At 69.1% G+C, this 55716-nt stretch carries 58 protein-coding genes, 2 pseudogenes and 1 riboswitch (1 of these 61 only partly in view); of the genes and pseudogenes, 26 read left to right on the forward strand and 34 right to left on the reverse strand.

The genetic code is table 11. The features are described 5' to 3' along the window. From QOZ89_RS23495 to QOZ89_RS23505, 3 genes are all read right to left on the reverse strand, one after another. A partial coding sequence (locus tag QOZ89_RS23495; RefSeq protein WP_312624667.1) for a hypothetical protein occupies positions 1–196 on the reverse strand: 196 nt, incomplete at its 3' end. Between the two features lie 48 nt (positions 197–244). Continuing rightward, positions 245–1120, reverse strand: coding sequence for an ABC transporter permease (locus tag QOZ89_RS23500; protein WP_083418900.1), 876 nt, complete (start codon positions 1118–1120; stop codon positions 245–247). Beyond that, the gene (locus QOZ89_RS23505) at positions 1117–2154 is read right to left on the reverse strand and encodes an ABC transporter ATP-binding protein (protein ID WP_071049880.1); all 1038 of its coding nucleotides are present in this window, start codon (positions 2152–2154) and stop codon (positions 1117–1119) included. The genes QOZ89_RS23500 and QOZ89_RS23505 overlap by 4 nt, the downstream gene beginning before the upstream one ends. A gap of 144 nt (positions 2155–2298) precedes the next feature. Between QOZ89_RS23505 and QOZ89_RS23510 the strand changes: the two genes are divergently transcribed. Next, positions 2299–2544: a hypothetical protein gene (locus tag QOZ89_RS23510; protein WP_312624665.1), complete on the forward strand. Its 246-nt coding sequence runs from the start codon at positions 2299–2301 to the stop codon at positions 2542–2544. On the opposite strand, the gene QOZ89_RS23515 is transcribed toward QOZ89_RS23510, so the two are convergent. Then, on the reverse strand, positions 2541–3119 hold the full coding sequence (locus tag QOZ89_RS23515) for a dihydrofolate reductase family protein (RefSeq protein WP_071049882.1): 579 nt from the start codon (positions 3117–3119) through the stop codon (positions 2541–2543). The two genes, QOZ89_RS23510 and QOZ89_RS23515, sit on opposite strands and share 4 nt — an antisense overlap. Before the next feature lie 159 nt (positions 3120–3278). On the opposite strand from QOZ89_RS23515, the gene QOZ89_RS23520 reads away from it, so the two are divergent. After that, a complete protein-coding gene (locus QOZ89_RS23520) occupies positions 3279–4286 on the forward strand; it encodes a sigma-70 family RNA polymerase sigma factor (protein ID WP_312624663.1) in 1008 nt (335 codons plus the stop codon). Between the two features lie 300 nt (positions 4287–4586). On the opposite strand, the gene QOZ89_RS23525 is transcribed toward QOZ89_RS23520, so the two are convergent. After that, positions 4587–6017 (reverse strand): DEAD/DEAH box helicase, encoded by a 1431-nt coding sequence (locus tag QOZ89_RS23525; RefSeq protein ID WP_312624661.1) that lies wholly within the window; start codon positions 6015–6017, stop codon positions 4587–4589. A 215-nt stretch (positions 6018–6232) separates the two neighbouring features. On the opposite strand from QOZ89_RS23525, the gene QOZ89_RS23530 reads away from it, so the two are divergent. The 3 genes from QOZ89_RS23530 to QOZ89_RS23540 are packed head-to-tail and all read left to right on the forward strand — an operon-like array spanning position 6233 to position 8257. Beyond that, entirely contained in the window at positions 6233–6733 is a 501-nt protein-coding gene (locus tag QOZ89_RS23530) for a hypothetical protein (protein WP_312624659.1), read from the forward strand. A 49-nt stretch (positions 6734–6782) separates the two neighbouring features. Next, on the forward strand, positions 6783–7430 hold the full coding sequence (locus tag QOZ89_RS23535) for a peroxiredoxin (RefSeq protein ID WP_157910537.1): 648 nt from the start codon (positions 6783–6785) through the stop codon (positions 7428–7430). Further along, on the forward strand, positions 7427–8257 hold the full coding sequence (locus tag QOZ89_RS23540; protein ID WP_312624657.1) for a VIT1/CCC1 transporter family protein: 831 nt from the start codon (positions 7427–7429) through the stop codon (positions 8255–8257). Before QOZ89_RS23535 ends, QOZ89_RS23540 begins: the two co-directional genes overlap by 4 nt. A 70-nt stretch (positions 8258–8327) precedes the next feature. On the opposite strand, the gene bluB is transcribed toward QOZ89_RS23540, so the two are convergent. After that, entirely contained in the window at positions 8328–8999 is a 672-nt protein-coding gene (bluB, locus tag QOZ89_RS23545; protein WP_071049887.1) for a 5,6-dimethylbenzimidazole synthase, read from the reverse strand. A gap of 28 nt (positions 9000–9027) precedes the next feature. Beyond that, positions 9028–9225, reverse strand: a riboswitch (cobalamin riboswitch). A gap of 279 nt (positions 9226–9504) precedes the next feature. Here bluB and QOZ89_RS23550 point away from each other — a divergent pair. Continuing rightward, complete coding sequence (locus QOZ89_RS23550) at positions 9505–9939, forward strand: nuclear transport factor 2 family protein (RefSeq protein ID WP_157910538.1); 435 nt, start codon at positions 9505–9507, stop codon at positions 9937–9939. Here the strand turns inward: QOZ89_RS23550 and QOZ89_RS23555 are convergent. Together QOZ89_RS23555 and QOZ89_RS23560 are read right to left on the reverse strand one after the other, a co-directional pair. Then, positions 9936–10190, reverse strand: coding sequence for a hypothetical protein (locus tag QOZ89_RS23555; RefSeq protein WP_071049889.1), 255 nt, complete (start codon positions 10188–10190; stop codon positions 9936–9938). The two genes, QOZ89_RS23550 and QOZ89_RS23555, sit on opposite strands and share 4 nt — an antisense overlap. Beyond that, positions 10175–10390 (reverse strand): annotated as a pseudogene (locus tag QOZ89_RS23560) (transposase); the annotation flags it as partial. The gene QOZ89_RS23555 and the pseudogene QOZ89_RS23560, both read right to left, overlap by 16 nt. Before the next feature lie 294 nt (positions 10391–10684). Here QOZ89_RS23560 and QOZ89_RS23565 point away from each other — a divergent pair. Next, the gene (locus QOZ89_RS23565; protein WP_198543314.1) at positions 10685–11179 is read left to right on the forward strand and encodes a sigma-70 family RNA polymerase sigma factor; all 495 of its coding nucleotides are present in this window, start codon (positions 10685–10687) and stop codon (positions 11177–11179) included. Further along, positions 11176–11874, forward strand: coding sequence for a hypothetical protein (locus QOZ89_RS23570; protein WP_312624652.1), 699 nt, complete (start codon positions 11176–11178; stop codon positions 11872–11874). The genes QOZ89_RS23565 and QOZ89_RS23570 overlap by 4 nt, the downstream gene beginning before the upstream one ends. A gap of 193 nt (positions 11875–12067) precedes the next feature. Here the strand turns inward: QOZ89_RS23570 and QOZ89_RS23575 are convergent, their stop codons facing one another. Continuing rightward, complete coding sequence (locus QOZ89_RS23575; protein ID WP_312624651.1) at positions 12068–12799, reverse strand: SDR family oxidoreductase; 732 nt, start codon at positions 12797–12799, stop codon at positions 12068–12070. Between the two features lie 133 nt (positions 12800–12932). Here QOZ89_RS23575 and QOZ89_RS23580 point away from each other — a divergent pair, with 133 nt between their 5' ends. Then, complete coding sequence (locus QOZ89_RS23580; protein ID WP_312624649.1) at positions 12933–13457, forward strand: TetR/AcrR family transcriptional regulator; 525 nt, start codon at positions 12933–12935, stop codon at positions 13455–13457. A 558-nt stretch (positions 13458–14015) separates the two neighbouring features. Here the strand turns inward: QOZ89_RS23580 and QOZ89_RS23585 are convergent. The 5 genes and pseudogenes from QOZ89_RS23585 to QOZ89_RS23605 all read right to left on the reverse strand — a co-directional run. After that, complete coding sequence (locus tag QOZ89_RS23585; RefSeq protein WP_071046776.1) at positions 14016–14831, reverse strand: hypothetical protein; 816 nt, start codon at positions 14829–14831, stop codon at positions 14016–14018. A gap of 239 nt (positions 14832–15070) precedes the next feature. Next, entirely contained in the window at positions 15071–15472 is a 402-nt protein-coding gene (locus QOZ89_RS23590) for a hypothetical protein (RefSeq protein WP_071046775.1), read from the reverse strand. A gap of 6 nt (positions 15473–15478) precedes the next feature. Continuing rightward, positions 15479–16162 (reverse strand): MFS transporter, encoded by a 684-nt coding sequence (locus QOZ89_RS23595; RefSeq protein ID WP_312625268.1) that lies wholly within the window; start codon positions 16160–16162, stop codon positions 15479–15481. Then, the gene (locus QOZ89_RS23600; RefSeq protein ID WP_312625270.1) at positions 16141–16722 is read right to left on the reverse strand and encodes an MFS transporter; all 582 of its coding nucleotides are present in this window, start codon (positions 16720–16722) and stop codon (positions 16141–16143) included. The genes QOZ89_RS23595 and QOZ89_RS23600 overlap by 22 nt, the downstream gene beginning before the upstream one ends. Before the next feature lie 13 nt (positions 16723–16735). Further along, a pseudogene (locus QOZ89_RS23605) lies at positions 16736–16846 on the reverse strand (IS6 family transposase); the annotation flags it as partial. Positions 16847–17048: 202 nt separating this feature from the next. Between QOZ89_RS23605 and QOZ89_RS23610 the strand changes: the two are divergent. From QOZ89_RS23610 to QOZ89_RS23640, 7 genes are all read left to right on the forward strand, one after another. Next, on the forward strand, positions 17049–17513 hold the full coding sequence (locus QOZ89_RS23610; RefSeq protein ID WP_071046773.1) for a hypothetical protein: 465 nt from the start codon (positions 17049–17051) through the stop codon (positions 17511–17513). A 22-nt stretch (positions 17514–17535) separates the two neighbouring features. After that, positions 17536–17955, forward strand: a complete 420-nt coding sequence (locus QOZ89_RS23615) for a DUF6924 domain-containing protein (RefSeq protein WP_083418115.1) — start codon at positions 17536–17538, stop codon at positions 17953–17955. A 592-nt stretch (positions 17956–18547) separates the two neighbouring features. Further along, positions 18548–18862, forward strand: coding sequence for a hypothetical protein (locus QOZ89_RS23620; protein WP_071046772.1), 315 nt, complete (start codon positions 18548–18550; stop codon positions 18860–18862). Positions 18863–18965: 103 nt separating this feature from the next. After that, positions 18966–20111 carry a nucleotide disphospho-sugar-binding domain-containing protein gene (locus QOZ89_RS23625; protein ID WP_071046771.1) on the forward strand — a complete coding sequence of 382 codons (1146 nt, stop codon included), beginning with the start codon at positions 18966–18968 and terminating at the stop codon, positions 20109–20111. 319 nt (positions 20112–20430) lie between these two features. Continuing rightward, positions 20431–21465, forward strand: coding sequence for an NAD-dependent epimerase/dehydratase family protein (locus QOZ89_RS23630; RefSeq protein ID WP_071046770.1), 1035 nt, complete (start codon positions 20431–20433; stop codon positions 21463–21465). A 55-nt stretch (positions 21466–21520) separates the two neighbouring features. Then, complete coding sequence (locus tag QOZ89_RS23635) at positions 21521–22705, forward strand: nucleotide disphospho-sugar-binding domain-containing protein (protein ID WP_071046769.1); 1185 nt, start codon at positions 21521–21523, stop codon at positions 22703–22705. 45 nt (positions 22706–22750) lie between these two features. Then, positions 22751–23344 (forward strand): NUDIX hydrolase, encoded by a 594-nt coding sequence (locus QOZ89_RS23640; protein WP_071046768.1) that lies wholly within the window; start codon positions 22751–22753, stop codon positions 23342–23344. Positions 23345–23614: 270 nt separating this feature from the next. Here QOZ89_RS23640 and QOZ89_RS47525 read toward each other — a convergent pair whose 3' ends face one another. Then, positions 23615–24172, reverse strand: a complete 558-nt coding sequence (locus QOZ89_RS47525; RefSeq protein WP_397428828.1) for a transposase family protein — start codon at positions 24170–24172, stop codon at positions 23615–23617. 720 nt (positions 24173–24892) lie between these two features. Here QOZ89_RS47525 and QOZ89_RS23650 point away from each other — a divergent pair. The 3 genes from QOZ89_RS23650 to rfbB all read left to right on the forward strand — a co-directional run bounded on the left by QOZ89_RS23650 (position 24893) and on the right by rfbB (position 27842). Further along, on the forward strand, positions 24893–25678 hold the full coding sequence (locus QOZ89_RS23650) for an AfsR/SARP family transcriptional regulator (protein WP_083418112.1): 786 nt from the start codon (positions 24893–24895) through the stop codon (positions 25676–25678). A 294-nt stretch (positions 25679–25972) separates the two neighbouring features. Further along, on the forward strand, positions 25973–26668 hold the full coding sequence (locus QOZ89_RS23655; RefSeq protein WP_071046766.1) for a response regulator transcription factor: 696 nt from the start codon (positions 25973–25975) through the stop codon (positions 26666–26668). Between the two features lie 160 nt (positions 26669–26828). Continuing rightward, positions 26829–27842 (forward strand): dTDP-glucose 4,6-dehydratase, encoded by a 1014-nt coding sequence (gene rfbB, locus QOZ89_RS23660; protein WP_071046786.1) that lies wholly within the window; start codon positions 26829–26831, stop codon positions 27840–27842. A gap of 133 nt (positions 27843–27975) precedes the next feature. On the opposite strand, the gene QOZ89_RS23665 is transcribed toward rfbB, so the two are convergent. Together QOZ89_RS23665 and QOZ89_RS23670 are read right to left on the reverse strand one after the other, a co-directional pair. After that, positions 27976–28749 (reverse strand): dTDP-6-deoxy-L-hexose 3-O-methyltransferase, encoded by a 774-nt coding sequence (locus tag QOZ89_RS23665; protein WP_071046765.1) that lies wholly within the window; start codon positions 28747–28749, stop codon positions 27976–27978. 403 nt (positions 28750–29152) lie between these two features. Continuing rightward, on the reverse strand, positions 29153–29986 hold the full coding sequence (locus QOZ89_RS23670; RefSeq protein ID WP_071046764.1) for an NAD(P)H-binding protein: 834 nt from the start codon (positions 29984–29986) through the stop codon (positions 29153–29155). 83 nt (positions 29987–30069) lie between these two features. On the opposite strand from QOZ89_RS23670, the gene QOZ89_RS23675 reads away from it, so the two are divergent. From QOZ89_RS23675 to QOZ89_RS23695, 5 genes are all read left to right on the forward strand, one after another. Beyond that, the gene (locus QOZ89_RS23675) at positions 30070–31011 is read left to right on the forward strand and encodes an AraC family transcriptional regulator (RefSeq protein WP_312625282.1); all 942 of its coding nucleotides are present in this window, start codon (positions 30070–30072) and stop codon (positions 31009–31011) included. A gap of 384 nt (positions 31012–31395) precedes the next feature. Further along, positions 31396–32664 (forward strand): beta-ketoacyl-[acyl-carrier-protein] synthase family protein, encoded by a 1269-nt coding sequence (locus QOZ89_RS23680; protein ID WP_083418111.1) that lies wholly within the window; start codon positions 31396–31398, stop codon positions 32662–32664. Next, positions 32661–33872: a ketosynthase chain-length factor gene (locus tag QOZ89_RS23685; RefSeq protein ID WP_071046761.1), complete on the forward strand. Its 1212-nt coding sequence runs from the start codon at positions 32661–32663 to the stop codon at positions 33870–33872. Before QOZ89_RS23680 ends, QOZ89_RS23685 begins: the two co-directional genes overlap by 4 nt. Positions 33873–33888: 16 nt before the next feature. Then, positions 33889–34143: an acyl carrier protein gene (locus tag QOZ89_RS23690; RefSeq protein ID WP_071046760.1), complete on the forward strand. Its 255-nt coding sequence runs from the start codon at positions 33889–33891 to the stop codon at positions 34141–34143. Between the two features lie 2 nt (positions 34144–34145). After that, complete coding sequence (locus QOZ89_RS23695; protein ID WP_071046759.1) at positions 34146–35072, forward strand: aromatase/cyclase; 927 nt, start codon at positions 34146–34148, stop codon at positions 35070–35072. 162 nt (positions 35073–35234) lie between these two features. On the opposite strand, the gene QOZ89_RS23700 is transcribed toward QOZ89_RS23695, so the two are convergent. The 14 genes from QOZ89_RS23700 to QOZ89_RS23765 form a co-directional block, all read right to left on the reverse strand. Continuing rightward, positions 35235–35660 carry a lipocalin-like domain-containing protein gene (locus QOZ89_RS23700; RefSeq protein WP_071046758.1) on the reverse strand — a complete coding sequence of 142 codons (426 nt, stop codon included), beginning with the start codon at positions 35658–35660 and terminating at the stop codon, positions 35235–35237. A 124-nt stretch (positions 35661–35784) separates the two neighbouring features. Then, complete coding sequence (locus QOZ89_RS23705; protein ID WP_312625287.1) at positions 35785–36966, reverse strand: alpha/beta hydrolase family protein; 1182 nt, start codon at positions 36964–36966, stop codon at positions 35785–35787. Positions 36967–37095: 129 nt separating this feature from the next. Beyond that, entirely contained in the window at positions 37096–37521 is a 426-nt protein-coding gene (locus QOZ89_RS23710; protein WP_312625288.1) for a nuclear transport factor 2 family protein, read from the reverse strand. Positions 37522–37546: 25 nt separating this feature from the next. Beyond that, entirely contained in the window at positions 37547–38332 is a 786-nt protein-coding gene (gene fabG, locus QOZ89_RS23715; protein ID WP_312625289.1) for a 3-oxoacyl-ACP reductase FabG, read from the reverse strand. 136 nt (positions 38333–38468) lie between these two features. Further along, positions 38469–39881, reverse strand: coding sequence for an NDP-hexose 2,3-dehydratase family protein (locus QOZ89_RS23720; RefSeq protein WP_312625290.1), 1413 nt, complete (start codon positions 39879–39881; stop codon positions 38469–38471). Then, positions 39823–40941, reverse strand: coding sequence for a Gfo/Idh/MocA family protein (locus QOZ89_RS23725; RefSeq protein WP_071046754.1), 1119 nt, complete (start codon positions 40939–40941; stop codon positions 39823–39825). Before QOZ89_RS23725 ends, QOZ89_RS23720 begins: the two co-directional genes overlap by 59 nt. Before the next feature lie 2 nt (positions 40942–40943). After that, entirely contained in the window at positions 40944–41534 is a 591-nt protein-coding gene (locus QOZ89_RS23730) for a dTDP-4-dehydrorhamnose 3,5-epimerase family protein (RefSeq protein ID WP_071046753.1), read from the reverse strand. A 199-nt stretch (positions 41535–41733) separates the two neighbouring features. After that, entirely contained in the window at positions 41734–42903 is a 1170-nt protein-coding gene (locus QOZ89_RS23735) for a glycosyltransferase (RefSeq protein ID WP_071046752.1), read from the reverse strand. Between the two features lie 205 nt (positions 42904–43108). Beyond that, a complete protein-coding gene (locus QOZ89_RS23740; protein ID WP_312625293.1) occupies positions 43109–44338 on the reverse strand; it encodes a cytochrome P450 in 1230 nt (409 codons plus the stop codon). 146 nt (positions 44339–44484) lie between these two features. Next, positions 44485–45723, reverse strand: coding sequence for an NAD(P)/FAD-dependent oxidoreductase (locus QOZ89_RS23745; protein ID WP_071046751.1), 1239 nt, complete (start codon positions 45721–45723; stop codon positions 44485–44487). Positions 45724–45823: 100 nt separating this feature from the next. Continuing rightward, a complete protein-coding gene (locus QOZ89_RS23750; RefSeq protein WP_312625297.1) occupies positions 45824–46228 on the reverse strand; it encodes an SCP2 sterol-binding domain-containing protein in 405 nt (134 codons plus the stop codon). Next, positions 46225–47490, reverse strand: coding sequence for a cytochrome P450 (locus tag QOZ89_RS23755; protein ID WP_312625298.1), 1266 nt, complete (start codon positions 47488–47490; stop codon positions 46225–46227). The genes QOZ89_RS23750 and QOZ89_RS23755 overlap by 4 nt, the downstream gene beginning before the upstream one ends. A gap of 154 nt (positions 47491–47644) precedes the next feature. Then, positions 47645–48703, reverse strand: coding sequence for a methyltransferase (locus tag QOZ89_RS23760; RefSeq protein WP_491723669.1), 1059 nt, complete (start codon positions 48701–48703; stop codon positions 47645–47647). Positions 48704–48977: 274 nt separating this feature from the next. Then, positions 48978–49889: an MBL fold metallo-hydrolase gene (locus QOZ89_RS23765; RefSeq protein WP_116271407.1), complete on the reverse strand. Its 912-nt coding sequence runs from the start codon at positions 49887–49889 to the stop codon at positions 48978–48980. A 302-nt stretch (positions 49890–50191) separates the two neighbouring features. Here QOZ89_RS23765 and QOZ89_RS23770 point away from each other — a divergent pair, with 302 nt between their 5' ends. Further along, on the forward strand, positions 50192–51538 hold the full coding sequence (locus QOZ89_RS23770; RefSeq protein ID WP_312625301.1) for a cation:proton antiporter: 1347 nt from the start codon (positions 50192–50194) through the stop codon (positions 51536–51538). A 339-nt stretch (positions 51539–51877) separates the two neighbouring features. On the opposite strand, the gene QOZ89_RS23775 is transcribed toward QOZ89_RS23770, so the two are convergent. Next, positions 51878–52513 (reverse strand): response regulator transcription factor, encoded by a 636-nt coding sequence (locus QOZ89_RS23775; RefSeq protein WP_312625436.1) that lies wholly within the window; start codon positions 52511–52513, stop codon positions 51878–51880. Continuing rightward, positions 52513–54456: a sensor histidine kinase gene (locus QOZ89_RS23780; RefSeq protein ID WP_312625303.1), complete on the reverse strand. Its 1944-nt coding sequence runs from the start codon at positions 54454–54456 to the stop codon at positions 52513–52515. The genes QOZ89_RS23775 and QOZ89_RS23780 overlap by 1 nt, the downstream gene beginning before the upstream one ends. A 134-nt stretch (positions 54457–54590) precedes the next feature. Between QOZ89_RS23780 and QOZ89_RS23785 the strand changes: the two genes are divergently transcribed. Beyond that, positions 54591–55190 carry a hypothetical protein gene (locus QOZ89_RS23785; RefSeq protein WP_312625305.1) on the forward strand — a complete coding sequence of 200 codons (600 nt, stop codon included), beginning with the start codon at positions 54591–54593 and terminating at the stop codon, positions 55188–55190. Between the two features lie 170 nt (positions 55191–55360). Here the strand turns inward: QOZ89_RS23785 and QOZ89_RS23790 are convergent, their stop codons facing one another. Then, positions 55361–55716, reverse strand: the final stretch of a protein-coding gene (locus tag QOZ89_RS23790; RefSeq protein WP_312625307.1) for a magnesium and cobalt transport protein CorA. Its footprint extends 661 nt past the window's final position; only the last 356 of its 1017 coding nucleotides appear in the window; its start codon lies beyond the right edge, outside the window; the stop codon is at positions 55361–55363.

A 55716-nucleotide genomic window follows, 5' to 3' on the forward strand; every position in this document is an offset into this window, starting at 1 on the left:
CCGCCGCCGCCGGCGCGCGCAGCCGGTGGCCGGGCCGCACGAGCAGCACGGCGACGACGGCGATCCCGGCCGCCACGAGCCGCGCGGCGTCGGCCCCGCGCCAGCCAACCCCCTGCCAGGCCACCCCGACGAGCGTGAACAGCGCGAAGGCGACCGGCGGTCCCCACCGGGCGGCCCACGGGCCCAGCGCGTTCATGGGGCGCATGGTACGGCGATCGCCAGCCGGAATCAGGCTCACGGCAAACTACCGCGAGGTCAGCGAGCTGCGGCGGGCGGAGACAGCCAGGGCGACCAGCGCCAGCGCGACGACGGCCACGAGCGGGCCGGTGGCGTCGCCGATGCCGAGCCACGGCTCGCGCACCGCTTTCGTAACCAGGGTCAGCGGCAGCGGGCCGGCGATCACGCGCAGCGCCGAGCCCATCACGGCCGGCGGTGGCCCGCCGGCGCCGAGCAGGAACGACGGGAAGAAGAGCAGCAGCCCCACCGCCTGCGCCGAGCGGGCCGAGGGCAGCAGCGTGCCCAGCAGGACGCCGATGCTGACGAAGGCGACCGCGCCGGCGGCCAGCCCGACGGCCACCCGCCACCAGCTGTGCGGGGTCGGCACGCCATAGACAGGGGCGGCGACGGCCAGCAGCACGGCACCGGCCAGCGCGATGGCCACGAGCCCGGCAACCAGCTGCGCGGCGGCGAACGACCAGCGGCTGAAGCCGGCGGCGGCGAACCGGCGCAGCACCCCGCGCTCCCGGTAGGACGCGATGTGCACCGGCAGCATGACCAGCCCGGCGGCGGCGATCACGACCGTCAGATAGGACGCGACATACCAGTGCGCCGGATCCGTCCCGCCGAAATCCTCGTCCGGCGAGCGTCCGAACGAGCCGCCGATGATCAGCATTGTTACGACCGGGAAGGCGAACACGAAGAACATCGTCATCGGGTCACGGACGGTCAGCCGCAGCTCGGCGCGGATCAGCCGGCGCACGGCCCCGCGCCCGGCCGCCTCGCCGGCGTCCGTCGCCGTGGCTGTACCCGCCGTCGCCGTCGTGGTGGTGGTCGGTGCGGTGGCTGGCGTCGTCACCGCGTCGGTGGCGGTGGCGAGCGAGGGCTCCATGGTGGCGGTCATTGCTGGGCTCCGATCAGTTCCGCGGTGAAGGGGCCGGCATGGTAGGCGGGAGTGGCTGACGTGGCGGTCGGTGCGGTGGTGGAGGTGTCGTCGTCGCGCAGCAGTCGGAGCAGCGCGGCCTCGAGATCGGGCAGTTCCACCCGCAGATCGGCGGGGATCCGGCCGCGGCGCACGAGCTCGGCGCCGACGTGGGCGATCACCGGCCGGTCGCCGTGCACCCGGACCTGGTCGCCATGCACCGAGACGTCCCGAACGCCCGGCAGCGCGCGCATGGCCCGAACCAGCTCGCCGGCCTCGCCCGCGTCGCCGATCCCGCTCGCGTCGCCGCGGTCGCCCGGCGGCCAGCCGAACTGGACCCGCGCCCAGCCCGCGTGTCGGTCCACCAGCCGCGCGGGCGGCCCGGCGTCCAGCACCCGCCCGCGGCGCATGGCCACCACCCGGTCGCACAGCGCCTCGGCCTCGTCGAGCTCGTGGGTCACCAGCAGCACGGTGGTGCCCTCGTCGCGTAGCTGCCGGACCGCCGACCACACGCCGCGCCGGGCGGCCGGGTCCAGACCCTGGGTGAGCTCGTCCAGGATCACCAGCCGCGGCCGGTTCAGCAGTGCCAGGACCAGGAACAGCCGCTGTCGTTCGCCGCCGCTGAGCGAGGCGAACGCCGATCGGCGGCGCTCCGCCAGCCCGAACTGGTCAAGCAGCTCGCCGGCCGGCCGGGCGCGGCCGGTGGCGAACAGTTCGACCGCCTCGTGCACCCGGAGCCGGTCGGGCAGCGCCGAGTCCTGCAGCTGGCTGCCGACCCAGCGGCGGACCCGGTCCGCGTGGCGCACCGGGTCCAGGCCGAGAACCCGTACCGTCCCGGCATCCGGGCGCCGCAGCCCCTGGACGCACTCCACCGTCGTGGTCTTGCCGGCACCGTTGGCGCCGATCAGACCGACCACCTCGCCGGCCGCCACATCGAGATCCACGTCGTCGACGACGACCCGCTCGCCGTAAGCCTTGCGCAGGCCGCGCACCATCACCACTGGAAGATCTGTCATGCCGCCAATGGTTCGCCGCTGCGGCCACCGGCACATCGACCCACGGGCAGAACCGCGGCTCTGCCCACGGGCAGAAAACCAGGCCACGGCTCTCCCGTCCCCGAGGGAGGGCCATCGCCCGCGGGCGGGCTCCTGGAGTCTCTGGTGGCCGGGCCGGCGTTCCGGCGCTGGGGAGCGACCCGGCTGCTCGCCGTTGGCTGCGTCGACACGGTGCTGCTGGTGCTGCTGGTGCTGCCGGTGCTGCCGGTGCTGCCGGTCGCGCTCGGCGCCGGCGCCCTCCCATTGCGGCCGGCGCTGTCGCCGCGGGCGCCGGCGCAGGCGTGCCGAGGCGCCTCCGTGGGTGGGGTGCCCCCGGACCCACGGAGGCGCTTTCCGGCCGAGGTCAGCTAGACGTCGCGACCAACCCGGTAGGTGAGGTGGACGAGATTGTCACCGATGGTCCGGGCCTGGACGAGGCGCAGGCCTTTCTGGTCGCCGGTCTCACCGAAGAGACGCTCGCCGGCCCCGAGCACCACCGGGAAGACGGACAGCCGCAGCTCGTCGACCAGGTCGTGCTCGATCAGCGTGCGCCCGAGCTGATAGCTGGCGTAGACGAGGATCTCCCCGTCCAGCGCATCCTTCAGCTTCGAGACCTGGTCCACCACGTCGCCCCCGAGGACGGTCGCGTTGCTCCACCTGGGCTCGTCGACGGTCGAGGACACGACGTACTTGGGCAGGCCGTTCAGCCGGTCGGCGAAGTCGCCGCTGCGCGACAGCCACCGCGCGGCGAACCACTCGTCACTGCGCCGACCGAGCAGAAGGGCCTCGGCGCCCAGCGCCTCCTCGAACGAGATCGTGAACCACGCATCGAGGTCCTTGCCCCCGAACTGGTTGAACCAGCCGCCCAGCCGGAAGCCCTCCTGGCCGTCCGGGTCCTGGACGACTCCGTCCAGTGAGGCGTTCGTGCTGATAATGATCTTTCCCATCGCGTCTCTCCGGTGTCGGGTTGTGTTGTCACCTGCCACCGATGTAGACACCGCGACGTCGAAAAGGGGGCGTCGGCGGGCCGCCCCCTTTGCCCCCGGGCCGGTGTCCATACAGGCGAGCGACGAGACGCGAAGGGAAGTGATCCGAGGGTGTTGGATGTGGCCGCCGACTTGATCTCCAGAGCGCGGGCCGGGGACGGCGACGCGTTCCGGCAGCTGACCGAGCCGTACCGCCGGGAGCTGCTGGTGCACTGCTACCGGATGCTCGGGTCGTTCCAGGACGCCGAGGACGTCCTGCAGGACGCGCTGCTGGCCGCCTGGCAAGGCTTCGCCGGGTTCGAAGGACGCGCCTCGCCGCGAACCTGGCTCTACCGGATCGCGACGAACCGGTGCCTCAACGCGCGCAGGTCGGCCAGCCGACGCCTGGCCAAGGAGTGGGACGTGCCCAATGTCGGACCGCCCGAGCCGACCCGGCTCGGCGAAGTCGTATGGCTCGAGCCAATGCCCGACGCCCTGTTCGAGAGCGCGGTCGACGCGCCGCTGGGCCCGGAGGCCTGCTACGAGCAGAACGAAGCCATCTCTTTGGCCTTCGTGACCGCCCTTCAGGTCCTGCCGCCCCGTCAGCTCGCCGTGCTCATCCTGCGCGACGTCCTCGGATTCCACGCGAACGAGGTGGCCGAGATGCTCGACTCGAGCGTCGAATCGGTCAAGAGCGCGCTCAAGCGCGCTCGCGCCGGCCTGGAGCAGCGACGGATGGCTAACGACGACCGCGAACCACCGCCCGCCTCCGACTCCCCCGCCGAGAACGCGATCGTGGCGAAATTCGCGCAGGCGTGGGAATCCGCCGATCTCGACGCGCTGGTGGACCTTCTGACCGACGACGTGTTCATGTCGATGCCGCCGATGCCCTTCGAGTACGAGGGCCGAGACGTCGTGGCCCGCTTCTGCGCCAGTATTTTCAGCGCGGGTCGCCGGTTCGACCTCGTCCCGACGCGAGCCAACGGTCAGCCAGCGTTCGGAGCCTACCTGCGCTCTCCCAACGGCATCAGCCACGGGACCGGCCTCTACCTCCTCACCCTCACCGGCGATCGGATCTGCGCCCTGACCCGCTTCGACAACAGCGTGCTCCCGTCGTTCGGGCTACGGCGATCGATCCCCAGCCGATAGCCGGCATCCCAACGATCGACTTCCGCACTGACGACGCTCGGCCGGGTCGGGCGCTGAACCGAGCGCGGCGCGCGTTGCCACGGGACGGCGGGAGACCAAGGCGGCTCCGGAGCACCAGGGGGCGACTGCCGCCTCAGGACACCGGTCCAGGCGCCGCGCGCAAACGCCTTCGCCGAACGCTGGCTCCGCCGGTCGGGTCGAGCGACCCGGGGGCGCGCAGCCGCACCATGATCGGCTGCGCGCGGGAATGCCGTGCGACTCGGTCACACGCACGTGTCGTATGGGTGTGACCGAGTCTGGTCAGCGGGCGCGGCGTGCGCTGAACGTCGCGGCGCTGTGGGTCGGTCGCGACCTGGGTCGCTCGGCGGTCGACGGGGCGGCCTCGTGATCGGGTGAGTTGGTACGAGCCGTGGCCATCGGCGGTCGAGACGCCGTGGCCCGCCCGGCGCGGTGGCCGTGGTTGCCGGCGGGGCGGCGTCCACGCCGTCTGCCTGTTCGAGGTGTCGGCTCGGTGCCGCGGTCTCCGCCAACCGGCATGCGTTGGGCTGGACTGGTTCTGGTCTCCGCCTGGATCGCGACCGCGGGGCTGGTGAGCGACCGAGCGCCGGGGGCGAGCGTGGAGAGTATCGGGTGATCGGCGGATGCGACCCGTGTGGTCGTCGGCCTGATGCCGGCGGCGCGGGCCAGCTGCGTGACCTCACGGATCTGCTCCGTGGTCGCCAGGGTGATGACGGTGCCGCTGTTGCCGGCGCGCGCGGTGCGCCCGGAACGGTGCAGGTATGCCTTGTGGTCGGCCGGCGGGTCGGCGTGGATCACGAGGGCCACGTTGTCGACATGGATGCCGCGGGCGGCGATGTCCGTGGCGACCAGCGCCGAGGCCCGGCCTGTCTGGAAGTCGTCGAGGTTGCGGGTACGGGCGTTCTGGCTCAGGTTGCCGTGCAGCTCGACCGTGGGCACGCCGGCGCGGTTGAGGTGGCGGGCCAGAGCCTTGGCGCCGTGCTTCGTGCGGGTGAACACGACCGTGCGGCCTGGTGCGCTGGACAGGTCGACGAGCACGGGGAGCCGGCTGTCCCGCTCGACGTGCAGCAGATGGTGCGCCATGGTGCCCACCGGGGACTGGGCGGAGTCGGCCTCGTGTACCGCGGGTTTGCTGAGGTACTGGCGCACCAGGGTGTCGATGGCCTTGTCCAGGGTGGCCGAGAACAGCATTCGCTGCCCGCCGGCCGGGGTCTGGCCGATCAGCCGGCGTACGGCGGGAAGGAACCCCAGGTCGGCCATGTGGTCGGCCTCGTCCAGCACGGTGACCTTTACCTGGGCCAGCGAGCAGTGCCCCTGCGCGAGGAGATCCTCGAGCCGGCCGGGGCAGGCCACGACGATGTCGACGCCCCGCCGGATCGCGGCCACCTGCGGGTTCTGACCGACGCCGCCGAACACGGTGCACGAGGTGAGGCCGGCCGCGGCGGCGAGCGGCCGCAGAGCCGTGTCGATCTGCGCGGCGAGCTCGCGGGTGGGCGCCAGAATCAGTGCGCGCGGAGCCCCTGCTCGGGCCCGGGGCCCGCCGGACAGCCGCGCGACCACGGGCAGGAGGAACGCGAGCGTCTTGCCGGACCCCGTGCGGCCGCGGCCGAGGACGTCACGTCCAGCGAGCGCGTCCGGCAGCGTCGCCCGCTGGATGGGGGTGGGGATCTCGATGGCGAGACGGGTGAGAACGTCGGTCAGGCGCGCAGGCACGCCAAGATCGGTGAACGAAGACAAGAAAAAATCGCTATCTGTGTGGATGTCCCGCCGACAACCGGATCCGAGGATCTCGACCGGTTACGCGCGGAGCCGAGGCCCGATGCTGAGCAGCGGGTGCTACGACGCGCGGACAACTCGCGGCAGGAGCTCGACGAGCTGATGCAGTCAGCATAGCTGGTCCGTGCGCCGCATCGGTGCTGACCAGTGCGGTGAGGCCCGCCGCACAGCACCCGCTCGATGGTCAGAACCCGACCGTCCAGGTCGCAGCGGCGCAGGCAGGCCAGTTCACCCCGGCGGGCACCGGAATCGGCCGCAAGCCGCACCAACAGCAAATTTTGCTCGGCGGTGAACAGCGCCCGCGCAGGCCCGGCGCGGTCCAGGCGGGCGCCTACCACGTGTTCGGCGGCGGCGACCTGGGCCTCGGCGGTGCGCAGAAGCTGGCAGACCTCGGCGAGGGTGTGGTGGCGTCGCGGTACCGGCCGCCGTGGGCCCTTCACGCCGGCAAGTGGGTTGCTAGGCAGAAGCTCTTCGTCGACTGCCCAGGACACCGCCGAACGCAGGGCAAGCCAGCGGCCGGACACCGTCGGCACCGACAGGCCCTCCTGCTGCCAGCGCCGGATCGCCGCCCGCACATATCCGGGCGTGAGCGCGGCCAGTCGTCGCCGCGCCAGCCGGTCGGCCAGCGGCGTCTGGACCACATGCCGGTGTGAGGCCAGGGTCACAGGTCACCAGGCGTGCGACGCGGTGAGGTCGGGGATCATGACGGGCCGTGGTGTCACGGTCGTGTTCCTGGTGCGCAGGCTGCTCGCAATGGCCGGTGTGGGTGGTCGGCCCCACGAGATAGAGGTCGAGATCGCCGTCCCGCGCCACCAGGTGGCGATAGTGCGTCGCGGGGTCGCCCGGCCGCGGATAGCTGGCCGTCGGCGACATAGCATCGCCCACATGCTCGACCCAGGCGCCCGCGTTCCTGTCTTCGCCCTCCCGGACCAGGACGGGAGGTTGGTCGCCTCGACTGCGCTTGCGGGGCACTGGGCGTTGTTGTGGTGGTATCCCAAGGCCGGGTCGCCCGGCTGCACCATCGAAGGTCAGGAACTACGAGACCAGGCCGAGCAGTTTCAGGCAGCCGGCTGTCTCATTGTGGGCCTGTCGTTCGACACACCTGAAGAGAACAAGGCTTGGGCCGAGGAACAGGGCTTCGAGTTCCCGCTGCTTTCGGATGTGGACCACAGCGTGGGGCGCCTGTTCGCGGTCGAGCGGGACCCAGACGACCAGTACGCCGCCTTTCCGCTTCGAGTGTCATACCTGGTCGATCCCGATGGCGTCGTCCGCAAGACATATGTCGTCGCCGGTGTCCAGGAGCATGCCGTCTCTGTACTGTCCACTCTCGCCGAGCTGGGCCGGGCATGAGTGAGGACGTGCCCGCGGGGGTCGTTCCGTTCCTGCCCGCCGGCCACCGAGCGTATCGAGCACACCGACCGGCGTGGCCGCTGCGCACGACCGCCGCGAGTCGGCCCACCGATCCGGCATTCGATGCAGCCGATCTTGCTGACCAGGTAGCCCGGGTCGCGCGTGGCGGCGCGCGAGCCGCGGTGCTGGGCATTAACGACGGCCTCGTCACCAACATCTGCCTCATTCTGGGCATGGCCGGCGCGCACGCGTCGCCCGGCACCGTCCGTCTGGCCGGGTTCGCCAGCCTGCTCGCCGGCGCGCTGTCGATGGCTGCGGGTGAATGGGTCTCCGTACGCAGTCAGGCCGAACTCTACGGTGGCCTGCTTGTCAAGATCCGGCAACTGGTCACGCGTAACCCACGATTGATGCTCGACGAGCTCTCATCACGCCTAGAGGCCGCGGGATTCGCCCGGGCAACCGCGCAATCCGCGCCAGCAGAGCTCGCGCTGGACGAGGAGCGGTTTCTTGCCTTCACCGCTCAGATCGTGTTTGGCATCAGTCCCGCCGGGCTCGGCTCGCCACTGACCGCCGCGACCACATCGCTCGCCTACTTCGCCGGGGGAGCCCTCATACCGCTCGCGCCCTGGTGGTTCCTGCGCGGCGTCCCCGCCGTATCCGTGTCCATCGCCCTGACCGCCATCGCCAGCATCCTCGTCGGGGCCGGCATCGCCCGCTCCAGCGATCACTCGATGAGGCGTGGGGCGCTGCGCCAGCTGGCTATCATCCTGGCCGCAGCGGCAGCCACCTACAGCATCGGAAAGCTGTTCGGCTCAACAGTGAGTTGACCGACGAGGAGACGCGCGCCGAGATGGAGGCGAGCGTGCCGCTGAAGTACGTCAACGCCTTCTTCCACTTCTACGTCGACGGCGCTCTCGACGAGTCGCAGTCGTTGTCGTCGGCGGTCGGATGCCAGCGTTCCTGGTGGACCGCCTGGCGAAGCGGGCGCCGGTTCGCCCAGCCGTGGCGCTCGAGGTCGGGGATGGATTCGTGGTGGGTTACCGGTCCGAGGCACAGCCACGCGACGGGTCGGATGTCCGCGGGGATGGCGAGCAGGTCGCGGACGAACGCTTCCCGGTAGAAGGAGACCCATCCCACGCCGAGACCCTCGGCCGTGGCCGCGAGCCACAGGTTCTGGATCGCCAGGCAGACGGAGTAAAGACCTGCGTCGGCGATGGCGTGTCGGCCCAGGACCGCCGGCGCCCCGCGTCGCTGGTCGTAGGTCACGACCAGCGACAGGGACGACTCCATCACCCCGTCGATCTTTATCCGGCTGAAGCGGGCGGCCCGTTGTTCGGCAAGCGACGCGGCGAAGACCTCCCGCTCGCACCGAACGTGGGCGTGAAAGGCCCGCCGTGTGCGCCGGTCGGTGACGAGGATGAAGTCCCAGGGCTGGCTGAGTCCGACACTCGGCGCGGCGTGTGCGGCCTCGAGCACCCGCTCGAGGATCTCGCTGGGGATCGGCGCGCCAGTGAACTGGCCGCGCACGTCGCGGCGCTGGTGGATCACGTCGTACAGATGCGTAGGCATGGCAGGCTCCCGCTGTCCGGCCGCCCCAGGGCGGCACCCGCGCGGGGCCGGTCTTCGGACTCCCGGATCGACGCCGACCGTCCGCCTTCCCGGACTGTTAGGTCCAGTGGCCGCGCTGAGCGCGTGGACGGGGACTCCCCGGTTACCGCGGCGGGCCCGTGCCGGACTTCCACCGGCTTCCCGATTCTCCCCGGTCACCCGGGGCACCCCGCAAACGATGCCGCCGTGCACGCTATCAGGGCCTGGTGCCCGCCGCCGGGCTCGTTGGCCGGTCTGGACGAGGCCCACACCAGAGCCCGATGATCCCGGTTTGGCCGGCGTCCCCCGATCGTCCGCCGTCGTCCACCGGCTTGGCTGCCACGCTGGCTGCCACGGAACTCCGGGCGGGGCCTGTCAGCTCGGCTGCCGGTCGGCGAAGCTCTGGGCCGTCGCCGACCGCGGGTTAGCATGGCCGCTTGTCATCGAGCTAGCGGCAAATCGTGCCGAAGATCAACAAGGAGTGCGGTTGAGTACGACGGCAAACAAGAACATGGTGTTCAGTTTCTTCGAGAACCTGTCGGTGGGGCGCATCAAAGCCGCCATGGACCTGATGGACGAGAAGGCTACGTGGTTGGTGTCCGGAAAGCCGGAGCACATCCCGCTGGCGGGCACATACACCAAGCAGAAGCTCGTCGATCTGCTCGGCTTGGTAGGAACGGTCATGCCGGCTGGGATAGAAATGACCATCACCAGTGGAACAGCGGAAGGAGATCGGGTCGTCGTCGAAGCCGAGGTGCGCGGGGTGTCGCCGGCCGGAAAGACGTACGACAACCGGATCTGCTTTGTCGTCGAAGTGCGCGGCAGCACGATTCAGTCCGTGCGCGAATACTACGACACGATTCACACCAACGATGTCCTGTTCGACAGGACGTACTCCAACGAGGCCCTCGTGGAGAATTAGCTCCTCATCCGTATGGCCGGCCGTTCAGGAGTCGCAGGGGCGCCGGGTCCGCCGATACGGGGGCCAGCCGGCCAGAGCCGGGTGAGCTGGTGCGGGGTGAGGGGCTGGGCGTAGACGGCACGGAAGACCTTCCCCACGGTGTCGGTGTCAACGGTGTCGGCGAGCATGACGAACCAGTCGATGCCGACGGGGCAGGCCCACAGGTAGCTCGAACTCGACCCGACGCAGGTCGGGGAGCCCGGGTGTCCCACTCCCGGCTCCGGTAACCGTTGCGACGATTCACCCGATCGGGCGAGATCTCACCGTATTCCGCTCCGCACAGCGCGTCCGCCTCCGCGGACATCAGGGAATCCGCGAACCTTTTCACCAGCGCGCCCAGCAGATCCGGACTCGCCATCATCAGTTCCTTGCCGACGAGTTCCGCGTCGGGCACAGTCGGTCGCACGGCCATCGCAGTGTTCCTCCGTCTTCGAGTTCTTTGGTCGGTTCTCGAAGAGGATCACGCGGTGGCCGTCCCAGTTCGCGGACCGCTACTCCAGCAAGTCACTGGTCGATCACATCCCGTACACCACGTCCGTCGCCGCTGCGCCACCAGGTGGGTCGGCCGCGCATGCCGTGGTGCCAGGCATCGGTCTGCTGGCGCAGTGCGGCGAGGCGGTCGTTGTCCCGCGAAAGAAGCCCGCGTCACGGAGTCCGAGTCCGAGTCTCAGGTAAGCGGATCGAGGCGCTGCGGCGTATAGGGGGTGTGAAGCAGCTGGAGTTCAGGGAGTTCTACCAAGCCAGCCAGGACGCATGCCTGCGGGCAGTCTTGGCGAGCGTGGCTGATCGGCAGCTGGCCGAGGACCTGGTCGCCGAGGCGTTCACTCGGGCCTGGATGGCGTGGCCGAAAGTCAGCCGCCATCCGGCGCCGCGCGCATGGATCGTGCGTACGGCGCTCAACACCCGGGTCTCGTGGTGGCGTCGGCGGCGACGGGAAGTAGCGCTGGACGGTGTTCCCGACGTCGCGGCCAGCACGGTCAGTGACCCCGGTCTGGACCCCCAACTGCTGGCCGTGCTGCGTCAACTGCCGCGGCGGCAGCGGGAAGTGATCGCGTACCGGGTCTTCCTCGACCTCGACACCGGCACCACGGCCAAGGTGCTCGGGATCGCCCCGGGAACCGTCGCCGCCCATCTGTCGCGGGCCGTTGCGACACTGCGCGGCCACCTTGTTACCGCAGACAACCCGGAGGTTGGGCAATGAGCGACCGCGACATGGACGTACTGGACGCGCTGAAGGATTCGCTGGACGGCATCACCATGGACACCCCGGTCGAGCAGATCGAGGCCGCGGGCCGGGCGCGCCGGCGTCGGCGCCGCATCGTGGGCATGACGGCGGGCGTCGCGGCAGCCGCGGGGCTTGCGCTCGGCGTCCCGATGTACGGCAGCCCGTCGACCGCGCCGCCGACGGCGGGCGACAGCACCGGGGCGGGCGCCGTGCACATCCGTACGGTGGCATACACCGTGGACACCGTGAGCGACGGCACGGTTCATGTGACGTGGGACAAGGAGATGTACATCAAGGACCACGCGGGCCTGGAGGCCGCGCTGCGCCAGGCCGGATTCCCGGTGCTCATCAAGGAGGGCGAGTTCTGCAAGGGCCCGCAGGACGACGGAACACTCGACCCGAGCGGCTCAGGGCCCGGGGTCAGGGACGTCATGAAGGGCGAGCGGGGAGACGATGGGAGGGTCACCTTCGTCTTCACCCCCTCGGCGATGCCGGCCGGGACTCAGCTGTTCATCGGCTACCTGAACGAGGCCCAACTGGCCGCCACGAACGGGAATCCGGGATCCGTCGAGCGCCTGGTGCCCACGGGAGTACCGCTGACGTGCACCACGGACGCGCCGCCCGCGCACGTCGTTCGTGGCGGGTCCGAGGGCGACGGCGCGCGCAAGTAGCGGAACGTCGCGTCGGCCGGAGCGAGCAGGGCGAGGGGCAGCCGGCGCAGGCCGCGGCGAAAGCGCGTAGGTCGGCCGCGGGCCGGTACGCCTGTGGACTATGCCTCCCGGACCTGCCGGATCGGCTAGGCCGATCCGGCACCGGACTCCAGACGTCGGCCCGCTGATCGTCCCGGGCGGGCGTCCGAGCCGGTCAGGTAAGCCGCAGCCCGCCGTCGCAGGGCAGGACCACGCCGGTGATGAAGCTGTTCTCCAGGACCGCGACAATCGCCGCGGCGACGTCATCGGGTCGGCCATTGCGCCGGACCGGAGTCCGACGTGCGAACTGGTCGAACGCGGCCCGTCGGGCGTCTTCTGGCATTTCGTCCCACCAGCCGGTCTCGATGACGCCGGGGGACACGGCGTTGACTCGCCGTGGGGCCAGCTCGACAGCGAGTGGTCGCACCGCGGCCTCCAGAGCGCCGTTGACCGCGGCCAAGCCCGCGGTCCCCGGCAGCGCGGCCTGCGCCGAACCCGCGGTCACCAACGTGATCGAGCCGTCCTCGGCGAGTGTCGGTAGCGCCAGCGCCACGGCCCGCAGATGGGCGACCGGCTTCCCCAGAAACGCCCCGGCGAGGTCGGTGTCGGCGAGCTCCGCCGCCGGACCGGCCCCGCCACGCCGGGTGACTGTGACGACCAGGTCGCTGATCGGTCCCGCCTCGCTGAAGAACCGCCGCAACGCGCCGACGTCCTCGGCATCCACCTCAAGTCCCCTGGCCGTACCGCCCAGTTCCTTGACCGCGGCCTCGAGTCGGTCGCGGTTGCGCCCGCCGAGGGTGACCTGCACGCCCCGGCCAGCGAGCAGCCGCGCCGTGGCGAAACCGATCCCGGCGCTGCCGCCGAGGACGGCGACGTGACGATCTTGCATGGTGCTGCTCGCGGACATCGCGAACCTCCGTTTCCGAACGACCCGTTCGCAAACGCTACACCAGATACCGAACGGACCGTTCGGTTACGATGCGGAGGTGAGCGAACAACCCGTCCGCCAGCCAGGGCGGCCGCGAAGCGAGCGAGCGCGGATGGCGGTCCTGGAGGCGACCCTGGCGCTGGCGGGCGAGGTGGGACCGGCCGGGCTCTCCATGGAGGCCATCGCGAAGCGGGCCGGCGTCAGCAAGGAGACGCTGTACCGCTGGTGGCGATCCAAGACCGAGGTGATCCTCGACGCGATGGCCGAACGCGGGCAGGAGACCATCCCGCTCCCCGACAACGGCACCCTGCCAAGCGACTTGCGGGCCTTCCTGCGGTCCACCGTCGAGTCCGCCGACCACACCACCGTGCGTCTCCTGCGTGCCGTCGCGGCGGCGGCAGCCACGGACCAGGCCGTGGCCCATGACGTCCGGGACCGGTTCCTCGTCACCAGACGGGCCGCCCTGGGAACTCTCCTGGACCGGGCCGTAGCCCGGGGCGAGATCCCCGATGAGCACACGACGCCGCTGCTCGACTTCGTCTACGGCTCTCTGTGGTACCGGCTGATCTTTGACGTCGGTCCACTCGACCACACCTGGGCCGACGAAACAGTCGCGGCAATCACGGCGATCTTGTAACGGCTGCCCGAGCGCCTGCCTGATCGGTCCGAAGTCGTCCCCAGGAACTGGGGCGAGGCGGGCAAGTCGCTCGCGGGAGGGATCCATGGTGACGGGACGGGCCTGTGCCGCCTACGCCGCGAACCTCCGGTCCGGGAACCGTTCCTCCCAGCTCCGCCGTACGCAGGGGGAGGAACAGCTGCCGCCAGACCTGCCGGAGCACCGCTCCGTTTGGGGTAGGAACGCAGGTCGTCAGCCCGGGTCGCCTCCCGGATCACGCGTTCGTACATCACGTTCCGCTCGGCCGGATCATCCAGGTGGAACTCCGCCTACTCCGATGCTCTCGACCACGATGGACTGTCAACTGTTCCTGAAGTTTGGCCCTCTGGGGCCCGCAGGTCCCCAGAGGGGTCAGTTTCGAGGAGTCGACGACAACTGTGCACTTAGATTCGCCTCGACCCGCGGATTAGGAGATCAGCGACGGTCCGTCCGCCTACGTCCGTGGACGTCCGTCAGCTCAGCTCACCCGCCGTCCGCACCTGCCCCCCGTGACAGGTGCGGACGGGCACCGTGCGTGGCTCAGTGGGCGTCGAGCTCGGCGATGGCCTGGCCGGCGCCGAAGTCGGGTGGCGTGCCGAGTGGGCTGTCGAGGATGTAGTGGCCGGCGGGGATGCGGGTGATGGTGTAGCCGGGTTCGTCGCCGACTGGCTGGCTGACGGTGACGACGTCGGCGATCTGCTGGAAGTCGGTGCGGCCGGCGGCGACGTCGGCGGCGGTCGCGGTGGCGCCGTCCTTGGCCTTGCCGACGAGCAGGATGAAGCCCGCGCGGTTCGGGTCCCCGGTGTTGGTGAACCGGATGGCCACCGGGCCGGCGGTGACCGAGGCGGGCACGCCGGTGAGCGTGCCCGCGTCGTTGGTGACGTCGAGCTTCGGGTATCCGCAGTGGTCGTACATCCAGGCGTCGACGGCGTGGCCGGCCTCGGTCAGGCCGCTGCTGTCGAGGTCGAACGGCTTGCCCTGCTTGGCGCCGTTGACCACGGCGATCAGTTTGTCCGCCTGGCCGGTCAGTTCGGCGGGCAGGTTGGCGCGCAGGGCGGTGGCCGCCGGCTCGATCGCCGCGGCGAACGCGCGCAGGTCGTCGGCGGTGGGGGCGGGGGCGTCCGGGTCGATGCCGGGGAAGTTGGTGGCGTTGACGGTGAGCTCGGCCTCGCAGGCCGCCTGGACCGAGCCGGCACTGGTCGCGCCGCTCGCCGTCGGCGTGGCGGCCGCTGTGTCCGCCGAGTCGGACGAGTCCGACGAATCCGACGAGCAGCTGGCGACGGCGATGAGGGCCGCCGACGCGAGCGCGGCCGCCGCGGCGACCGCGCGCCGACGGTGGTGGGATCGCACGATCATGATGTCACTCCCAGGAAGAGATGCCCAGACGGGCGGGATGAACGGGGCAAAAAGGGCATGGCAAAGCCAACGGATGGGAGAGGAAGGGCTACGAACGGGAGACGGGACGCCGACGCCTCGGCGGCCCAGCTACCGGGTCGGCCGGGTCGGCGTGACTCCTCATGCCCATACAGTCGCGCGCGGCGCACCAAACGGATCAAGATCGCAAATAGTCCTCGGATTCCGTCACGGAGGCCGCCCTAGGAGACGGGCCACTCGACTCGTTCGACCTCGCCCGGCTCCACCGGTACCACGCAGCTCTTCGCCATCTGGTCGAAGAAAGATCCATGAGCACCCAGCCCGCGAGCCTGGCCGTCACCAGTTGCCGTGAGACAAGGACGCCGTCTATGTGCTGCCGCGCTCGACGGCCGCGGTGCGGCCCGGTCGACCAGCACGGCCCGGTTGCTCCTGATCTTGTGACGAAGTGGCTCGACCTCGAGCAGCGATCCGCCGACCGGGTAGGAGATCCACTGGGTGAACAGCCTGGTTGAAGACGCGTACACCGGTGCGTAGACCTCGGCTAGCAGATCCCAGGTGCGGCCGAAGAGTTCGAACAGCCGTGGGCGGTCGGGTGCGCGGTGCCGTTGGACGGCGGCTGCCACGGTCCGTCACCGACGCTCGTGGGCTCGGGCTGTGTCATCGTGCTCGTTCGCGGTGGACGAGGTCAGGGCTGATTGCTTTGTCACGAGAAGCGGAGCGACGGCCGCCAGGGCGAAGACCGCGGCCAAGGTGAGCCAGCCGGCCCGCCCAAGGGCTAGCACGGCGCCGGTCATGAGCAGCGGCCCGACGGCCCGGCTGAAGGCACGGCCCAGGCTGAAGGCAGCGAGGTAGGCGTTGCGGCGGTCCGGTGGCGCGATCGTGAACGAGACAGTCCACGCCGAGCCGACCTGAGTGATCTCGCCGAGGGTCAGCAGAACGACAGACACCGTCAGCGCGACAACGGTGAACGTGGCCGAACTCTCCGACGCCATCGCGAATCCGACGCTCGCCGCCGCCAGGCACAGTGCGGCACCCGCATAACCGCGCACCGCGCGTGTTGGGGTGGTCGCTAGCTTGCCAGCCGGGTACTGCAGGGCGATGGCGATGACACCGGCCACCGTGTAAAGCACGCCGACGAGGCTCAACGGTGCGTCGGTCCGGGTCGCCAGCCATATCGGGAAGGCGACGTTGAGAATCGGCTGCCACAGGCTCAGAACGGCGTCGTAGGCGGTCCAGGCTTGCAGTCGGGTATCGCGCAGCGCCGCCCAGCGGTCGCCAGATGGGCGTCTAATCACCTGGGTGCGGATTGGCAAGAGCGCGAGAGGATGACGGCCGCTACGACGAACGCGACCGCGTCGGCGATGAGCAGCAACTGGAACGCGTGCGGCAGGCCCAGGCCGAGTACAAGGCCCGCGCTGAGGCTGCCGACGCTGATGCCGACGTTGATGACGGTGCGGTGCAGGGCCAGTACCTTGGTGCGGCGGTCGGCGGCGGTCACCTCGCCGACCAGTGCCTGGATCAGGGGCGGCGCGGCCTGCTGGGTGACGGCCACGACGAAGGTCACCACCAGGAACGGTAACCACCCGTGCGCCGTGAGGTAAGCCGCGGTGGCCACGCCCTGGATCAGCTCGACAGACACAAGTACCCGACGTGGCCCGAACCGATCGGCCATCCGCCCGACCGGTAATGCCACGAGCATCGCGGCCAGCGCCGCCACGGTCAGCCCTGAACCGACCGCCACTGTGGACAGGCCGACGACGCGGACGAAGAACACCGTGGAGACCGCGAGGAATAGACCTGTGCCGATCCAGTCGACGAGTGCGGCCGCAAGCAGCCAAGGAAGGAACGCACCGGCGCGTGGCGGAGCCGTCATCGGCTGAGCCCTACCTGTACACGGTGACGTGGTCGACTGTGATGCCGCGTTCGGCGAGAAGTTCCTCGACATCCCGGTACGACAGGGCGAACCGGAGGTACCAGCGGACTCCGAGCACGATCACCTCCGGTGGGACCGGAAGCCGGTGAACTCCGAGGTCGGCACCACAGGACGGACACGGTCTCGCCGCATCATCCGATCATGCCCGACACCCGACCTTCGTCATATGCGACAGTGCCCCATGTCCAGCCCTGGGCCGGCGATGTAGCCATCCAGCGAGATGGCCAGGGCATGAACCCGCAGCTATCGAGGGGTGGCGGCCGACCGTGAACGAGGAGGCAGCGGCGCACGGTGAGCTGGTGGACGACGTCCGGCTTGGCGTTCCGCTGTTCACGACCGCCGACGTCGCCCGGCAGGTCCTGCTCGACCACACGGTCCTGGTGCACCACGCTCGACGCCTACGCAGGGCTCACCGGGCGGGCGGAAGAGTCGGCCACGGCCCGGTCCGGCCGGGGCTCGTCACCACGCTGCCTGTACAGTTGCCCGCCGATCCCTCGGTTCCGTTCGTGGGCCTGGTCGAGGCGCTGGTCCTCGCCGCGTTCTGCCAGGCTCCGATGCCCCGGCAGCAGATCGAGTTCACCCTGCTCGTGCTGCGCGGTGGCGCGCCCGTCGCGGCGGTGCTGAGCCGGTACCGCGCCGGCGAATCCGTGGCTGATCTCGCCCACGACTTCGATGTCCCAGCCGCCGAGATCAGCGACGCGGCAGTCGTCGACGCCCACAGGGCATCCTGATCATCGCAGCTACACTGGATCTATGTCAATTTTGCCGGAACTGCACGGCTCATTGCTGATACGCACGGATTTTTCTGATGACGACGTCTGGGAAGCGGTCTGCGCGGCGAGCGTCACGACCTCGCCCGAGGGGTTCGAGGCACACCTGCTCTTCATCAGTGACCCGGCGTTCGCGGATCTGACCGTCGAGCAGGTCATGGCACTACCGGGCGCACGACACTACAACGCTCTATTCATCGTCGATCACGTCACGATTTCTGATCGGGAGACGCCGATCCTAGCAGTTGATCTGAATCGCGAACCTGGGCGCACCCTTCGAGTGATACCGGCCAAGATGCAGAGTGTAGAGAACAACCTCTGGGTAACCAACATGGATTTCTCTGAGTTTGTCGACGCAGCTGACCCGGATGGAGTCTTTCGCGGCTTCGCTGGCACCCGTTGACGGCCACGCACCGCGCTGCACAGAACTACAGCAACAGTGAGCTTCGATAGTGTCAACTCGGGATCGCGCATGGCTGCGCGGCGCGGACGCGCCGCCGGCGGATGATCGCACTCCGTACACCATGTTCAACACCTACGGTCCCGGAGACGGAGACGGTACTGAACTAGCCCTGACCGAGTCGCCTAGTTGACGGTCGGGGTTGCAGTCGGGCTCGCGTTGGGATCCTGGTCGGGCTCGCCGATAGGTTTGGGCGGTCCTTCATGGCGCGATTTGGCCGGCGCTACGTCGCCGACCACCCCGCGATCTGATGGCCTTCCTCGCGGACGCTCACCGCAACAGAGGCGTGCTTCCCCGGTCCGCCGCCGCCTACCTGATCGGCCACCTCAAGCTTCAACACCTCGCCGTCCGGCGGAAGAGTTCCCGCATTATCGCAACGGCGTCCTCGATGGCGGCCAATGCTTCCTCACGCCGACCAAGATTGGAAAGTTGGGTGGACAGGTTGTTCAGAGACCTAGCGAGGTCGGGGCGGAACGCCTCGGACCGACCCGCCGCCAGATCACGGTAGACCGCTGCGACGCTGACCCGGCCGCAGTTGCGTCGACTGCTGGCCAAGGCCGGCCGGCAACGCAACATCGACACCTGGGTCGTGCGGCTGCACGCGCTGTTCCGGGTCGAGCAGCTGCGCCAGCCGCCGCAGGTGGAAGCCGCCTTCGGCGAGCAGGCCCGGGCGCTGCTCCTGCAACTCGACGCCGCCTGCCGCGCCATCGAGCAGCTGGCCGAGGCGACCGCGACAGCGTTCGCCCAACATCAGGACGCGAAGATTCTGACCGGCTTTCCCGGCGTCGGTGGGCTCACCGCCGCACGCGTCCTGGCCGAGATCGGGGCGCCACAGTTGACAGTCCTCTGACGAAACTTCACGGGGATCTGCCGGGGGCACGCTTGAGGCGGCGGCGCGGAGACGAGCAAGCTTGTCCTGACCATCCTGGGGCGGCAAAGGAGCCGGCAGAGGCATGAGATTTCTCTTCGTCACCGCTGGCAGTCCAGCGACCGTGTTTGCTCTCACTCCCTTGGCGACGGCGGCGCGCAACGCCGGGCACGAGGTCTTCATGGCCGCCAGCGAGGAGCTGGTGCCTGCGATAGCCGGAAACGGGATTCCTCCGGTCAGCATCACGCCCGCGTCGATTCGGGACTTCATCTTCACGGACGCCGCCGGCGGGGCGGTCGCGGTACCGGACGATTCCCGGTCGGTCATGCTGCACGTGGGGCGCTCATTCGCGCGGATGGCCGAGGCCGGCCTGGAGGCGCTGTTCACGTTGGTCCGTGATTGGCGGCCGGATCTGGTGGTCGGCGGATCAGCGGCGTACGGCGCCGGCCTGGTCGCCGCGCATCTTGGCGTCCCATACATCCGGCACGCCTGGGACACCGTGGACACCACCCTCATGGACGAAGGCGCGGCCGAGATCCTTACGCCGCGGCTGTCGAAGCTGGGGCTGGACGATCTGCCGTCCCCGGATCTGCTCGTCGACATCTGCCCACCCGGCCTGCGGGCCGAACATGCACCGGCGACGCAGCCGATGCGCTGGATCCCCGGTAATCAGCAAAGGCGCCTCGAACCGTGGATGTACACCCGGGACGCCTCCGTCCGTAGGGCGCTCGTCACGGGTGGCACCCGGTCGTTCATGCCGGATAAGATGGCTTTCCTCCGTCGCCTGAGCGAGGCGCTTTCCACGCTGAACGTCGAGGTACTGATAGCGGCACCCGATGGGGTCGCGCAAGGGCTGCGCGCCGCGCTCGGCAACGTCCGCGTCGGCTGGATTCCTCTGGACGTCGCGGCGCCGACCTGCGACGTGATAATCCACCACGGTGGCGGAGTCACCTCCATGACCGCCATCAATGCGGGGATACGCCAGCTCATCGCACCAAGCGACGCCTATCTGCGGGCGGTGGCCCAGCCCATCGCCGACTTCGGCGCCGGTATCGTGCTCGAACCTGGCCAGGATTCAGCCGAGCATGTCGTGCAGGCATGCCGAGAGCTGCTCGCCGACTCGGCGTACGAACGTCGCTCGCGGATTCTCGCCACGGAGATCGCCTCGTTGCCGGCGCCCGCCGAGGTGGTCGGGCGGCTCGAGCAGTTGGAGCGGGAGCCCACCCGCTGAGCGTTCGGCGTTCCCCGCGGTCCGTCCGCCGCGCCGCGGCGTAGCGAGTCAGCTGGCTGGACAACGAGGAGGTTTTCCATGAAGACGTGCCCGTGCCAGCACCATGTCGCCCGCCGGGAGGCGGGATGACACAAAACCGCCGGCGCGAGTTTCATCGGTCTGCTGAACCTCCGTATGCTCGTCAACCACGGACGGTCACGGGCCGGCCTGGGCACCCCACTCCGCCGGTCCGACCGCGCCTCGTGACAGAGCGTGTGCCACGGGGCGTCAACCCGTTCGTGCGGACCGAGAGGCTCGATGCCTTTCGGAAGGGGCGCGCATGACCCGGCGCGTCATGGTCCTAGGTGGCACCGGGTTCCTAGGCTGGCATGTCTGTTCCACGTTCCGCGCCGCCGGCTACGGCGTTGTCTGCGTCTCCAGACGAGGAGGGTGGCCCGGGCCCGCCGACAGCGGCCTGTCGGCCCTGCGCCTCGATCTCGACACGGCGGGGGACGAGTTCGACCGGCTGCTCGCCGCCACGGCGCCCGATGTGGTGGTGAACGCGGCGGGCGTGGTGTGGCGGAGCACGCGCGCCGCCGAGAACCGGATGTGGGCCCTGCACGCTCACTTCGTAGACCAGCTGGTCAGCGCGGTCGCCGCGCTGCCCGGCACCACCCGCCTCATCCAACTGGGCAGCGCTCATGAATACGGGCCGAGCACGCCCGGCACGAGTACCACCGAGGACGAGTCGCCTTCCCCGCGCTCGGTGTACGGAAGCACCAAGCTCGCCGGGACGAGAGCCGTGCTGCGTGCCGCTCGCGCCAGGGAGATTCAGGCCATGGTGCTGCGGGTCGCCAACGTGATCGGGCCCGGCGCCCCCCGGGCGAGCCTGGTCGGCGCCGTCGCGCACCGGCTCACCGGTCCCTCGGAGGCACCGGAGCGCGAAGGCGAGCCCGTCGAGCTGTCACTCGCCCCGCTGCGGGACTGGCGTGACTTCGTCGATGTCCGGGATGTCTCTGCCGCCGTGGTCGCGGCGGCCGATCCGGCGCGCGACGTCACCGGGCACATCATCAACATCGCTCGGGGCGAGGCGGTGCCCGTACGCCGGCTGGTCGAGACTCTGATCTCTCTCTCGGAGCGGCCCGTACGGCTCGTCGAACAGCAGTCGCCGGGACCGGACCGGACCGGGCGTGCCGATCTTGGGTGGCAGCAGCTGGACGTGTCGCGTGCGCAGCGGCTCCTCGCCTGGCGGCCCGCCGTGAGCCTGGAGGCATCGTTGGCGGACCTGCTCGAGTCCACGCGCGAGGGAGTTCCCGCGGGCAGTCCCAGGGGGGTGAACCGGCGGACGTCGTACTTCCCGCCAGGCCGAGCATGACGGTGACCACCCCCGAGCCACGAGCATGACCGACCCCCGACAGGCAGGTCCCACCATGCGCGTCCTGATGATGACCACACCCGTTCCCACCCATTTCACGTCACTGGTGCCGCTGGCCTGGGGGCTGCGGGCCGCCGGCCACGAGGTGATCGTCGCCGCGCAGCCTGACGTCGTGCCGACGGCGCGTTCCGCCGGTCTGGTCGCCGCGAGCGTGGGCGAGAAATTCGACATCATCGCCTACCTGCGCTCCAAGCTGCCGGATGACAAGCGACCGCTGGAGGCGTGGCCCAGGCCCGCCGCGGACCAGATGGGGTTCTTCGGCCGGGTGTGGATGAACCACGCACGGAGGATGCTTCCCGATTACCTGGACCTGGCACGTGACCTGCGACCTGACCTGATCATCGCGGAGCAGCTGGAGTACGCGTCGCTGCTCCTGGGCGGCATCCTCGGCAGGCCGGTCATCCACCACCGCTGGGGCGTCGACGGCATCTCGGACCTGGCCTTGCGTGACGCCCGTCTCGAACTCGCCGACCTGGCAGCCGAGTCGGGCCTGCCGGCCCTTCCCAGCCCGGTCCACAAGCTCGATCCCTGCCCACCGTCACTCCAGACGCCCACCGCCGCGGCGGGAACGCCCATCCGCTACGTCCCGTTCAACGGCACCGCGGTCCTGCCGGACTGGGTCCGACGTGGCCGTCTCCGCGACGCCGGCCGACGGGTGGTCATCTCGCTCGGCAGTCTCACTTTCTTCCTCAACGGCGCCGCCTTTGTGCGCAGGCTGCTGTGGGCACTCGACGAAATTCCGGCGATCGAAATGATCATCACCGTCGACCCCGCGTTCCGAGATGCCCTTCACCCGCTGCCGTCGCGGGTCCAGGTCGTCGACCCGACGCCGCTGCATCTCTTCCTGGACACCTGTGACGCGGTCGTCCACCACGGGGGCGCGGGCACGAGCATGACCGCTACCGCCGCCGGCCTGCCTCAGCTCGTCCTCCCTCAGATCGCTGACGCCTTCGACGCGGGGCAACGGCTACAGGACGTCGGGGCCGGCCTTGTCCTCGACCAGGTCGCCACACAAGACGACCCCGGCACGCTCCGCGATGCCGTGGAGGCGCTTCTGTCGAAGCCTGCGTATCGTGAGGCGGCGCTGGAACTGCGCCGGGAGATGGCTGGGATGCCGGACCCGCAGCAGGTCGCGGCCGAGCTCATGAGGGCCGACGTGGGAGCCACGGTGCGCGGCTGAATGCCAACAGGGCATCAAGCCGCCGCTGAATGACAGGATGGACGCATGCGCTGGAAAGTCCATAAAGAGGAGCCGATCTTTACCGATCCTCCGTATCTGGACATCCGGATGGCGGATGTGGAGATCACTGGCGGGCGCCACCTCCAGCATCGGCTGATTCGCACGCCGCCGGGCGCGAGCGCGGTGGTGATGGACGACAGTCAGCGCGTCCTGCTGATCTGGCGGCATCGTTTCATCACGGATCAATGGGGTTGGGAGATCCCGGGAGGCAGGATCGAGAGCGGTGAGACCCCGTTGGAGGCCGCCGCTCGCGAGGTCCTCGAGGAGACCGGGTGGCGGCCCGGCCCCATGCGTCCGTTCCTCTACTCGCAGCCCAGCAACGGGATCAGCGACTCCGAGCTCCATACCGGCATCGCGGTAGGCGCCACCTACGTCGGCGCGCCGGCTGACGAGTGGGAAGCGGAGAAGGTCGAGTGGATGCCGCTCACGCGCATTCCCGACCTGATAGCCAGACGGGAGCTCGTGAGCGGGACAAGCATCGCCGGCCTGCTCTACGCGCTGGTCAGATATCACACCAGCGGGCCTGGCTTCATGTATGAAACCGTCGGAGGCGGCCTCCTCGCCGACGAGGCCGAGTAGACAGCCGCGACGGCTGGCCTGAGGTCTGCCGATCACCGCGCGAACACCCCGGTCCTGCCGCCACCGGTGCATGGCCGTGCTGTGGTCGGTGTCGAGCCTGCCCAGCGTCAGGCCAGCGGAGCACGCAGCTGGTGATCGTCGGCGGCAATCAGCGTGGCACCGCCTCGCGGCGGTCACGGCCCGCGGCGAACGGACCACCATCATCCGGATACCTATGCCCCGGGCGTGGACGCGCCGCTCCCGGACAGCACGCGGCCGTGCCTCCCGCGATCAGACGGACTCAGACTCCGACCGTACGAGGCCTACAGCTCGGGCGGTCGATGACCAGCCGGCATCGACGTTGCCCAGGCCCGGGGCCGAGACAGCCTGGGCAGCGCCTCGGCGACCAGAGCGGACACCCACGCGGCTTGGCGCCAGAGTCGCCGCGGCGGGTCCGGTGTTCGAGCCGGAGCCGCGGGCAGGCTGCCGCCACGCCATGCGCGTGATCGCGGGACCACCGACGAGAAACCATGGTCGACAGGTCGCCCTGCGGAATGTCGACTCGTCCGGCACCCTCGCGATCCCGAGCGGCCCGGCGACCGTCTCGCCGGCGTCCGCGGCCCACTCGCCGATCGCCGTGAACGACCGCGCCCCGGCCAGCACCGCGCACGTCGCCAGCGTCAGCACCGCGGCCAGCCGATGGCGCACCCCCCGGCGTTTCCGCGGGTCAGGGACCCGGGCGAACACCGCCAGCAGTCCCGGCGGCGCGGGAGGGGCTCCGCCTGCGGTCGTGGCGGCAGCCAGCTGATCCAGTACGTGGGCAGGCGACGATAATGGTGCTGCGGGCATGGCACCTCAGGACGATCATGATGGCGTAGGAACCTCCATGATCACCCAGGTGTTGTGCCCGCTTTCACGAGGTCCCGACCCGGCCGGCACAACCCCCGACCAGCCCCACCGGACATCCTCGGCGCTTCCAACGAACCGCTCACCAGCAAACTTGCCGGGACCCCGCGGGCTCTCGGTTCTAAAAATCCGTGATCTTGCGCCGGATGCGGTCGCGACCTGGGATGACGTCCCTATTCCGAAACGGAAGTGAGATGGGCCGCCACCCCGCACAGGAACCATCCTGTGGTCCACATCACGCTTGAGCCGTCCAGACGCCCCCGTGTTAGCCTATATACACTTAGATGCCGAGCAACTACAGCGCAGCCTGCACTACGCACCCGCACCCCGCGCAGCACTCGTTCTAGTTCTACACGCAACTATCTCTCGCGCAGTGGTCGATCTCGGTGTGACCTCGTGGCCGAACCACCTCGCCTGGAGGGAATGTGATAGAACCGATCACGGGTTTTCGCGTAGCGATTCTACGGAAATCCGCTCCGGCCGGTCACGGTCTCCCTTTTCGCCGAAGCGAGGGCGGGCCACGGCGTCCCATTGATTCGAAGGTCCACAAGAGACCGGAACAGGCACTCCGGCGGGCCGTCCCAAGTCGCCGAATCCGACCTTCTCCTCTTTTTGAACTGGAGGCCGATTTTCAGTAGACGCGAGCTCGGATGGAGACCGCTAATGGCCAGGAACCAGGTACATATCAATTTTCTGGGGCCGCTTGAGGTGAGCCTTTTCCTCAGCTCGATGGACGGCGAGGCCGCGCTCATAATAACAGCGACCAAACTCCAGCAGGTCTTGGCGATGCTGGCGGCCAACGCCAACTCGATGGTGAGTATCGAGCAGCTGATCGACGAACTCTGGCCCTACGGGCCACCGAGCACCGTGAAAACCATCGTACAGACGTACGTCTATCAGTTGCGCAAGCTCTTCTCCAACAGCCTCAAGCCCTCACAGGGTGCCGAGCTTCTGGCGACCCGGCCGGGTGGCTACATCCTGGAGATACCCCGGGAGAACGTGGACGTCTTCCGGTTCCAGGACCTCGTGCGGCGCGGTAGGGATGCGCTGCACAGCGGCCAGTCCGCCCGCGCCTCCGACCTGTTGCGCGAGTCGTTGGACCTGTGGCGCGGGCCCGTGCCCGTGGATATCTCCACCGGGCCGTATCTGCATGGACTGTCCGTCTACCTGGACGAGCAGCGGCTAGAGGCGGTGTCGCTGCGCATCGACGCCGACCTGGCGAACAACCGGCACCGTGAGGTCGTAGCCGAACTTCGCTCGTTGGTGGCCACGCACTACCTGCACGAGCTCTTCTACATCCGACTGATGCAGGCTCTGCAACGCTCGGGACGCAGGGGTGACGCGCTCGCCGTGTACCGCAAGCTCTGCCGCATCCTGGACGACGAACTGGGGCTGGAACCGTCGTCGGAGGCGAAGCGGCTCCAGCACGAGATCCTCGCCAGTCACTGAGGCGTATAGCGACCACGGCTCGGACCGGGCGAGCTCCGACACCGATGTGCTGTCGGTCAAAACTGTGATCACAAAACTATGATCAGCTGCCATCGGCCGGCGGCGCACGACGGGTGACGTACTCGGTACGGCCCGTCACGTGACCGCTCGTGCCAGCGGACCGCGCGACCAGCCATCGAGCTGATTTACCGGTCCTTGAGTCAGCCATGAGACCGTGGCCTGAGTGGCCTACGGACCTGTCTCACGCGAATATCGACATGACATGCGAGCTCAGCGACCGACAAGGGAACATGGATGGTATCGCCTAAGTTCAGCGTACTCGTCGTGGAGAACGCTTCGGACGGCACGGTGCCGCTGACTCAACGGCTTCGCCGACAAGGATACGACGTCGAAGCGGTCGACACCGGGAGCGCGGCTATCGCCTCCCATGTTGACACGGACATCATTCTGCTGGATCTCGAGCTTCCCGACCTGGACGGCCTGGAGGTGTGCCGGGCGATTCGGAGCGAGAGCGACGTCCCCCTGATCGCCGTTAGTTCCCGGACCGGAGAGCTTGACCATATCCTCGGCCTGCAGGCCGGGGCGGACGACTATGTCGTGAAGCCCTACGGCTTTCACGAGCTGTTGGCCCGCATGGATGCCGTCATGCGACGGGCACGGCCGCCGGGACCCAGCGCGAAGACTGTATCCCATGGGTCACTGCGAATTGACGCGAACCTGCGCGAGGTGAGTGTCGACGGCCGGCCCATCGAGGTCACCCGGAAGGAGTTCGACCTCCTCTGGCTACTCGCCTCGCATTCCGGCACGGTCGTCCCGAGGAGAAGGCTCATGCGCCAGGTCTGGGGGGACACCTGGTCCCGCCGCACCGTGGACACCCATGTGAACAGTCTCCGGAATAAGCTCGGCGCCAACACATGGATCGTCACGGTGCGCGGGGTGGGCTTCCGCCTCGGCGAGGGCGACTCCTTCGACCAGCGGGCTTCGGGCTGACGTAGGAGACGCTCGTCGACGAATTCCCGGTCCCAAGGCCGTGGTGGTTCCGGGGGCGTCGGGATTCCCGCCGGACAGCCGCGGAGCCACCGGCCGGCCAAAGCAGACATCGATGCGCGGCGGGGCACCCGACCGCGCCCAGAGTGAGGGGATCAGGTCGATGGCCACGTTGCTGGTGACCGGAGGGGCCGGCTTCATCGGCTCGAACTTCGTTCGCTACTGGGTCCAAATTCACCCGGACGACTCGGTCGTCGCGCTGGACGCGCTGACCTACGCCGGCCGGCGGGAGAACCTCGCTGACGTCGCCAGGGAAATCGCCTTCGTGCACGCCGACATCCGTGACCAGGCCGCGGTCGTCGATGCGCTGCGGGAACACAGCGTGGACGTCGTGGTCAACTTCGCCGCCGAATCGCACAACAGCCTCGCCATCATCCGTCCGGGCGAGTTCTTCGCCACCAATGTCATGGGCACCCAGGCGCTCCTGGAGGCCGTCCGGACAGTCGGCGTCGCACGCTTCCATCAGATCTCCACCTGTGAGGTCTACGGCGACATGGACCTGGAGGACCCCGGTGCGTTCACCGAGGACTCCCCCTATCTGCCACGCACGCCCTACAACGCGGCGAAGGCCGGTGGCGACCACGTCGTGCGCTCCTACGGTCACACCTACGGCGTACCGGTCACCATCACCAACTGCTCCAACAACTACGGTCCGTACCAGTTTCCCGAGAAGGTCATCCCCCTGTTCATCTCCCGAGCCCTGCGCGGCGAGGTCCTGCCGCTCTACGCCTCCACCCGCAACCGGCGGGAATGGCTCCACGTCCTCGACCATTGCCGGGCCGTCGACGCCGTCCTCACCCGGGGCCGCCTCGGCGAGACCTACCATGTCGGTAGCGGGGTCGAGGCTGACATCGAGACCATCGCCGACACGATCCTGACCGAGCTCGGCCTGCCGTCGGCGCTGAAGACGATCGTCCCCGACCGGCCCTCGCACGACCGCCGGTACCTGCTCGACTCCTCCAAACTGCGCCGCGAGCTCGGTTGGGAACCCCGGATCTCCTTCGCCGACGGGATGCGCTCGACCATCGGCTGGTACCGCGACAACGAATCCTGGTGGGCTCCGCTCATCGGTGCCTCCCCCGTCATCGAGTCCGCCTGGGCGACCACCGGACAGTAGCCGTGCCGCCGGGACGGAGCAGGCGGGCACGTGGCCGCCGGCCCACACCGGCCTCGTCGACGGCGCGGGCCGGCCAGGCGCGTCGGGCCCGCCGGCGGCGGGCCCGGCCGGCGAGGCCATGTCGTCCGGCGCGCTACTTCTCCCACTCGAAGTAGATGACGGGCGGCTCCCGCCCGGGAATCTGCTGGAGCCGGCCGTGGTCGAGCCCGATGAGCTCACGAATCGCGATCGTCTCCCCTGGCCACTTGGGGTGCGCCAGTTCGTCGAAGGCGACGATGCTCCCAGTGGTGAGATAGGGACGGATCGCCTGGAACGTGGCCAGGGTCGGCGAGTACAGGTCGCAGTCGAAGTACGCCAGCGCGATGACCGTCTCCGGGTTCTCCTCGAGATACCGCGGCACCGTCTCCAGCATGTCGCCCTGGACGACGAAGCTGCGCCGGGTCGAGCCGTAGGGCTCGGACGCCTCGTGCGCCGCCAGGACGTCACGCAGATGGCCGACCTCATCCGTCGGCATGGCGAACCGGCCGACCGCCGCGCTCGGGCTCACCCGGTCCACGTCGGCTATGTCGGGAAAACCGGTGAAGGTATCGAACCCGATCACGCGACGCAACGAGTTGTACGGCTCGTAGATGCTTCGCAGCGTCGTGAACGTTGCCAGATGACGCCCGTGCAGAACCCCGAATTCCATGATCACTCCCGGGACCCTGAGCAGGAGGCGATAGAGAGCGTCCATCGACAGCAGGTCGCTCAGCTGGTGGCGGCGCAGGTAGACCGCCAGGTTGTCGATCAGGTATTCGGGTGGGATGGGCGTCTCCGCCAACAGCTTCGTCAGCCGCTCCCGGGAGTCGCGTTCCTGCTCTGGCTCGTGCGGAACGATCAGGTGGTCCTTGTACTTGGGTTCGGTCACAGGCAGGCATCTCCTTCATCGGAATTCGGAGCGGCGGGCGGGTGTCGCATGACCAGCATTCAGGTGGACCTCGCGCGACCCAGTTGCCCGGCGTGGGCCCATGGCCAACCGCTCGGGCCCAAGCCCACGGTGCGACGGATTCACGGGCACCGGAATACACCCCTGACCGATGCCCCATCACCTTCCAGAAGCTTGCTCGCCGTCCCGCCGGGCCTCAACCGTCCTTGTGGCGGATACCGGTGAATTTTCGTCAGAGAACGGTCAACTCCCGCCGGCGCGTCCCGGCCGCCCGGGCGAGCTCGCTCCCGGCGGTCCGGCCGCGGCCCTGGACGGCGGCGGCCCTGGACGGCGGCGGGCCTGGACGGCGGCAGGCCGCCGGTTCACGCCCGCTCCAAGGTCCCGGTCAGTCCCAGCCACCGCTGGCGGCGGTCCGGGTGACGTAGTCCTCGAAGGGTGTCGGCGGCCGGTCGAGGGCTCGCTCGACGCCGTCGGCGAGAGCGGAGTCGTGGCCGTCGCGGATGGCGGTCAGGACGCTGGTCAGCATGCGTGCGACGTCCGGTGGGACGCCGACGGCGATCTGGCCTTCGATGTAGGCCTCGGGTTCGACGTCCGTGTGCTGGATGGCGCGGCCGGTTGCCTTCGCGATGAGGTCGGTAGCCTCTCCGAAGCTGATCGCGCGAGGGCCCGTGAGCAGGTAGGTCTGCCCGTGGTGACGGTCCTGGGTGAGGGCCTCGGCGGCGATTTCGGCGATGTCCTCGGCGTCGATGAACGGGGTGCGTCCGTCTCCCGTGGGCAGGACGAGGCTCCCGCTGAGGATGCCAGGTCGCCAGGAGTCCTCACTGAAGTTCTGCGCGAACCAGGTTGGCCGTAGGATCGTCCAGCCCACGCCGGAGCCACGCACGGCCGTTTCGGCGGGCTTGAGCGGATGACCGTCGTAGTCCGCGCCACCGGCGGTCAGGAGGACCAGCCGCCGCGCGCCCGCGGCGGTCGCCGCGGTCACGAAGGCGGGGATACGCCGCGAGCCGTCCACACTCGCCGCTCCCAGATCTGGCTCGACGAGATAGACGGCGCTGGCACCGTCGAGCGCGGGCGCCCAGGTCTCGGGCTTCGCCAGGTCGAAGGTGACGTCCGCGCGCGCACGGGCCGCGGTCCGGACCGGCCGGCCGGCGGCTCGCAGCCGCTCCGCGACGCGCCGGCCGGTCTTGCCAGTACCACCGAGGATCAGGTTGTCGTCCATGGCATCCAGGCAACAGCACCGTCCCTGAGCGGATCCATGGGAGAGTGTCGATAAAGCATTTGTCATCGTCTACGCTGGGCGCCGTGGACGTGCTCAGTGATCTGTTACACCGAGCCCGTGTCGGCAACGCACTGGTCCGGCAGTTGATCCAGCGACCGCCCTGGTCGATGACCTACGCCGATCCTGCTCCCCTCACGGTCGTGGCCACCCTCGGCGGCCACGCGTCCATCCGACTCGACGATGTCGCCTGCGCGCCGGTCCAGCTTGCCGCCGGCGACATCGCCCTCATCAGCGGCGGCGGCCGGCACACGATCGCCGACAGCGCCTCGACCCCACCCCAATTCGTGATCCGCCAGGGCAGGAAGTTCCACGCCGACACCGGCGAGGAAACCTCCGCCCACACGAGCCTGGGCCCTCGCACCTACGGCGACGGGCTGCCAGGAGCCACGACCATGCTCCGTGGGGTCTACCTGCTGCGCGCCGGCGCTGGCGACCGGCTTCTCGAGATGCTCCCCCCACTGGCCATCGTTCCCGCGGGCCCGCGTACACGGGCGGCACTGGACCTGCTCACCAACGAGGCCGCCCGCGACGAACCCGGGCAGGACGCCGTCCTCGGCCGGCTGCTGGATCTCGTGCTCGTGATGGCGTTGCGCGCGTGGTGCTCCCGGCCGAGCGCGACACCGCCCGCCTGGTACCGGGCACTGGGCGATCCCGCCATCGGCGGCGCGCTGAACCTCCTGCACACGGACCCCGCCCACCGCTGGACGGTCGCCGAGATAGCCACCAGAAGCGGCATGTCCCGGGCCGCCTTCGCCGCGCGCTTCACCGACCATGTCGGCCAGGCTCCGCTGACCTACCTGACAGCCTGGCGCATGACGCTCGCGGCGGATCTGCTCCATAACACGGACGACACCATCGCGACCATCGCCCGCAACGTCGGCTACCACGACGCGTTCGCCTTCAGCGTGGCGTTCAAACGCGCCCACAGCATCAGTCCCTCAGCCTGGCGTCGCCAGATCTCCTGAGATGCTCGGACCTCGCCGGGGCTGGCCCCGGGAGGGGCATGCACCCGCGGGTCGGAGCTCCTCATGGGCACCGTCACCGAGGTGTCGCGGCTTCGGGACTCGCCTGCCGCCAGGACGGGGTCCGGCACCCGGTAGAGCGCGGATTGAGCGCGGATTGAGGGCGCGAGAATAGCGTTCGCACCGACGCGGCTGTAGCGCAATACGTCGCCTCATGCGCGAGGAATACCGATCTCCAGTGACCGGTGGGCGGCCCGCGGGCGGCGGGCACCCGGGCGAGTGACCTGGCGAACTGCGCCCTGAGCCATCTGTCGATGGCCGTCCACCAGGTGCGATTTTAAGGAGAACCATGCACGGGAACGGCGTCGGCGAGTCTGGCGGCGGTTCGTGAGCCGTCGAGTCGTGATTACCGGAATGGGGGTACGAGCCCCCCAGGCATTGAACACGGCCGCTTTCTGGGATCTGTTGTCCGCCGGCCGGACGGCGACCCGGAGAACCTCCTTCTTCGATCCCTCACCGTACCGGTCGCAGGTCGCCGCGGAAGCGGATTTCGACGCCGTGGCAGAGGGCCTGAGCCCCCGCCAGATCCGGCGGATGGACCGGGCGACCCAGTTCGCGGTGGCCTGTGCCCGCGACGCGGTGGCCGACAGCGGGATCAGTCTCGACACCATGCCGCCGGACCGGATCGGGGTGAGCCTGGGCAGCGCAGTGGCGGCCGCCACCAGTCTCGAGCAGGAGTACCTGGTCCTGTCCGACTCGGGCCGCCGCTGGGTGATGTCGCCGGACCATCTCTCGCCGCACATGTTCGACTACCTGGTCCCGAGCATCATGCCGGCGGAGGTCGCCTGGACTGTCGGGGCGGAGGGGCCGGTCGCGATGGTGTCGGACGGGTGCACGTCCGGTCTCGACTCCGTCGCGCACGCTGCCGCGCTGATATGTGAGGGCAGCGCGGATGTCATGATCGCGGGGGCCTCGGACACTCCGATCACCCCGATCGTGGTTGCCTGCTTCGACGCGATCAAGGCGACCACCAGCCATAACGACGACCCAGCCCGGGCTTCCCGCCCGTTCGACGGCACTCGCGACGGTTTCGTGCTCGCCGAGGGCGCGGCCATGTTCGTGCTGGAGGAGCTGACGGCCGCCCAGCGCCGGGGCGCGCGCGCCTACGCTGAGATCGGCGGCTTCGCCAGCCGGTGCAACGCCTTCCACATGACCGGGCTCAAGGCCGACGGCCGAGAGATGGCCGAGGCGATCCGGGCGGCTCTCGACCAGGCCAGGCTGGACCCGACCGAGGTGGATTATGTCAACGCCCACGGATCGGGCACCCGGCAGAACGATCGACACGAGACCGCGGCGTTCAAACGGAGCCTTGGCGAGCACGCGTACCGGATACCGGTCAGTTCGATCAAGTCGATGGTCGGTCACTCTCTGGGCGCGATCGGCTCGGTCGAGATAGCCGCGTCCTTGCTCGCGATCGAGAACCAGGTCGTGCCACCGACGGCCAATCTGGACGTCGCGGACCCGGAGTGCGACCTCGACTACGTTCCGAAGGACGCGCGCGACCACCGCACCGACACCGTGCTGACCGTTGGCAGCGGCTTTGGCGGCTTTCAGAGCGCGATGGTCCTGACCCGACCGAGGCCGGTGGCCGTATGAGCGTCATCACCGGGCTGGGCGTGGTGGCGCCGAACGGGGTCGACACCAAGGAGTTCTGGGCCGCCACGCTGTCTGGCCGCAGCGGTATCACCGAGCTGGACAGGTTCGACACGTCCGGCTATCCCGCGCGGTTGGCCGGGCTGGTGAACGACATCGACCCGGCCCAGCACGTGCCCGCCAGGCTCAAGCCCCAGACGGACGTGTCCACCCAGCTCGCGCTGATCGCCGCCCAGAGCGCCCTCGAGGATGCCGATGTGGACACCGCCGCGATGACCGATTATCAGATGAGCGTCGTCACCGCGAACGCCTCCGGTGGCTTCGAGTTCACGCACCGGGAGTTCAGGAAGCTGTGGTCCCAGGGCCCGGAGCGAGTGAGCGTGTACGAGTCCTTCGCCTGGTTCTACGCCGTGAACACCGGTCAGATCTCCATCAGGCATGGCATGCGCGGCCCGTCGTGCGCTTTCGTCGCTGAGCAGGCCGGCGGTCTGGACGCGTTGGGACACGCGCGGCGGACCATCCGCGATGGTGTGGCGTTGGTGGTCAGCGGCGGCGTCGACTCCGCGCTGGACCCATGGGGATGGATCTCTCATCTGTCCAGCGGCCGGGTCAGCCTCGATCCCGACCCGACGACCGCCTATCGACCTTTCGACACGCGCGCCACCGGGTATCTGCCCGGTGAAGGCGGCGCCATCTGTGTGTTGGAGGACGCCGCCGCGGCGCGCGCGCGAGGTGCCCGGGTGTACGGCGAGCTTGCCGGCTACGCGGCCACCTTTGACCCGGCGCCCGACGCCGGGCGCCCACCCGCGCTCCGGCGAGCGGCGGAACGGGCGCTCGCCGACGCCGGGATCGGGCCGGCCGAGGTGGACGTGGTGTTCGCCGACGCGGCGGGCGTGCCGGAGCTGGACCGTTCCGAGGCGGAGATGCTGCGGGGCATGTTCGGTGTACGCGGGGTTCCGGTCACCGCGCCCAAGGCGCTGACCGGCCGGCTGTTCTCCGGGGGCGGGGCTCTCGACGTCGTCGCGGCCCTGCTGAGCATTCAGGAGGGCGTGATACCCCCGACCTTCGGGACTGGCTCGGTTCCGGACGAGTACGGAATCGACCTGGTGCTCGGAAAGCCCCGCCGGACCAGCGTACAGAACGCCCTCGTGCTGGCCAGGGGGCGAGGGGGATTCAACGCGGCCATCGTCATCCGCGCCTTCCGATCCTAACCGAAAGCGAGCAGTCATGGGCAGCACGATGAGCATCGACGACCTCCGTGCCATTCTCCTGGCGTGCGCCGGGGATGACGAGTCCGCCGCCGGCCGTGGCGATTTCTCGGACGCCTCCTTCGAAGAGCTCGGATACGACTCGCTCGTCCTTATCGAGATGGCGGCCACCCTCAAGCGGGACCACGGCGTCTCCATCCCGGACGATCGGCTCGTCGTGGCACTCACGCCGCACGAGATGCTCGATCTGATCAACAACCGGATCGAGGCCTAGCGATGGCCACCAGGACAACTCACAGCCGGCTGGTGGCCGCGCCGGCAGACGAGGTCTACCGCCTGGTCGCCGACGTCACGATCTGGCCGGTGATGTTCTCGCCGACCGTGTCCGTCCGACATCTTCACCGGACCGAATGCGAGGAGCGGTTCCAGCTCTGGGCGCTGGTCGCGGGCGGCGTCCAGACCTGGGTCTCCCGCAGGAGCCTCGACCCGGTGGCCCGCCGCGTCACCTTCCAGCAGGAGCGCAGCCATCCGCCGATCAGCGGCATGGCCGGGACGTGGTCGTTCACCCCGGCCTCGGACGGAATGACCGAGGTCGTGCTGGACCACGCGTTCTCGGTCACAGACGACGACGCGCTCCAGCCGATGATCTCGGCGGTGGACCGCAACAGCACCGAGGAGCTGGCCGCGCTCGGCCGAATCGCCGAGCTCGGCCATCCGGTCGACGAGCTGGTCGACACGTTCTCCGACACGGTGGTCGTGGACGGCCCGCTCCCGGACGTCTATGACTTCGTCTACCGCGGTGATCTGTGGCCTGAGCGGCTGCCACACGTCGCCCGGGTCGACCTATCGGAAGACGAGGCAGGCGTCCAGCGCATGGAGATGGAGACGGTGACCGCGGACGGCGCGGCCCACGTCACCAGTTCGATCCGGGTGTGCTCCACGAACTCCAGCATCGTCTACAAGCAGCTCCTGCCGCCGAGGATGCTGCTGGGCCACAGCGGTCAGTGGTCCTTCAGCCGGCGGGAGGACGGCGTCGAGGTGACGGCCACGCACATGGTCGCGATCGATCCCGACGCGGCCCGGTCGGTGATCGGGTCAAACGGCACTCTCGACGATGCCCGGGAGTACGTCCGTGCAGTGCTGGGCGGCAATTCTCGGGCCACGCTGGCCCGCGCGCGCAGCTACGTCGCGGGCCGCGGCTGAGGCGCGGGCCCGCGTTGGCCACGACCGGTCACCCGACGACCCGTACCTGGTCCGTGCCTGTAGCTGGTCCGTGCCTGTGGAGCCTGTGGACCGCTGGCGCCTGGACCGCCGACGCCCGCCGGCTGGATGCCGGCGGGCGTCAGAACCCGCAAAACCCCACCGTCAGCACGACCCAGGTGGATCCGGGTCCTGGTTCCGCCCAGCGCGGCGCCAGCGCAGGACGAAATACCGTGGCGTCTCGTCGAGGCGTTCCCGCAGGATCAGTTCGTCGTCGTCCAGGTGGGCTTCTCGGACCTGGGTCGTGTCGACGATGTGGGGATGGGAACTGATCTCCACTTCATGGACCAACATTCCGCCGGCCAGCCGCCAGCGCCCGGAGTATCCCATGTAGAACGCGGCCGGACCGGCGGCCTGATGCGGACCGCCGACGGTCCGCATCAGGCCAACCGAGATGTACCCGTCCGCGTCGTAGACCAGCAGGCCGGCGGCTCCAGCGCCGAGTGGTCCCTCGCTGGTGGATCCCTCCGCGCCGAGAAAGTAGTGGGAGGTAAGCCGCCAGGCTCCGGTGAGGTCCGCTACCGACAACATTCACCCTCCGGGTCGTCCCATGCGGCACATGCGGCAGAGCATCCAGGCGGCAGAGCATCCAGGCGGCAGAGCATCCAGCTGGCAACGGCCGGGAAACGCTCCGCCGGCGACGTTCGCGGTACTTCTACGAGGTCTCGAGATGCTCTGCCACCCAGTCCGCCGCTAGCAGGCTCCAGATACTGATCATGTTTGGGCAGGTATGCCGTTCGCCCTCGTATACGATCAGCTCGTGATCGGTACCCCATATCCGGTCGAGATCAACGAGGTCCGCGACCGGGAAGATGTCGTCGAGCGTTCCGTGGACAGTGAGAACCGGAGCACCGGCCGGGACCGTGACGTCCAGCTCGATCACGTCGAACAACGCCTGCATGTTCACGGGCTCGCCGCAGGCGAACGCGCATCGAAAATCGTCCCGCAGGCGGCGGGGAAGGCCGTCGAAGGGAGCCACGCGCGGGCCTCCGGAGATGTTCACGACGCACCTGAACAGTGAGCCGATCCGCTGGGACATCCGGAGGGCAAGATAGCCGCCGAAACTGATACCAAAGAAGGCGAGGCGGTCGTGGGCAATGCCCGGCTGGAGCCGCAGCCAGGCGACAAGCGCCTCCACGACCGTTTCCATCTCGATATGGAGCGGAACCTGGCCGACGTGGATTCCCTGACCTGGCCCGTCGAACAGCAGGGCGGCGATGCCACGCTCGAGATAGGTCTCCGCCAGGGCAAGGACCTCGACCTCGGTCATCGAGTCCAGCCCGTTGGACATGATGATGCAGGGCGCCGGGCCCGACGGCCTACGATGCGCGGGCGGCAGGAACAACCAGTAATGGATCTTGCACGAGCCCGTCTCAGCCAGAGTCAGCTCACCCCGGCGACATTCCAGATGACTGTCCTCCAGGCTGCGCAGGAAACAGTCACGTACCCGTGAGCGCAGGCCGAGTTTGCGGTCCCGATCGCCGAAGTCCATGAACTCGGCCCAGTGATAGCACGCCGCGGCACCGCGCAACGCCCGGCCTCGCCCGGCGGCCGTACGCGCCTCGCGCGAGACGCTCTGGTAGCGGTCCCCCTGAGCGCACCATCGAATCCGCCATTCATCCCAGAACGCCGCCGACCGCAGGTCGATGAGATCGGCGGGAAAATCTCGGGCCACCGCGAACAGGTCACCCCAGTGGGTTTCGGCCGCATACCGCGAGTGCAGGAACATCAGTCGTGGAAGGTAGTAGGAGATCGCCGACAGGACCGAATCACTCGTCGCGGACGGCGCTACCGCGTCCGTCGTTGGCCACTGTCGGGGCGCCGTTTTCTCGGCCATGTCACGATTGCCTTCCCGGGAACCTGTCAGTTTTGTCGACACCAGATCTGACGGGCGGCCGGCGACCTCCCGGCTGTGCCTCTGCCGGCCGCGCCCGCGGTGACCGGGCGTGGCGGCCCGGCGCCGCCATCAGTCGTACGTGACCTGGCGCACGCGAGTCAGGAGCTCGCCGTCCACCGCCGTGAGCACGTCGTGCATGACGCAGCTCACGAAGGACACGTCCTGCCCGGGCCGGACCTTCAGCACCAGGCAGTAGGCGGTCGAACTAACGTCACCGTCGCCGAGCGGCCCCAGCCTGATCATGTTGACCATGTGCCGGCGCTGCATCGGGTCGTCCTCGAACTTCCGATGGAAGTCCGTCAGGTCCGCGACAATACCCGGCCGGGTGCGGGCGGCCGGGCGGCCGGGTGTGTGCGCGAACTCGGCGTCCTCGGTGAACGTGTCGGCATAACCCGCGATGTCGCGCGCGTCGAGCCGCTGCATCTGGGCCGCGTAGAACTGCTGCACGCGCGGGTAGAGGGTCTCCAGATCGAGCCGGGCGGGCATGGTTGTCATGACACTTCTCCGGGTCCGGTGGGCGTCAGTAGTTCCCAAGGCCGCCGCAGACATTGAGCGCCTGCGCCGTCACCGCGGCAGCGAGAGGGGAGATCAGGTACTGGACCATGGCGGCCACCTCGGCGGGCTCGACGTAACGGCCGATCGGCACGCGCCCGGTGATGCGAGAATGTGTTTCGTCCACGTCGACGCCCCAGATGGCGGAATAATGCTCCCGCACTCGTTCGGCCATCGGCGTCTCGACGAATCCGGGACACACCGCGTTGACCGTGATACCGGTCTTCGCGAGTTCCAGGCCGAGTGCCTTGGTGAAACCGACCACGCCGTGCTTGGACGCGGAGTAGGGGGCCGCGTGGACGACCCCCTGCTTTCCGCCGGTCGAGGCGATGTTGATGATCCGGCCGCGCTTCCGCTCAAGCATTCCGCCTGACGTAAGGACTTCCTTGGTCACGCGGAAGACGCTGGTCAGATTGGTGTCGAGGACGTCGAGCCACAGCTCGTCGGAGATGTCCGAGGTTTCGCCGCCGCCGGGGCGCCCGGCATTGTTGACGAGGACGTCGACCGGGCCGAACCGGTCCACCGCTCGGCGCACCAGGTCGCGGATCTGCTCGGGCGACCGGACGTCGCAGTCGCACCCGTCGACCGTGTGTCCCTGGCTTCGGAGATCCTTGGCGATCGCCGCCACCGCCTCGGGTGTGCGCGAGCACAGGAAAACCGCCGTGTCGTTCCTGGCCAGCGTGGCCGCGATCTCCAGACCGATACCGCTGGTGGCGCCCGTGACCAGGGCCACCCGCTGGGTGCTCTCAACCATGGTTGTCCGTGTCCCATCCGCCGTCGTCGACGGGCCAGTTAGTCGGGATGGTGCCTACCAGATAGCTTTCGGGCCGCGCGGGCGGCCGGGCGCGGGTAACAGTCAGCTGTGGACCTGAGCCCCGGGACCCGCGGCGTCAGAGCCGGACGGCTCCGGCGGTGAGGCAGGCCAGCAGGGTGCGAGCCTGCACGTTGACGTAGTGACCGTGCCGGACAAGCGCGCCGAGCTGAGCCGGCGTCACCCACTGATAGCCTGGAAGCGGCTCAGCCGGTACTCCCGCCTTGTCCGCGTCGACGAACAGGTACCGGCTCACCGCGTTCAGGAACCGGCCACCCTCCTCGGAGTGCCTGGCCTCGTACACGATCCCCGACGGCTTAGCCGCCAGCACGAGATCCAGATAGGCCGGCCGCTCGGTCCGTGGCTTTCCGGCGTAGTTCTCCGGAGTGCACTGGACCGTGGGGCCGAGCTCCACCGTGTCCAGGAAGCCGGCCTCGACCCGAGCGTGCGCCAGCAGGTGCGGAACGCCCGAGAAGCGTCGGGTGACGAACGCCGCGATTGAGGTCCGGCACGGCTCGAACAGCGGCTGGTCCCAACCTGCCACCTCCCTGTTCCCCGCCTCGACGTCGACGGCCACGACGCGGAAGTAACGTCGCAGGTGGTGCTCGATGGCATCGGGGCCGTGGCGCCAGCCGTCCACCTCGGCCAGCGGTATCAGCTCGGCTCGGACCTCGTGGCGGGCCCGTTCTCCGGTGAACCACGACAAAAGCTCTGTACCGGTGAGTAGGGATCCCGGCGAGTCCTCGTTCACCGGCGCGCACGCGAGCACCGTGCGGGCATCCATGTTGACCACAAGGTCCCGACGCAGCAGAGCACCGATCTCGCCGAGCGTCAGCCAGCGGAAATCCTCGTGTGGCTCGACGTCCTCCCGCGTCTCCACGATCATGTTCCGGTTCTGCTTCTGATAGAACCACGAGCCGTGTTCCGACTGGAGCACGTCGGCGAGGACCTGCCCCCGCCGCGGATCGACGAAGTATTCCAGGTACCTGACCGGCGCGCCCTTGTGCACGGCGGTGTAGTTGCTGCGAGTGGCCTGAATGGTCGGCGACAGCTGGATCAGGTTGGGGTTGCCGGGCTCCATCTTGGACTGCATCAGGAAGCGCAGTGCGCCGTCGCGTTCCTGGGCCAGCAGACCCAGGATGCCCGTCTCCGGCTGCCTGATGATCGGCTGCTGCCAGCGCGGGACCATGCCGTCCGACACCGACACGTCGAGACCTTCGACGGTGAAGAAGCGGCCGCTGCGGTGTCCGAGGTTCCCGCTGTCTGGATCGAAGGACCACTGGCCCAGCCGCTGGAATGGGATCGGCGTCACCCGGAAGGAGTTTGCCTGGTGACGCGCGAGCAGCCAGCGGACGACATCGGCGGCCCGTTCCTCAGCGGCCGCGCCTGGCTCGGCGGCCGACCGGGCCAACCGGGCGGGTAGCTCCGGGTCCTCACGGCCGAGGGCGGGCAGGCCCGCCAGCGCCCCGGAGGGGGGTGCCGAGGTGGGCATCGCGCTCACTCTCCTTTGAGATCTCTGTGGGTTCCCTGTCCTGGTGGCCCATGTCGGGGATTCCCGCAAGGGCTGAGCAGTGGGTCGTCGATCCGTTTCCCGCGAGTTGCGCCCGGGTCCGCAGCTCATCGAGCAGAGACGCCGCGCGAAGCGATGCCGGATCGGGAGGGGCCGCTCGCGCGGCGGCCTGCGCGAAGGCGCCGACCGCGAGGCGGACCTGGTCAGCCGCCGTCAGCACGACGGTCTCCCGATGGACCGACCGTTCGAGGTGGATGTGCGGCACGTGCTCGGCAGCCGGGGTGAAGGCGGGCTCGACCACGATGAGCCCGTCGCTGCCGCACAGCTCATAGCGGGACCGGTAGACGTGGTCGAGACCGAAGCTGAGATGCGCGCTTACTCCGCCCGGAGTGAGCAGCAGCGCGGCGCCACCCAGGTCGACGTCCGTCCACGGCGCATGGGTGAGGGTCGACCCCGCGACCGCCAGTTCGTCGCCGAGGAAGTAGAGGGCCGCTCGGAGCGGATAGACGGCCGCATCCCACAGCGCTCCCCCACCCAGCTCGGCCGAATAGCGGATGTCACCCTCCGGCCGCCGTGGCACCGAAAAGGCCGCATGGAATGAGCGCAGCTCGCCGATGGCGCCGTCACGCACCAGCCTCGCGACCGCCGCGTGCTGAGGGTGATGCACGAACATGACGTTCTCTACCAGTGCTCGCCCGAGGGTTCGGGCGACTGCGAGAAGGCGCTCGGTATCCGCCTGGCAGGTCGTCAACGGCTTCTCGGCCAGGACGTGTTTGCCGGCCCTGAGCGCCGCCTCGACCCAGTAGGCGTGCAGCGAGACGGGCAGCGGAACGTAGACCGCGTCCACGTCTGGACGCCCCAGCAGCGCGGCGTAGCCGTGCACGGGCTCGGCCCCGAACCGTCCTGCCGCATCGCGGGCCCGTGCCGAGTCACGGCTCGCGACCGCGGTGACCTGGACCTTGGGAGAGGCCGACATGGCGGGCAGCAACCGACGCAGGGCGATGCCGGCGCAGCCCATCACACCGACGCGCAGGGGGCTCATCGTCAGGTCAGCTCCTTCGCGTACCTGCGACACGCCTCGTACGAGGGAAGGATTCCCCTCTCTTCGGCTTCTTTCAGGGATGGAGCGTGCGTGTCTTTCTGGGAAAGAACTATCGGATGGTTCTTCGGCCACTCGATGCCGATCTCCGGGTCGACAGGCGACACAGCCCGTTCCCGGGCGGCTACATACGGCTGCGAGCACAGATAAACGACAGTGGTGTCATCGTCGAGCGCCATGAACGCGTGCCCCACTCCTTCCGGCAGATAAAGCACCTGCCGCCGGTGGGGATCGATACGGGTCGCGGTCCAGCGGCCGAAGGTCGGCGAGCCCAGCCGCACGTCCACGGCCACATCGAGCGCGGCACCGCGGACGCAGCACACCCATTTCGCCTGCCCAGGGGGCACATCGGCGAAATGGATACCCCGAACCACGCCGGCCCGGGACACCGAGAGATTGGCCTGCCCGAGCGCCAGTCGGTGCCCGACGTGAAATCCGAATGGATCCGGCCGGAACCACTCTGTGAACTCCCCCCGGTCGTCTTTCAGCACCTCAGGGAGGAACCGCCAGACGCCCTCCACATCGAGCTGCTCCATCCTGCCTCCACCGGCCGGAACGTCCGGGCCGCCGTGATCCCATGTCCGGCTGTCGCCCTGATGCGTCACGACGCGTCCTTCGGGCAGACCCGCGGCGTGGTGACCCGGCCACAGCTCCCGCCGGTGACCCGTGTGTTCATCGCTACTCCTCGCCGTGCCGCTCTGGATGGTCGCCTGTTCGTCGCGCCAAGCTTTTCGCTCACCGTCTGACCCGGCCGATCAGATCGGCGGCGGCCAGCGCAGGGGCCGGCATCGACTCCATCTCGTGGCGCAGCTTCTCCGCCGCCCGCCGATGGCCGGAATCGTCCAGCAAGGCCCCCACGGCCGCGGAAAGAGCGCCAGGGTCGCTCTGTTCCTCCGCGCCATCGATCGTGATGCCCGCACCGAGTGCCTGCAGCCGCTCCCCGGTCGCGAACGAGCTGGGAAACTGAGGGAGCACAAGCTGCGGCAGACCGAGGAGTGTCGCGGTGAGCGACGAGCCCGCGCCGCCGTGGTGCACCAGCACGTCGCATTCCCCGAGAATCAGCTCCAGCGGGGTCGGCTCGATGATGCGCACGGTCTGGGGAGCCTCGACGACGGATCGAAATTCCTGATCCACGGTCGCGATCACCGTGACGTCCGGAAGAGCGGCAAAGGTCCGCAGCATCAGATTCAGGTGCGGGACTCCGTTGAGGGCCAGCGTGTTTCTGCCGAGCGAGATGACGACCGTCCGGCCGTCCGGCCCGGTCGCCCGCCGCGCGCGGGCCCACGCCGGCAGTTCTCCCGGGCCGTTGAACGGCACGTACCGGATCGGGGTCCCCGGTGTCGCCGACGGGACCTGGAGCGTGGGCGGGCAGGGGTCCAGCGTCACAGTGGGCCCGGGGAACTCGTCCAGACCCGCTTCGGTGGCCAGCGGGGCGAGCGCCGTCCGCATGCGGCGCAGGTATGGGTCGGACAGCGGGTCGACGCTCCACCGGTGGTGAACGGAGGGAACGCCAAGCGCTTCCGCGACGATGAGGGTCCCGTATTCGACCTGGTCGGCGACGATCAGATCCGGGCGGAATTCCCGGGCGAACTCGAGATACCGGGCCATCGTGTTCCTGGCGTGCGTCGCCCATACCTCGCCGATGTTCTCCGACCGTCCGGGCACACCGGGCCGGGGCATCGTCTCGACCGGTCTTCTGTCTCCCGTGACACCGCGCATCCAGCTCGCGTAGCCGAACGGCTCGCCGATGCTCACGCCGATGAGGCCGGCGGAGCGCACGGCCGTCATCACGTCAGGTTGTCCGGCGACCAGGACGTCATGTCCAGACGCCCGGAACGCCCAGGCGAGCGGGACCATCGGCGTGAAGTGGCTGGGAACGGGGGACGATATCATGAGAATGCGCATCACGACTCCTGCGCCCTAACTCGTCGGTGCGGCTCCGTAAAAGTATTCAGAAGTATTCCGCGGTCGGGCTGTGAGCCCGTACCGCTAGACTTTCTGCGACGATCCTGGTGACCGGCGTTGAAGCGGCGCTCAAAGCTGGCTATAGATCACGGCCGTCCGAACCACCCGGCGGCAAGGGTTGGTCGTCAGGGCCATGCGCGCGTCCTCACCGGCGCGGCGACAGCCTCAGCGGCAGTTCGGCCAGCCCGCGAAGCGCATTGTTCGGGCGCCACCGCGCCCGGCCGGCCAGCTCTAGGGAGGCGGCGTGGCGAACCAGAGCTGTGAGCACCGCCTCGGCCTGCATATAGGCGATGGCGCGACCGACACAGGCATGGATACCAGCCCCGAACCCGAGGTGTCCGCCGGCGGCGCGGCCGAGGTCGAACCGATCCGGGTCGTCCCAACGCCGGGGGTCGCGGTTGGCCGCGCCGAAGAGCAGGAGAATCCGGTCGTCCGTGCACAGGCGGACTTCCGCCAGATCCACATCCCGCGACACGCACCGGAAGAAGAGCTGTATCGGCGACTCGAGGCGCACGGACTCGTCGAACGCGGCCCGCGCCAGGCTCGGGCTGGCACTCAGCCGGGCGTACTGCTCCGGGTGGGCGGCCAGGAACCAGAGCGTGGCGCCGAGTCCCTTCACGGTCGTATCCATCCCGGCGACCAGGAGCGATCGCACCAGGGCGGTCGCCTCGTCGCGACTGAAGCCGTCCTGCTGGGCTGCCCGGTGGATCTGGGCGCCCCACCCGTCCGGGCTCAGGTTCTCTGGGAGGCAGTGTTCGACGATCCATGGGGCGGCCGTCAGGCCACCGCTCCTGGACCGTACCGCCAGCTCGTTGGGCGGTCCGAACGCGTTGAACGCCATCTCGACGAAGGGCGGCACGTTCTCCGTCCGGCCCTCCCTCGGAAGACCGACCGCGTCCGCGAACACCCGCAGTGGCAGCGCCTGCGCAAGCTGTCGAATTCCATCGATCTCACCGATGCCGACCAGCCCACCGACCAGCTCGTCCGCCGCCACGGCCCACGTCTCGCGCAACGCACGCAGAGCGGCCGGCGCGAGGACGGAGCCGACGACATGCCGTGCCCGGGTGTGCTCGGGAGGGTCGGACTGCTGCAGCAGGCTGCGTGAGCGCGGTGTCGGATCGCCGTCGGAGCCCGGCGCGCCGGGGCCCGGTGACAGGCGCAGGTCAGCGAGTCCGGTGCCTGCTGACGAGATGAACGTCTCGTGGTCGAGCAGAGCCGCCCGAACGACACTGTCGCGCGCGGTGGCCCAGACGCCATACCGCTCCAGCCAGACCACCGGACCGGCCTCGCGCAGCCGCTTGTACGTCGGGTACGGATCCGACAGGACCTCCGGCGCGAAAGGATCAAGATCGCTGACCTGCGCGGTCATCCGCATGGCAAGTTCAACCTAATCTCTTCGACAGTGTGCAGTCAGAAAGGCCGTGGCCTCGTCGTCTTACTGACAGTGAAGAAACACGGGGCGTCAGTCTTCCCGCACCCTGGCCAGGCCGGACACCGGTGGCGCGCGCGGCCGATGGCGGCTCAGTTCAACCGCCAGCCCTCCACCGCCTTGGCCATGCCGGAGACGAGGAGAATGAAGTCCTGACGGGCCTTCCTCTCCTCCTTGGGGTCAATCAGCGACTGGGCCCGCTCGAAGTAGTCCTGGACGGCCCGGCTCTTGTCGTAGAAGTACCGTACGAAGGAGACGACCACATCAAGGACGGAGTGGTACTCCTGTTCGTAGTCCTTCCGTAGCCTGGCCTCGGAATCCGGCTCGTCGAGAATTCTTTCGACCGCGGCCGCGGCCAGTGAGCCGCCCTTCATAGCCAGCATGACACCGGTGGAGAACAGAGGGTCGATGAACGCCGCGGCGTCGCCGGTCTGCAGGAAGCCGGGTCCACTCAGCCTGCTGCAGGTGTAGGACCAGTCCTTGGCCGTGCGAGGCTGGGCCACCTGCACCGCGCCTGTGAGCAGCTTTTTGACCGCCGCCGACTCGTCGATGCGCTGGGCCATGATCGCCGGTGGCGACAGCGCCGGGTCGACAAACTCACTGCTCGCCGCGACGAACCCGACGCCGCAGGTGTCGTCACTGAAGGGAATCATCCACAGCCAGCCATTCGGGTGGGCCTCCACCGTGATGTTGCCGGCTTCCTCGCCCTCGTAGCGGGTGCCTCCCTGGAAATATGTCCAGACCGCGAGGTTCTTGAGGTCCGCGTGCCACTCGACCGTGTCGAGGCTCCGGCCCATGAGCTTCGACTGTCCCGAGGCGTCGATGACGAACGGCGCGTGCACCTCGGCGGTCTGGCCCGAGTTGTTGGGGCTGTAACGCACACCGGTGCAGCGACCGTCTGTGAAGATCGCCTCCCGCGCGGTCGTCTCCTCGATGACCGTCACGCCGAGCCGGCGGGCATGAGTCAGCAACATGTTGTCGAACTCGGCCCGCTTCACCTCGTAGGCGTGCGGCCTTTCAGCCAGCTCATTCGCCGGATGGTCCGAGGGAATCTCGTCGAAGCGGATGTTCCACGGTTCCCGGGTCTGGCCGCCCCAGATCAGTGTGATGCCGTACTTCTTGATCGCGCCCAGGTCCGCCATAGCCCCCGTCGCGCCGAGTTCCCTGACGACCGGCATGACCCCCGGTATCAGGGACTCGCCAATGTGGTACCGGGGAAATTTCTCCTTCTCCAGCAGGAGCACACGTCGACCACGCTTGGACAGCAGCCCGGCGGCGGTGGCGCCGGCTGGCCCTCCGCCCACGACGACGACGTCATACTGATCGCGCACCGATTGACCTCCTGTTTTCAACTCGAGATGACGGGCCAGAGCCCAGTTGTTCTCACACCGGGTGTCTCGCCGAGAGACGGCCTTTGGTCCCGGCGGTTCCTCACCGAGCGGTCCGGGCCCACAGCTCTGCGGTGAACTGGTGGTAGTACCCGCTTTGCAGAACGACCATCAGCTCCAGCAGCTTCGCCTTGTCCCCGGTGACGGCGAACTGACCAGTGACGAAAGCAGTGGCCGCGTGCAGCTCGCCTGCCTGAAAATCGACCAGATCACGGTAGGCCGCAGTGATCGTCAGGTCGCAGTCGTCAAGGAGTCCACGACCCGCCCCGGTGATGACCCCCTGTTCGATCAGGAAATGGTAGTCAACGACGCCCTCGGGAGTCCCGATCGCGCGGAACTGGGTCCGGACGTTCACGTGCGGTATCACCGGCTGGCTGACCGGCGCCAGCTCCTCGAGGGCCGTCAGGTACTCCTTGGACAGGAAGGCCACGCCCGCTCCAGTGGTCACGACGCCCCGTCCCCGCGGTTGCCAACCCGGATGTGAAGCGCTTCGACCTGGGGCAGGGTGACCCTCGGCCGAGGCAGCGGCGGCCGCGCTACCTCTATCTGGGAGAATCTGCGGAGAACGGTCGAGAAGACGACTTCCCCCTGCATCTTGGCGAGCCTCGAGCCCGCGCACGAATGTATGCCCGCACCGAACGAGACCGGCGGGTGACCGGTTCGGGTGACGTCAAATCTGTCTGGATCCGCGAAGCGGGTCGGGTCGCGGTTCGCCGCGGCGATCAGCATCATCAGCCGAGAGCCCGCCGGAATTGTCACACCGGCGATATCCAGCGGTTCGCTCGTCGTCCGGGGCAGCATGTGCACGGGCGGGTCGAAGCGGAGAACCTCCTCGACCGCCTGATTCAGCAGGTTCGGGTCGGCGCGCACCAGGTCCGCCTGGTCGGGGTGCTCGGCGAAGAGGCGTATTCCGTTGTTGAGGAAGAAGGTCGTCGTCTCGGACCCGGCAGCAATGATCATGTTGCACATCTGCGCCAGTTCGGAACGAGTCAACCGGTCGCCCCCGTCCGCCGGGTCGATCAGCGCCGAGAGCAGGTCGTCGCCCGGCTGGCGGCGCGTCCGGTCCACCAGGTCTCCGAAATAACCGTCGAGGAACTCGGCCGCCTGGTCGGCCTTGTGCAGCTCAGACGCGGTCATGCCCAGCTCGAACGTCCGCTGGAAGTCCCTGATGGGCTCCCGAAGCAACGGAGCCTCTTCGTCCGGGATGCCTATGAGCGCGGCCACGACACTGAGCGGGAGTGGGTAGCAGAAATCATTGCAGATGTCGCCGCCGCCCGCCTGGGCGATCGGCTCGAGCAGTTCGTCGACCTTGCGCTCGATGAATCCGCGGTACGCCATGACCCGCTTCACCGTAAGCGCGTGACCGAGGGCCTGGCGCAACCGCGTGTGTTCTGGCGGGTTCGCCCACAGCATCGTGGAAGCGAGTTTGCGCAGGGCTGGATGCTGTTCCCAGCCACCGCTGAATCGGCCGGCCATGAACGTGCGTACGTCCTTGCCGATCTGCTTGCTTCGCAGCGTTTCGTTGACGTCGTCATATCGAGTGACCAGCCAGATCCCCAAGGTACTGTGGTGGACCGGGACGGCCTCTCTCAGCCGGTGGAACCGTGAATACGGGTCCAGCCTCCCCTCCGGGGAGAACAGGATCTCCGCAAGCGCCTCGTTGGCGGCATGCCTGGCCGCGGCTCTCGGGTCGGCCGTGTAGGTGGCCATCGTGGACTCCTCAGTTCTTCGATCAGCGTGACGGCGCACCCGCACCCGCGGCCGCCTGACGGGCCATCCACACGACCGGAGCCGGGTCGGATCGGGCGATCCAGGGGCTGTCGGCGGGCACCTCGACATGCCGCCGGCGCGGGCGGCGGAGCCATCAGCCGGGCACGGTCGTTTCGATCACGTGCAGGAGTTGTCCGGCAGGGCTGACGCCGTCAAGCCTCAGGCCCGCTTTTTCCACGAGCCTGGTGACCCCGGTCCTCGTGTGCCGCTTCCCGTTCGTGTTGAGCAGGAAGAGCAGGTCGATACCGGTTGCGTACCTGATTTCAGGACTGTCATCGATGAGATTCGTCACGACGAGTACGCGACTTCCGGGCCGACCCGCTCGGGCAGCGTTACGGAGGGCGGTCACCGTCTTCTCGTCGTCCCATTCGAGAATGCTCTTGAAGAGGTACACATCTGCCTCGACCGGGACTTCCTGGAGGCAGTCCCCCTCCATTACCCGGGATCGCGACGCCAGGGTGCCGTCTGGGTGCAGCCGCGGATCCGGATGCATGACCGCGGCAGGAAGATCGACAAGCGTCCCGTGCAGGTGCGGATTGGCTTCCAGCAGGGTCGCGAGAGTGTATCCGCGGCCGCCTCCGACATCGGCGAAGGTCTTGATCTCGCTGAGATCCAACGTCGCGGCGAGGGCCGCGGATGTCAGCCGGCTCAGCTCCGTCTGCGACTGGTTGAAGATCTCGGTCGATTCGGGCCACTCTTTGTGAAGGTGCGTGAAGAAGTCCCTGCCGTACGTGTCCTCGAACGCTCCACGCCCCGATCGCACCGCCTGCTCCAGATCGGGCCACAACTGCCACGCCCATGGTTCGGTGACCCACAGCACCCACGATCTGAGGCTCGTGGCGGCGTCGCTCCGCAGCAGCCGGGAGACAGGGGTGTGCACGATGCCGCCCTCGGTCTCGGCGAAGACCCCGTAGCACCGCAGATTGCGCAACAGGCGGACGAGCACGGCCGCGTTGACCTTGAGGGCCGCGGCGAGCCGTTCGACGCCCACCGGCGCATCCGCGATCTCGTCGGCGACTCCGATCTGGATGGCGGCCCGCAGCGCTGCCGGCGCGGCGGACGCGAGTGAGAGATCTCGCAGCATCGTCACGGGAGACGGGCCGCTCACTCCGTCAGGGATGGATGAGCTGCTCCTGATCAACGTCATCTGCATTTCCTCCCGGGCTGCCGAAAATGTTCGTATGGTCGTCCGTCGACGCGGACAGCGTGCGGACTGGGACGAGGACGTCGGACATCTCTCGGTGCCGGACAACGCGTTGCTACTGGTTGTCCAAACCCTGGTAGCTCGTTGTGTAGCGCCGCTAGAGTCTGACTAAAAAGCAAGCGGTGCGGCTGGGCCTCCCGCCGGAGACGTCGTCGGCGCCGCGCGGCTCAGGTGCACGGATTCCGGACCAGGAAAGGGGTGACAGCGCAAAAGGTGTTCGGCCTCAGGCATGGCATGTGGGAAGGCGTCCGTGAAGTTCCACCATCTCGGTGAACAGCTGATCGACTGCCGCGAACGACCCGGGGCCGCCGCCGCGCAGCTCGTCGTACGCCCGGTGCAGGTTCGGCGCCAGCCGCTCGGGGTCGAGCAGCTCGGCGAACTCGCCGAGCTTGGCCTCCCGGGCAGCTCGCAGGGGGGTCAGCCCCTGGTCGAGACCAGATCGGGCAAGCCCGGTCAGCCAGTCCAGATAGCGCTCGGTGGCGTCCAGGAGTTCCGGCCCGCCCACCGGTCCATGCCCGGGAACAATGGTGACCGCACCGAGCTCCCGCAGCCCCGCCACCGCCGATCGCAGCCCCGCGACCGATCCTGTCAGGACGAACGGCGTAACCCCGGACATGACCAGATCGCCGGCGAACAGCACACGCTGACGTGGTAGCCAGACGACCGTGTCACAGGCGCTGTGTGCTGGCCCAAAGGAGCGCAGCTCAATCTCGAGCCCGTCCCGGTAGATGGTCATTCGTTCGCTGAAGGTAACGTCGGGCAGCACCACTTCAACGGCGCCCCAACCGACCTCGGGCCACAGCCGGGTGAGGTGGAGCCCGGCCTCGGCAGCCTCCCGCCTGGTGCGATCGTTTCCCACCAAACTGGCTTCGGGAAACATGAAGTTCCCGAAGGTATGGTCGCCGTGCGAATGCGTGTTGACAAGCATCGTGGGCGGGGTGCCCGCCGCCTCCACCGCGAACGCGCGAAGAAGCCGGGCGCGCGCCTCGGTGGCCGCGGTGTCGATGAGAAGGCTGCCACCTGGAGTGAGCAGCAGGCCGGCGTTGTTCAGGCACCAGCCGCCGTCCGGCTGCACGAACGCCTGAATTCCGTCGGCTATCTCCTCGAGTCTGGGCTCGCCGGTCAGGATGGGCACGCCGACACGTTCGCGGCAGGCGCTCAAATGTCACTCGAAGGACGACCAACCATCGTCCGGCGCGCCGTGACCCGGCCACGGGATCCCGGCGATGACAGCCACGAACTCGCGACGGCAGGTGGCGGAGGCCGGCTGGCCTCGCGGCCCGCCGGCCGGCTGGACACTTGAGCGTGATTTGAGCCGCGGGCGCCAGGCTGCACCCGCGACAAGTTGGCCGGCCGGAACCGGGGTTCTTCGCCTTGCCGACGATTCGCCACCCGCCTCCCGTCCGATGGGCGGCGGCGACCCTTCCTGGAGAATGCATGCCCGTCGCGTCCGCCACGATCGTCGCGTCGATTCCGGGCCACCGGCTGCTTGTCTTCCTGCTCCAGATCAGCCTGCTGGTGCTCGTGGCCCGTCTGCTCGGCGCCGCTGCGGCCCGGGTCAAGATGCCCGCGGTGGTCGGCGAGCTCCTGGCCGGGATCGCGCTCGGCCCGTCGCTGCTGGGCGCGGCCACGCCGAGCCTGTCCGGCTGGCTGTTCCCCCGCGTCGCCGTCCAGGCCAACCTGATCGACGCCGTCGCCCAGGTCGGCCTGGTGCTGCTGGTCGGGCTGACGGGCATCGAAATCGACACACGGTTCCTGCGCGGCAAGGTCGCTGCGACCGTTCCCGTGAGTCTCGGCGGCCTGGTCATCCCGCTGGGCCTGGGCATCGGCGCCGGCCTCCTCCTGCCCTCGCGGCTCGTTCCCGCCGGGGTTGACCGGACGACCTTCGCGTTGTTCCTGGGCGTCGCCCTGGCCGTGAGCGCGATTCCGGTCATCGCCAAGATTCTCCTCGACCTGAGAATGATCCACCGCGAGATCGGGCAGCTCACGCTGGCCGCGGCCACCGTCGACGACGTGTGTGGCTGGCTGCTCCTCGGGGTCGTCTCGGCGCAAGCGACGACCGGCGCGCACGCCGGTGACATCGCGAAGACGATTGGCTGGGTGGCCGTGACGGTGGTCGGCGCGGTCGTTCTCGGTCGGGTGGTGGGCAACGCGCCGCTCAGGTGGGCCCGCCATCACGGCGGGACGAACGGCCCGCTCGCCGTCGTCTTCGTGACGATCTTCGCGGCGGCAGCCGCCACCCAGGCGATGGGTCTGGAGGCCATCCTGGGCGCCTTCGCGGTCGGGACGGTGCTCGGCGCCGGACGGGAGCTGCGCCCAGCCGAGCTCGCGCCGCTGCGGACCGTGGTGCTAGGTGTGCTTGCGCCGCTGTTCTTCGCGACCGCCGGCTTCCGTACCGACCTGCGTGCGCTGCTGCACCCGAGCACCGCCTTGGTCGCGGTCGTCGTGCTCCTCCTGGCTGTCGTCGGCAAGTTCGTCGGGGCCTACGCTGGAGCCCGCGCCGGAGGCCTCGACCACTGGACCGGGCTCGCGCTCGGCGCGGGCCTCAACGCGCGCGGGGTCGTGCAGATCGTGGTCGCCACCGTCGGAGTTCAACTGGGGGTCCTGACGACGGCCATGTACACGACCATCGTGCTGGTCGCCATCGTCACGTCGATCATGGCCGGGCCTACGCTGCGCTGGGCGATACGCCGCCGCGACGAGGTCGTCGAGGAGGCTCCTCGCCAACCGTTGGCCTGGGGAGACAGCGTGCCGGCTGGTAGTTCCGCGTCGACTGCTGGCTAGAGGGCCAAAGGGTGTGCGAAAATGATCTTCCTTCGCACACCCGGCGGCCGTTGTCCCCAGGATCACTAAGCAGTACGACGCCAGGCTTGACCGAACCGCGCACATCGAAAGGTCGCGTGCCCGATCTATCGGCTACCTCGGAGGGTCTGTGTCCGTGGTCGCGGCCCAGCCAGGCGCTCACCTGGGGGTTAACGCGGTGAGTCCGCCATGGACTTGATGGTCGGGATCGTGGCAGAGGGCCTGCAAGACAGAGTCGATCCAGCGGGGATAGTGGCGTCCACGCGGGTGATCCCGACGTCGGCGACCAGCTCCCGCCGCCGCGCCTCGGCGTGCTCCCGGCTATGCGCGTAGGAAGCGTAGGACGGCGAGTACGCGTCTGTGTTCGCGATCGCCTGGCGCCAGGTCGAGTTTCGTGAAGATCGAGGTTACGTGGGCTTCGACGGTCTTCACGGCGAGGTAGAGGTCGGTGGCGATGGCGGTGTTGGAGTGTCCGCGTGCCATCAGGGCCAGCACTGCCCGTTCGCGGTCTGTGAGTCTGGCCAGTGGGTCGTCCTCGCGGCGGCGGGTGACGAGCCGGACGACCAGCTCGGGATCGATCGCCGTGCCTCCGGCGGCGACGTTGCGCAGCTCGGCGCCGAAGACGTCCAGGTTGGAGACGCGATCCTTGAGCAGGTAGCCGACCCCGCCGTCGAACTCGGTCATCAGTCGAAGGGCGTGGTGCACTTCGACGTACTGCGACAGCAGCATCAGCCCGACCGATGGTGCGGCGGCTCGGATGGCCCGCGCGGCCTCGATGCCCTCGTCGGCGAAGCCCGGTGGCATCCGTAGGTCCAACACCGCCACGTCGGGTGGGTTGCCGCGTGCCATGGCGACCAGCGTGTCTCCGTCGGCGTACTGGCCGGTGACGTCGAAGCCCATCTCGGTCAGGATGCGGGCCAGCCCCTCCCGGAACAGGACGGCGTCGTCCGCCAGCATCACCCGCACGGGATCACCGTCCGCAGCCGCGTTCCCGCGGGCCCGCTGTCGACGACCAGCCTGGCGTCGAGGGCGGCGAGGCGGTCGGTGAGTCCTTCCAGGCCGGATCCTGGACGCGCCTGCGCCCCGCCCACGCCGTCGTCGCGGACCTCCAGCAGCAGCCCGTGCGCGGTCAGCTCCGCGGTGACGGTCGTGATCCGGGCATTGGCGTGCTTGGCCGCGTTCGTGAGGCCCTCGCTGACGACGAAATACGCCGTCGCCTCCACCGTGGGTGCCAGCCGGCGGTCCACGGCGACGCGCAGGCGCACCGGAACGGCGGACCGGTCGGCGAGATAGCCGAGCGCGGCCTCCAACCCGTCCTGGGTGAGCACGGCCGGGTGCAGCCCGCGCGCAGTCTCGCGCAGCTCGGCGGTGGCTTGCAGCAGCTGTTGGCGGGCCGACTCGGCCCGTTCGGCGAACGCGGCGGCGCCGTCGGCGGCCTGGGCGAGCGCGCCGAGCTCCATCGCGACGGTGACCAGCCGCTGCTGGGCCCCGTCGTGCAGGTCGCGCTCCAGCCGGCGCCGGGCCTCGTCGCCCGCGGCGACCAGGCGCTGGGCGCTGGCGCGCAGCTCCAGGGCGAGACCCGCCTGGGCGGCCAGGTCGGCGAGCAGACCGCGTTCCTGGGAGGTCAACGAGCCACGCGCTCCCGCCGTCACGGCGAGCGCGCCGACGGTCCGGCCACCGTGTGCCACCGGCACCGCGCGCCCGCCGAGCGCCAGCTCGTCGAAGGTGCGCACCTCGCCCGGACACCCCGCCGGCCACGCCGACACCGCGCGCAGCTCGTCGGCGGGTCCCGTCCACAGCACAACCCGCCGCGCACCCGTGCCTTCGGCGACCGTGGCGCACAGCCCGTCGAGCAGTCCGCTCGACGGGCCCGTCAGCTGGGCGGACAGCCGTGACAGGGTCTCGTACGGGGTGGCGCGGCGGCCGTAGACGATCCGGTCCGCCGCCCGCTGGGCGCGGCGGCGCAGCGGCTCGAACGCCACGGCGACCAGCGCGGTGGCCAGCAGCGCGAGCAGCGTGCCCGAACCGCCGATCAGGCTGCCGACGGCGACGACGATGACGGCGTACCCGAGGGTGACCACCGCCGCCATCGCGCCCCAGACGAGCGTCGTGTTGATCACCGGGTCGACGTCGTAGAGGCGGTACTTGAGGATGGCCGCCCCCGCGGCCAGCGGCACCAGCGGCACGGCCAGCAGCCCGGGCTCGGGTGTGCCCCACCCGATCAGCCCCACGGCCATCACCGCCCCCGTCGCCGCCACGGCGAAGACGAACCAGCGCAACTGCCGGGACTCATCACCCTGGGCGCGTGCCAGCCGCGCGATCGCGCACACCACCCAGACGAGCTGGAACGCCGGGTAGCCAATCGCTGCCGCCCAGGGGTGGATGGCGGCCGCGGCCGCGGCGCCCGGGATGTGCAGCGGGTGCGGCGCGGCCAGCGGCACCCGCTCGTACTCGACCGGCCACAGCGCCGACATCGCCGCGAGCGCGACGCCCAGCACAGCCAGTGTCCCGACAACCGCCCGCCACGCGGGCGAGGGCAGCCGCCCGGTCGGGAAGCTCATGAGAGTGACCGCGGTCAGCACGAACACCAGCGGGAGCGGCCACACACCGAGCCAGCCGATCCAGGAGGCGGCGGGCAGCGCGGGGGTGCGCAGGCCGTACTGGCGGGCCGCGAACATCGCCGCCTGTGCCACCCCGGTGGCGACGAAAAGCCAGGCCTCACGGTTGGCCGCCCGCTGCCACACCACGTAAAGCCCAACGGCGGTGAAGGCGACGCCGAGCAGGCCGTTGTGCAGATTGTCGAGCCGGACCCCGAGGGCGAAACCGCCCGCCACCAGCGCCGTGACGGCGACGCCGCTCGCCGGTCCCGACACGCGCGGCGGGATCCGAAGCACAGCCACATGGTGCACCGGGGCGCTTGCCGCGCGGTACCGGGATAACCCTGCAACCCCGCCGGGTCTGCTCGGATGTGTCGCCGCGGTCGCGCCGCGACGGTGGTCGGGTCCGATCCAGACCGACCCACAAGGAGCTTCCCGTGAATGCCGTCCCCGGCTCACAAGCCGATCGGCTGCTGAGCGCGTCACTCGTCGTCGCGCCCGTCCTCTACCTGGTCGCCACCGTCCTCTACGCCCTGCGCGGCTGGGAGTCCGACTCCGCGGGCGGGGTCTTCCACGTCCTCGGCGCCGTCGCCTACACGCTCGTACTGATCCGTGTCGCGACCTGGACGTCCGGCGCGCTCGGGGCCGCGCTGCTGGTCGTGGGCTCGATCGGGATCGCCGGCAACGTCGCCTACGGCTTCGACGCGATCCACGTCGCCCTCGGAGACGTCTCCCTGGTGGACCGGGGCGGCGCGGCCGTCCTGATCAAACCCCTCGGGCTGGGCTTCCCGCTGATGCTCCTGATGTGCGCGATCGCACTGCGAGGCGTCGCACCGCGGTGGACCGCGATCCTGATCGGGCTCGCCGCACTCGCGTTCCCGATCGCGAACATCGGCAACATCCCCGCTCTCGGCGTCGCGGACAGCATCGCCGCGGTCGTCGGTTTCGGTGCACTGGCCGTGCGGCGAGAGCCCGCACCGCCAGCAGACGCTGATCCCACCGTCGGCGGACGAACGACGGCGGGGATAGCGTCATGAGAAGACAAGGTCGGATCCGCCGGATCGGACTGCTGTGTGTTGTGGCCGTGGCCGCCGCTGCTCTGTCGAGCGGTCCGGGCGGGGGCCGCGCGGACGAGCGCGGTGATCGCAGCGCGGGCACCGGGTATTCCGACGACGGTGAGACCGGCAACCGTGACAGCGGCGCGGGTCTACAGCCAGCCGTTGCGTTTGAAAGCGCGGTGCAGCGCCACACAGACGATGGCAATGAATGCCAGGGCGGCGGGGTAGCCCCAGGCCTGGTGCAGTTCGGGCATGTGGTCGAAGTTCATGCCGTAGATGCCTGCGGTCGCGGTAGGGACGGCGGCGATGGCAACCCAGGCGCTGATCTTGCGCATGTCTTCGTTCTGGGCGACGGAGACCTGGGCGAGTGTCGCCTGCAGGAGGGAGCCGAGCACGTCATCGAACCCGGCGATGCGTTCGGTGACCCGGTTCAGGTGGTCCTCGACGTCACGGAAGTAGCTGCGGACCTCACGGGGAACCATGCCGACGCTGCTGTCGGGGTCGG

It is taken from the genome of Pseudofrankia coriaricola (genome assembly GCF_032027725.1).
GTDB lineage: Bacteria > Actinomycetota > Actinomycetes > Frankiales > Frankiaceae > Pseudofrankia.

Coding starts and splice junctions, on each gene's coding strand:
- QOZ89_RS23690 (WP_071046760.1), top strand. CDS start 33,889: ATGGGCAGCACGATGAGCATCGACGACCTCCGTGCCATTCTCCTGGCG.
- QOZ89_RS23500 (WP_083418900.1), bottom strand. CDS start 1,120: ATGACCGCCACCATGGAGCCCTCGCTCGCCACCGCCACCGACGCGGTG.
- QOZ89_RS47525 (WP_397428828.1), bottom strand. CDS start 24,172: ATGCCCGCAGCACCATTATCGTCGCCTGCCCACGTACTGGATCAGCTG.
- QOZ89_RS23625 (WP_071046771.1), top strand. CDS start 18,966: ATGAGATTTCTCTTCGTCACCGCTGGCAGTCCAGCGACCGTGTTTGCT.
- QOZ89_RS23535 (WP_157910537.1), top strand. CDS start 6,783: ATGACGGGCCGTGGTGTCACGGTCGTGTTCCTGGTGCGCAGGCTGCTC.
- QOZ89_RS23585 (WP_071046776.1), bottom strand. CDS start 14,831: ATGATCGTGCGATCCCACCACCGTCGGCGCGCGGTCGCCGCGGCGGCC.
- QOZ89_RS23600 (WP_312625270.1), bottom strand. CDS start 16,722: ATGACGGCTCCGCCACGCGCCGGTGCGTTCCTTCCTTGGCTGCTTGCG.
- QOZ89_RS23725 (WP_071046754.1), bottom strand. CDS start 40,941: ATGAGCCCCCTGCGCGTCGGTGTGATGGGCTGCGCCGGCATCGCCCTG.
- QOZ89_RS23615 (WP_083418115.1), top strand. CDS start 17,536: ATGTCAATTTTGCCGGAACTGCACGGCTCATTGCTGATACGCACGGAT.
- QOZ89_RS23740 (WP_312625293.1), bottom strand. CDS start 44,338: ATGCGGATGACCGCGCAGGTCAGCGATCTTGATCCTTTCGCGCCGGAG.
- QOZ89_RS23770 (WP_312625301.1), top strand. CDS start 50,192: ATGCCCGTCGCGTCCGCCACGATCGTCGCGTCGATTCCGGGCCACCGG.
- QOZ89_RS23570 (WP_312624652.1), top strand. CDS start 11,176: ATGAGCGACCGCGACATGGACGTACTGGACGCGCTGAAGGATTCGCTG.
- QOZ89_RS23640 (WP_071046768.1), top strand. CDS start 22,751: ATGCGCTGGAAAGTCCATAAAGAGGAGCCGATCTTTACCGATCCTCCG.
- QOZ89_RS23705 (WP_312625287.1), bottom strand. CDS start 36,966: ATGGCCGAGAAAACGGCGCCCCGACAGTGGCCAACGACGGACGCGGTA.
- QOZ89_RS23760 (WP_491723669.1), bottom strand. CDS start 48,703: ATGCAGATGACGTTGATCAGGAGCAGCTCATCCATCCCTGACGGAGTG.
- QOZ89_RS23505 (WP_071049880.1), bottom strand. CDS start 2,154: ATGACAGATCTTCCAGTGGTGATGGTGCGCGGCCTGCGCAAGGCTTAC.
- QOZ89_RS23635 (WP_071046769.1), top strand. CDS start 21,521: ATGCGCGTCCTGATGATGACCACACCCGTTCCCACCCATTTCACGTCA.
- QOZ89_RS23650 (WP_083418112.1), top strand. CDS start 24,893: ATGGCCAGGAACCAGGTACATATCAATTTTCTGGGGCCGCTTGAGGTG.
- QOZ89_RS23630 (WP_071046770.1), top strand. CDS start 20,431: ATGACCCGGCGCGTCATGGTCCTAGGTGGCACCGGGTTCCTAGGCTGG.
- QOZ89_RS23685 (WP_071046761.1), top strand. CDS start 32,661: ATGAGCGTCATCACCGGGCTGGGCGTGGTGGCGCCGAACGGGGTCGAC.
- QOZ89_RS23670 (WP_071046764.1), bottom strand. CDS start 29,986: ATGGACGACAACCTGATCCTCGGTGGTACTGGCAAGACCGGCCGGCGC.
- QOZ89_RS23730 (WP_071046753.1), bottom strand. CDS start 41,534: ATGGAGCAGCTCGATGTGGAGGGCGTCTGGCGGTTCCTCCCTGAGGTG.
- QOZ89_RS23515 (WP_071049882.1), bottom strand. CDS start 3,119: ATGGGAAAGATCATTATCAGCACGAACGCCTCACTGGACGGAGTCGTC.
- QOZ89_RS23710 (WP_312625288.1), bottom strand. CDS start 37,521: ATGACAACCATGCCCGCCCGGCTCGATCTGGAGACCCTCTACCCGCGC.
- QOZ89_RS23580 (WP_312624649.1), top strand. CDS start 12,933: ATGGCGGTCCTGGAGGCGACCCTGGCGCTGGCGGGCGAGGTGGGACCG.
- fabG (WP_312625289.1), bottom strand. CDS start 38,332: ATGGTTGAGAGCACCCAGCGGGTGGCCCTGGTCACGGGCGCCACCAGC.
- QOZ89_RS23575 (WP_312624651.1), bottom strand. CDS start 12,799: ATGTCCGCGAGCAGCACCATGCAAGATCGTCACGTCGCCGTCCTCGGC.
- rfbB (WP_071046786.1), top strand. CDS start 26,829: ATGGCCACGTTGCTGGTGACCGGAGGGGCCGGCTTCATCGGCTCGAAC.
- QOZ89_RS23720 (WP_312625290.1), bottom strand. CDS start 39,881: ATGCCCACCTCGGCACCCCCCTCCGGGGCGCTGGCGGGCCTGCCCGCC.
- QOZ89_RS23735 (WP_071046752.1), bottom strand. CDS start 42,903: ATGCGCATTCTCATGATATCGTCCCCCGTTCCCAGCCACTTCACGCCG.
- bluB (WP_071049887.1), bottom strand. CDS start 8,999: ATGCCTACGCATCTGTACGACGTGATCCACCAGCGCCGCGACGTGCGC.
- QOZ89_RS23695 (WP_071046759.1), top strand. CDS start 34,146: ATGGCCACCAGGACAACTCACAGCCGGCTGGTGGCCGCGCCGGCAGAC.
- QOZ89_RS23540 (WP_312624657.1), top strand. CDS start 7,427: ATGAGTGAGGACGTGCCCGCGGGGGTCGTTCCGTTCCTGCCCGCCGGC.
- QOZ89_RS23775 (WP_312625436.1), bottom strand. CDS start 52,513: ATGCTGGCGGACGACGCCGTCCTGTTCCGGGAGGGGCTGGCCCGCATC.
- QOZ89_RS23755 (WP_312625298.1), bottom strand. CDS start 47,490: ATGGCCACCTACACGGCCGACCCGAGAGCCGCGGCCAGGCATGCCGCC.
- QOZ89_RS23700 (WP_071046758.1), bottom strand. CDS start 35,660: ATGTTGTCGGTAGCGGACCTCACCGGAGCCTGGCGGCTTACCTCCCAC.
- QOZ89_RS23655 (WP_071046766.1), top strand. CDS start 25,973: ATGGTATCGCCTAAGTTCAGCGTACTCGTCGTGGAGAACGCTTCGGAC.